51 protein-coding genes, 1 pseudogene and 1 riboswitch (2 of these 53 running past the window's edge) are annotated in these 57671 nt (G+C 72.5%); of the genes and pseudogenes, 41 read left to right on the top strand and 11 right to left on the bottom strand.

Going from position 1 to position 57671, the window contains the following annotated elements; genetic code table 11:
• The 9 genes from carB to AB0N17_RS15910 form a co-directional block, all read left to right on the top strand.
• Nucleotides 1–1350, top strand: partial view of a carbamoyl-phosphate synthase large subunit gene (gene carB / locus AB0N17_RS15950; RefSeq protein ID WP_366011908.1) — the 3' portion only. Its footprint begins 1959 nt before the window's first position; 1350 of the gene's 3309 nt are visible here — the last part of the coding sequence; the start codon falls outside the window, past its left edge; it ends in the stop codon at nt 1348–1350.
• A 56-nt stretch (nt 1351–1406) separates the two neighbouring features.
• The gene (locus AB0N17_RS15945) at nt 1407–2513 is read left to right on the top strand and encodes a quinone-dependent dihydroorotate dehydrogenase (protein ID WP_366011907.1); all 1107 of its coding nucleotides are present in this window, start codon (nt 1407–1409) and stop codon (nt 2511–2513) included.
• Nucleotides 2510–3355, top strand: coding sequence for an orotidine-5'-phosphate decarboxylase (pyrF, locus tag AB0N17_RS15940; protein WP_366011906.1), 846 nt, complete (start codon nt 2510–2512; stop codon nt 3353–3355). Before AB0N17_RS15945 ends, pyrF begins: the two co-directional genes overlap by 4 nt.
• A gap of 299 nt (nt 3356–3654) precedes the next feature.
• Complete coding sequence (locus tag AB0N17_RS15935) at nt 3655–3978, top strand: integration host factor (protein WP_003977346.1); 324 nt, start codon at nt 3655–3657, stop codon at nt 3976–3978.
• Between the two features lie 62 nt (nt 3979–4040).
• Nucleotides 4041–4634, top strand: a complete 594-nt coding sequence (gene gmk, locus AB0N17_RS15930) for a guanylate kinase (RefSeq protein ID WP_366011905.1) — start codon at nt 4041–4043, stop codon at nt 4632–4634.
• A 52-nt stretch (nt 4635–4686) separates the two neighbouring features.
• Complete coding sequence (gene rpoZ, locus AB0N17_RS15925) at nt 4687–4959, top strand: DNA-directed RNA polymerase subunit omega (RefSeq protein ID WP_005319902.1); 273 nt, start codon at nt 4687–4689, stop codon at nt 4957–4959.
• 133 nt (nt 4960–5092) lie between these two features.
• Entirely contained in the window at nt 5093–6295 is a 1203-nt protein-coding gene (gene coaBC / locus AB0N17_RS15920; RefSeq protein WP_366011904.1) for a bifunctional phosphopantothenoylcysteine decarboxylase/phosphopantothenate--cysteine ligase CoaBC, read from the top strand.
• A 259-nt stretch (nt 6296–6554) separates the two neighbouring features.
• Nucleotides 6555–7763: a methionine adenosyltransferase gene (gene metK, locus AB0N17_RS15915; protein WP_366011903.1), complete on the top strand. Its 1209-nt coding sequence runs from the start codon at nt 6555–6557 to the stop codon at nt 7761–7763.
• 308 nt (nt 7764–8071) lie between these two features.
• A complete protein-coding gene (locus tag AB0N17_RS15910; protein ID WP_366011902.1) occupies nt 8072–10231 on the top strand; it encodes a primosomal protein N' in 2160 nt (719 codons plus the stop codon).
• 316 nt (nt 10232–10547) lie between these two features.
• Here the strand turns inward: AB0N17_RS15910 and AB0N17_RS15905 are convergent.
• Nucleotides 10548–11084: pseudogene (locus AB0N17_RS15905) on the bottom strand (hypothetical protein); the annotation flags it as partial.
• Nucleotides 11085–11309: 225 nt separating this feature from the next.
• On the opposite strand from AB0N17_RS15905, the gene fmt reads away from it, so the two are divergent.
• From fmt to AB0N17_RS15860, 9 genes are all read left to right on the top strand, one after another.
• Entirely contained in the window at nt 11310–12242 is a 933-nt protein-coding gene (gene fmt, locus AB0N17_RS15900) for a methionyl-tRNA formyltransferase (RefSeq protein ID WP_366011901.1), read from the top strand.
• A 104-nt stretch (nt 12243–12346) separates the two neighbouring features.
• A complete protein-coding gene (locus AB0N17_RS15895; protein ID WP_366011900.1) occupies nt 12347–13774 on the top strand; it encodes a transcription antitermination factor NusB in 1428 nt (475 codons plus the stop codon).
• A gap of 110 nt (nt 13775–13884) precedes the next feature.
• A complete protein-coding gene (gene rpe / locus AB0N17_RS15890) occupies nt 13885–14571 on the top strand; it encodes a ribulose-phosphate 3-epimerase (RefSeq protein WP_366011899.1) in 687 nt (228 codons plus the stop codon).
• A gap of 90 nt (nt 14572–14661) precedes the next feature.
• Entirely contained in the window at nt 14662–15705 is a 1044-nt protein-coding gene (locus AB0N17_RS15885) for a sugar-binding domain-containing protein (RefSeq protein WP_366011898.1), read from the top strand.
• A gap of 41 nt (nt 15706–15746) precedes the next feature.
• A complete protein-coding gene (locus tag AB0N17_RS15880; protein WP_366011897.1) occupies nt 15747–16211 on the top strand; it encodes a ribonuclease domain-containing protein in 465 nt (154 codons plus the stop codon).
• Nucleotides 16208–16522, top strand: coding sequence for a barstar family protein (locus tag AB0N17_RS15875; protein ID WP_366011896.1), 315 nt, complete (start codon nt 16208–16210; stop codon nt 16520–16522). The genes AB0N17_RS15880 and AB0N17_RS15875 overlap by 4 nt, the downstream gene beginning before the upstream one ends.
• Nucleotides 16523–16654: 132 nt before the next feature.
• Nucleotides 16655–18097 carry a GuaB1 family IMP dehydrogenase-related protein gene (locus AB0N17_RS15870; RefSeq protein WP_366011895.1) on the top strand — a complete coding sequence of 481 codons (1443 nt, stop codon included), beginning with the start codon at nt 16655–16657 and terminating at the stop codon, nt 18095–18097.
• A gap of 342 nt (nt 18098–18439) precedes the next feature.
• The gene (locus AB0N17_RS15865; protein ID WP_366011894.1) at nt 18440–19930 is read left to right on the top strand and encodes an amino acid permease; all 1491 of its coding nucleotides are present in this window, start codon (nt 18440–18442) and stop codon (nt 19928–19930) included.
• A gap of 27 nt (nt 19931–19957) precedes the next feature.
• Nucleotides 19958–20410 (top strand): Lrp/AsnC family transcriptional regulator, encoded by a 453-nt coding sequence (locus AB0N17_RS15860; protein ID WP_190059775.1) that lies wholly within the window; start codon nt 19958–19960, stop codon nt 20408–20410.
• A gap of 79 nt (nt 20411–20489) precedes the next feature.
• Here AB0N17_RS15860 and AB0N17_RS15855 read toward each other — a convergent pair whose 3' ends face one another.
• Complete coding sequence (locus AB0N17_RS15855) at nt 20490–21230, bottom strand: GntR family transcriptional regulator (protein ID WP_366011893.1); 741 nt, start codon at nt 21228–21230, stop codon at nt 20490–20492.
• Nucleotides 21231–21443: 213 nt separating this feature from the next.
• On the opposite strand from AB0N17_RS15855, the gene AB0N17_RS15850 reads away from it, so the two are divergent.
• The 8 genes from AB0N17_RS15850 to AB0N17_RS15815 all read left to right on the top strand — a co-directional run bounded on the left by AB0N17_RS15850 (nt 21444) and on the right by AB0N17_RS15815 (nt 30577).
• Nucleotides 21444–22604 carry an extracellular solute-binding protein gene (locus AB0N17_RS15850; RefSeq protein WP_366011892.1) on the top strand — a complete coding sequence of 387 codons (1161 nt, stop codon included), beginning with the start codon at nt 21444–21446 and terminating at the stop codon, nt 22602–22604.
• On the top strand, nt 22601–23482 hold the full coding sequence (locus AB0N17_RS15845) for an ABC transporter permease subunit (RefSeq protein WP_366011891.1): 882 nt from the start codon (nt 22601–22603) through the stop codon (nt 23480–23482). The genes AB0N17_RS15850 and AB0N17_RS15845 overlap by 4 nt, the downstream gene beginning before the upstream one ends.
• Nucleotides 23467–24285 (top strand): ABC transporter permease subunit, encoded by an 819-nt coding sequence (locus AB0N17_RS15840; RefSeq protein WP_366011890.1) that lies wholly within the window; start codon nt 23467–23469, stop codon nt 24283–24285. The genes AB0N17_RS15845 and AB0N17_RS15840 overlap by 16 nt, the downstream gene beginning before the upstream one ends.
• Nucleotides 24286–24293: 8 nt before the next feature.
• Nucleotides 24294–25370 carry an ABC transporter ATP-binding protein gene (locus AB0N17_RS15835; protein WP_366011889.1) on the top strand — a complete coding sequence of 359 codons (1077 nt, stop codon included), beginning with the start codon at nt 24294–24296 and terminating at the stop codon, nt 25368–25370.
• A 14-nt stretch (nt 25371–25384) separates the two neighbouring features.
• Entirely contained in the window at nt 25385–26851 is a 1467-nt protein-coding gene (locus AB0N17_RS15830) for an HAD-IA family hydrolase (RefSeq protein ID WP_366011888.1), read from the top strand.
• 94 nt (nt 26852–26945) lie between these two features.
• Nucleotides 26946–29771, top strand: coding sequence for a nitrate- and nitrite sensing domain-containing protein (locus tag AB0N17_RS15825; protein WP_366011887.1), 2826 nt, complete (start codon nt 26946–26948; stop codon nt 29769–29771).
• Complete coding sequence (locus AB0N17_RS15820; protein WP_366011886.1) at nt 29761–30189, top strand: roadblock/LC7 domain-containing protein; 429 nt, start codon at nt 29761–29763, stop codon at nt 30187–30189. Before AB0N17_RS15825 ends, AB0N17_RS15820 begins: the two co-directional genes overlap by 11 nt.
• 7 nt (nt 30190–30196) lie before the next feature.
• Complete coding sequence (locus AB0N17_RS15815; protein ID WP_366011885.1) at nt 30197–30577, top strand: DUF742 domain-containing protein; 381 nt, start codon at nt 30197–30199, stop codon at nt 30575–30577.
• An 18-nt stretch (nt 30578–30595) separates the two neighbouring features.
• Here AB0N17_RS15815 and AB0N17_RS15810 read toward each other — a convergent pair whose 3' ends face one another.
• The gene (locus AB0N17_RS15810; RefSeq protein ID WP_366011884.1) at nt 30596–31147 is read right to left on the bottom strand and encodes a Repetin; all 552 of its coding nucleotides are present in this window, start codon (nt 31145–31147) and stop codon (nt 30596–30598) included.
• Between the two features lie 305 nt (nt 31148–31452).
• Between AB0N17_RS15810 and AB0N17_RS15805 the strand changes: the two genes are divergently transcribed.
• Both AB0N17_RS15805 and AB0N17_RS15800 read left to right on the top strand, forming a co-directional pair.
• Entirely contained in the window at nt 31453–32241 is a 789-nt protein-coding gene (locus AB0N17_RS15805; protein WP_366011883.1) for a carbon-nitrogen hydrolase family protein, read from the top strand.
• 50 nt (nt 32242–32291) lie between these two features.
• Nucleotides 32292–33989 (top strand): NAD(P)/FAD-dependent oxidoreductase, encoded by a 1698-nt coding sequence (locus tag AB0N17_RS15800; RefSeq protein WP_366011882.1) that lies wholly within the window; start codon nt 32292–32294, stop codon nt 33987–33989.
• A gap of 40 nt (nt 33990–34029) precedes the next feature.
• On the opposite strand, the gene AB0N17_RS15795 is transcribed toward AB0N17_RS15800, so the two are convergent.
• The 3 genes from AB0N17_RS15795 to AB0N17_RS15785 form a co-directional block, all read right to left on the bottom strand.
• Nucleotides 34030–34959, bottom strand: a complete 930-nt coding sequence (locus tag AB0N17_RS15795; RefSeq protein ID WP_366011881.1) for an LLM class F420-dependent oxidoreductase — start codon at nt 34957–34959, stop codon at nt 34030–34032.
• 77 nt (nt 34960–35036) lie between these two features.
• Nucleotides 35037–35723 carry a DUF5995 family protein gene (locus tag AB0N17_RS15790; protein WP_366011880.1) on the bottom strand — a complete coding sequence of 229 codons (687 nt, stop codon included), beginning with the start codon at nt 35721–35723 and terminating at the stop codon, nt 35037–35039.
• Nucleotides 35724–35931: 208 nt separating this feature from the next.
• The gene (locus tag AB0N17_RS15785) at nt 35932–37323 is read right to left on the bottom strand and encodes a solute carrier family 23 protein (RefSeq protein ID WP_366011879.1); all 1392 of its coding nucleotides are present in this window, start codon (nt 37321–37323) and stop codon (nt 35932–35934) included.
• A gap of 206 nt (nt 37324–37529) precedes the next feature.
• Between AB0N17_RS15785 and AB0N17_RS15780 the strand changes: the two genes are divergently transcribed.
• Nucleotides 37530–37988 (top strand): thioesterase family protein, encoded by a 459-nt coding sequence (locus AB0N17_RS15780; RefSeq protein WP_366011878.1) that lies wholly within the window; start codon nt 37530–37532, stop codon nt 37986–37988.
• Here the strand turns inward: AB0N17_RS15780 and AB0N17_RS15775 are convergent.
• Nucleotides 37948–39162, bottom strand: a complete 1215-nt coding sequence (locus AB0N17_RS15775; protein ID WP_366011877.1) for an MFS transporter — start codon at nt 39160–39162, stop codon at nt 37948–37950. The two genes, AB0N17_RS15780 and AB0N17_RS15775, sit on opposite strands and share 41 nt — an antisense overlap.
• 119 nt (nt 39163–39281) lie before the next feature.
• On the opposite strand from AB0N17_RS15775, the gene AB0N17_RS15770 reads away from it, so the two are divergent.
• Nucleotides 39282–41003 carry an ROK family protein gene (locus tag AB0N17_RS15770; protein WP_366011876.1) on the top strand — a complete coding sequence of 574 codons (1722 nt, stop codon included), beginning with the start codon at nt 39282–39284 and terminating at the stop codon, nt 41001–41003.
• A gap of 36 nt (nt 41004–41039) precedes the next feature.
• Here AB0N17_RS15770 and AB0N17_RS15765 read toward each other — a convergent pair whose 3' ends face one another.
• Nucleotides 41040–41783 carry an NAD(P)H-binding protein gene (locus tag AB0N17_RS15765; RefSeq protein WP_366011875.1) on the bottom strand — a complete coding sequence of 248 codons (744 nt, stop codon included), beginning with the start codon at nt 41781–41783 and terminating at the stop codon, nt 41040–41042.
• Nucleotides 41784–41887: 104 nt separating this feature from the next.
• Complete coding sequence (locus tag AB0N17_RS15760) at nt 41888–42877, bottom strand: RNA polymerase sigma-70 factor (RefSeq protein WP_366011874.1); 990 nt, start codon at nt 42875–42877, stop codon at nt 41888–41890.
• 197 nt (nt 42878–43074) lie between these two features.
• A riboswitch (FMN riboswitch) is annotated at nt 43075–43205 on the top strand.
• Between the two features lie 163 nt (nt 43206–43368).
• Here AB0N17_RS15760 and AB0N17_RS15755 point away from each other — a divergent pair.
• From AB0N17_RS15755 to AB0N17_RS15715, 9 genes are all read left to right on the top strand, one after another.
• Nucleotides 43369–43974, top strand: a complete 606-nt coding sequence (locus tag AB0N17_RS15755) for a riboflavin synthase (protein ID WP_366011873.1) — start codon at nt 43369–43371, stop codon at nt 43972–43974.
• Entirely contained in the window at nt 43971–44612 is a 642-nt protein-coding gene (gene pnuC, locus AB0N17_RS15750) for a nicotinamide riboside transporter PnuC (RefSeq protein WP_366011872.1), read from the top strand. Before AB0N17_RS15755 ends, pnuC begins: the two co-directional genes overlap by 4 nt.
• Nucleotides 44609–45898 carry a bifunctional 3,4-dihydroxy-2-butanone-4-phosphate synthase/GTP cyclohydrolase II gene (locus AB0N17_RS15745; protein ID WP_366011871.1) on the top strand — a complete coding sequence of 430 codons (1290 nt, stop codon included), beginning with the start codon at nt 44609–44611 and terminating at the stop codon, nt 45896–45898. The genes pnuC and AB0N17_RS15745 overlap by 4 nt, the downstream gene beginning before the upstream one ends.
• Before the next feature lie 32 nt (nt 45899–45930).
• Nucleotides 45931–46416 (top strand): 6,7-dimethyl-8-ribityllumazine synthase, encoded by a 486-nt coding sequence (ribH, locus tag AB0N17_RS15740; RefSeq protein WP_366011870.1) that lies wholly within the window; start codon nt 45931–45933, stop codon nt 46414–46416.
• Between the two features lie 34 nt (nt 46417–46450).
• Nucleotides 46451–46723, top strand: coding sequence for a phosphoribosyl-ATP diphosphatase (locus AB0N17_RS15735; RefSeq protein WP_019983911.1), 273 nt, complete (start codon nt 46451–46453; stop codon nt 46721–46723).
• A gap of 51 nt (nt 46724–46774) precedes the next feature.
• Nucleotides 46775–47623 carry an ATP phosphoribosyltransferase gene (hisG, locus tag AB0N17_RS15730; protein WP_366011869.1) on the top strand — a complete coding sequence of 283 codons (849 nt, stop codon included), beginning with the start codon at nt 46775–46777 and terminating at the stop codon, nt 47621–47623.
• Between the two features lie 15 nt (nt 47624–47638).
• A complete protein-coding gene (locus tag AB0N17_RS15725) occupies nt 47639–48103 on the top strand; it encodes a PH domain-containing protein (protein WP_366011868.1) in 465 nt (154 codons plus the stop codon).
• A 203-nt stretch (nt 48104–48306) separates the two neighbouring features.
• Nucleotides 48307–49641, top strand: coding sequence for a hemolysin family protein (locus AB0N17_RS15720; protein WP_366011867.1), 1335 nt, complete (start codon nt 48307–48309; stop codon nt 49639–49641).
• On the top strand, nt 49638–50711 hold the full coding sequence (locus AB0N17_RS15715; protein ID WP_366011866.1) for a hemolysin family protein: 1074 nt from the start codon (nt 49638–49640) through the stop codon (nt 50709–50711). The genes AB0N17_RS15720 and AB0N17_RS15715 overlap by 4 nt, the downstream gene beginning before the upstream one ends.
• A 107-nt stretch (nt 50712–50818) precedes the next feature.
• Here AB0N17_RS15715 and AB0N17_RS15710 read toward each other — a convergent pair whose 3' ends face one another.
• Both AB0N17_RS15710 and AB0N17_RS15705 read right to left on the bottom strand, forming a co-directional pair.
• A complete protein-coding gene (locus AB0N17_RS15710) occupies nt 50819–52681 on the bottom strand; it encodes an AAA family ATPase (RefSeq protein ID WP_366011865.1) in 1863 nt (620 codons plus the stop codon).
• Between the two features lie 430 nt (nt 52682–53111).
• A complete protein-coding gene (locus AB0N17_RS15705) occupies nt 53112–53732 on the bottom strand; it encodes a hypothetical protein (protein WP_366011971.1) in 621 nt (206 codons plus the stop codon).
• A 1259-nt stretch (nt 53733–54991) separates the two neighbouring features.
• Between AB0N17_RS15705 and AB0N17_RS15700 the strand changes: the two genes are divergently transcribed.
• On the top strand, nt 54992–56533 hold the full coding sequence (locus tag AB0N17_RS15700) for an amino acid permease (RefSeq protein WP_366011970.1): 1542 nt from the start codon (nt 54992–54994) through the stop codon (nt 56531–56533).
• A 200-nt stretch (nt 56534–56733) separates the two neighbouring features.
• Nucleotides 56734–57671 carry the 5' portion of a peptidase C39 family protein gene (locus tag AB0N17_RS15695; RefSeq protein WP_366011864.1) on the top strand. 430 nt of this gene lie beyond the right edge of the window, so only the first 938 of its 1368 coding nucleotides appear in the window; the start codon lies at nt 56734–56736; its stop codon lies beyond the right edge, outside the window.

Genomic DNA, 57671 nt, shown 5'->3' with positions numbered 1-57671 from the left:
TCGCAGGCACTGAAGGACAACGGCGTGCCGATCGTCGGCACCTCCCCGGAGGCCATCCACGCGGCCGAGGACCGGGGCGCCTTCGGGCGGGTCCTCGCCGAGGCGGGCCTGCCGGCCCCGAAGCACGGCACGGCCACCACCTTCGCGGAGGCCAAGGCCATCGCCGACGAGATCGGCTACCCGGTCCTGGTCCGGCCGTCGTACGTCCTCGGCGGGCGCGGCATGGAGATCGTCTACGACGAGACCCGCCTCGCCGCCTACATCGCCGAGTCGACCGAGATCAGCCCCTCCCGGCCGGTCCTCGTCGACCGGTTCCTGGACGACGCGATCGAGATCGACGTCGACGCCCTCTACGACGGCGAGGAGCTGTACCTCGGTGGCGTGATGGAGCACATCGAGGAGGCCGGCATCCACTCCGGCGACTCGGCGTGCGCCCTGCCCCCGATCACCCTCGGCGGCTTCGACATCAAGCGCCTGCGCGCCTCCACCGAGGCCATCGCCAAGGGCGTCGGCGTGCGCGGCCTGATCAACATCCAGTTCGCGATGGCCGGCGACATCCTCTACGTCCTGGAGGCCAACCCGCGCGCCTCCCGTACGGTCCCCTTCACCTCGAAGGCGACCGCGGTGCCGCTCGCCAAGGCCGCCGCCCGGATCTCGCTGGGCGCGACCGTCGCCGAGCTGCGCGCGGAGGGCCTGCTGCCGCGCGAGGGCGACGGCGGCGAGCTGCCGCTGGACGCGCCGATCTCCGTGAAGGAGGCCGTCATGCCGTGGTCGCGCTTCCGCGACATCCACGGCCGCGGTGTCGACACCGTCCTCGGCCCGGAGATGCGCTCCACCGGTGAGGTCATGGGCATCGACTCCGTCTTCGGCACGGCCTACGCCAAGTCGCAGGCGGGTGCCTACGGCCCGCTGCCCACCAAGGGCCGCGCGTTCATCTCGGTCGCCAACCGGGACAAGCGCTCGATGATCTTCCCGGCGCGCGAGCTGGTCGCGCACGGCTTCGAGCTGCTCGCCACCTCCGGCACCGCCGAGGTCCTCAAGCGCAACGGCATCAACGCCACGGTCGTGCGCAAGCAGTCCGAGGGCACCGGCCCGAACGGCGAGAGGACCATCGTCCAGCTGATCCACGACGGCGAGGTCGACCTCATCGTCAACACCCCGTACGGCACCGGCGGCCGCCTCGACGGCTACGACATCCGTACGGCGGCGGTGGCCCGCTCGGTCCCGTGCCTGACGACGGTCCAGGCGCTCGCCGCCGCGGTCCAGGGCATCGACGCCCTGAACCACGGTGACGTGGGCGTCCGCTCGCTCCAGGAACACGCGGAACACCTGACCGCGGCCCGCGACTAGCAGCCCCGAGGGGGACACCGGAAACGGTGTCCCCCTCTTCATGAGGACACAGAGACATGTACGAGATTTTCTTCCGTCTGGTTTTCAAACGGATGGACCCCGAGAAGGCCCACTACCTGGCCTTCCGCTGGATCCGTCTCGCGGTCCGCATCCCGGTGCTGCGCACCTTCGCCGCCGCCGCCCTCGCGCCCCGCTTCAAGGAGCTGCGCACCGAGGCGTTCGGCCTGCGGATGCACGGCCCCTTCGGGCTCGCGGCCGGCTTCGACAAGAACGCCGTGGCGATCGACGGCATGACGATGCTGGGCTTCGACCACGTCGAGATCGGCACCGTGACCGGTGAGCCGCAGCCCGGCAACCCCAAGAAGCGGCTGTTCCGGCTCGTCGCGGACCGCGCCCTGATCAACCGCATGGGCTTCAACAACGACGGCTCGCTGGCCGTCGCCGCCCGCCTCGCGACCCGCGAGCCGGTCTTCCGGACGGTCGTCGGCGTCAACATCGGCAAGACCAAGGTCGTCCCGGAGACGGAGGCCGTCGGCGACTACGTGAAGTCGGCCGAGCGCCTCGCGCCGTACGCCGACTACCTGGTCGTCAACGTCTCCTCGCCGAACACGCCCGGCCTGCGCAACCTCCAGGCCACCGAGGCGCTGCGCCCGCTGCTGACCGCCGTCCGCGAGGCCGCCGACCGCACGGTCGCGAACCGGCACGTCCCGCTGCTGGTGAAGATCGCCCCCGACCTCGCCGACGAGGACGTCGACGCAGTCGCCGACCTGGCCGTGGAGCTGGGCCTGGACGGCATCATCGCCACCAACACCACCATCGCGCGCGAGGGCCTGGGCCTGCGGTCGCAGCCCTCGCTCGTGAAGGAGACCGGCGGTCTGTCCGGCGCCCCGCTCAAGGCCCGCTCCCTGGAGGTGCTGCGCCGCCTGTACGCGCGCGTGGGCGACCGGATCACCCTGGTGGGCGTCGGCGGCATCGAGACCGCCGAGGACGCCTGGCAGCGCATCCTGGCCGGTGCCACGCTCGTCCAGGGGTACAGCGCCTTCATCTACGAAGGTCCCTTCTGGTGCCGCGCGATCCACAAGGGGCTCGCCGCCCGCCTGCGCACCAGCCCGTACGCCACCCTCGCCGACGCGGTCGGCGCCGACGTGAGGAAGCCCGCATGACGTCCCACGAGCCCTTCGGCGCCCGCCTGCGCCGCGCCATGGACGAGCGCGGTCCGCTGTGCGTCGGCATCGACCCGCACGCCTCGCTGCTCGCGGAGTGGGGCCTGAACGACGACGTGGCCGGTCTGGAGCGGTTCAGCCGCACCGTCGTCGAGGCGACGGCCGGCCGGGTGGCCGTGCTGAAGCCGCAGAGCGCCTTCTTCGAGCGGTTCGGCTCGCGCGGTCTCGCCGTGCTCGAGCAGTGCGTGCGGGACGCGCGCGCGGCCGGCGCCCTGGTCGTGATGGACGCCAAGCGCGGCGACATCGGCTCGACCATGGCCGCCTACGCCGAGGCGTTCCTGCACAAGGACGCCCCGCTGTTCTCCGACGCGCTGACCGTCTCGCCGTACCTCGGCTACGGCTCGCTCAGCCCGGCCGTCGCCCTGGCCCGGGAGAGCGGTGCCGGTCTGTTCGTGCTGGCGCTGACCTCGAACCCGGAAGGGCGCGAGGTCCAGCACGCGGTCCGCGAGGACGGCCGGACCGTCGGGGCGACCATGCTGGCCCACCTGGCGGCCGAGAACGCCGGGGAGGAGCCGCTGGGCTCCTTCGGCGCGGTCGTCGGCGCCACACTCGGCGACCTGTCCTCGTACGACCTCGACGTCAACGGGCCGCTCCTCGCGCCCGGCATCGGCGCCCAGGGGGCGACCCCGGCCGACCTTCCCAAGGTCTTCGGGACGGCCGTGCGCAACGTCGTACCGAACGTCAGCCGGGGTGTTCTGCGTCACGGTCCCGACGTCAGGGCGCTGCGCGGTGCGGCCGAGCGGTTCGCGGAGGAGATCCAGGCCGCCGTCGCCGGTGCCTGACTCCCCGCGGGGTGCCCGGGTGAGCGGCGCCGGGGCGACTTGAGTGTGAATACATCCTCAAATCGAGGGCATTATGTCTGAAATGTCCGGCCTGGCGGAGGCTGACCAGGACTTTTCCGCTGTTCTCGCTGACTCTGGCGGACTTGCCCGCTAGTCTCCGAGCTGTGGGGACACCCCCACACCCATTAGGTAGTGGGGGAGAACGGGCGAAGCGTGTTGCTCGTGGCTCCCCAGGTGTGGGGCGACTAGGTTCCTCACCGGTCCGTATCCGACAGTTCGACATCCGAGGTGACGTAGGCGTGGCTCTTCCGCCCCTTACCCCTGAACAGCGCGCAGCCGCGCTCGAAAAGGCCGCCGCGGCTCGCCGGGAGCGGGCCGAGGTCAAGAATCGACTCAAGCACTCCGGCGCCTCCCTGCACGAGGTCATCAAGCAGGGCCAGGAGAACGACGTCATCGGCAAGATGAAGGTCTCCGCACTGCTCGAGTCCCTGCCGGGCGTGGGCAAGGTCCGCGCCAAGCAGATCATGGAGCGTCTGGGCATCTCCGAGAGCCGCCGCGTGCGGGGTCTCGGGTCCAACCAGATCGCTTCCCTGGAGCGTGAGTTCGGCAGCACCGGCTCCTGAGTCCGGGACCTTGACCGGACCAGGAGTCCCGGGCACTCCGGGATTGCTGGAATAATCGCTGCATGGCTGCAACATTCCGGGGGACGACCCCCGAGCCCCCGGACGTACGTCCGCGGCTGACCGTGCTCTCCGGCCCCTCGGGGGTCGGCAAGAGCACGGTCGTCGCCCATATGCGCAAGGAACACCCCGAGGTCTGGCTCTCGGTATCGGCGACCACCCGCAAGCCGCGCCCCGGCGAGCGGCACGGAGTCCACTACTTCTTCGTCACCGACGAGGAGATGGACAAGCTGATCGCCAACGGTGAGCTGCTCGAGTGGGCCGAGTTCGCCGGCAACCGCTACGGCACGCCCCGCGGGGCCGTGCAGGAGCGGCTGGAGAACGGCGAGCCCGTCCTCCTGGAGATCGACCTCCAGGGTGCACGGCAGGTCCGCGAGTCGCTGTCCGACGCGCAGCTGGTGTTCCTGGCTCCCCCCTCCTGGGAGGAGCTGGTGCGCAGGCTGACCGGCCGCGGCACCGAGCCGCCCGAGGTCATCGAACGCCGCCTGGAGGCGGCCAGGACCGAGCTGGCGGCCGAGCCGGAGTTCGATACGACCCTGGTCAACACCTCCGTCGAGGACGTGGCCCGCGAGCTGCTAGCCTTGATGGACGTTGTGTGACCGTGATCGTGATCACGTGATCGATTCTTTTCCATCCATCGGAAGGTAGAGCGTGTCCTCTTCCATCACCGCGCCCGAGGGCATCATCAACCCGCCGATCGACGAGCTTCTCGAGGCCACCGACTCGAAGTACAGCCTCGTGATCTACGCGGCCAAGCGGGCCCGCCAGATCAACGCGTACTACTCGCAGCTCGGCGAGGGCCTCCTCGAGTACGTCGGTCCGCTCGTCGACACCCACGTCCACGAGAAGCCGCTCTCGATCGCCCTGCGCGAGATCAACGCGGGTCTGCTGACGTCCGAGGCCATCGAGGGCCCCGCCCAGTAGTCCTGCGCAGGAGATGCAGTCCGAGCAGTAGTACTTTCAGACTGCGATCGACTTATCCACAGGCCCGGTAGTCATCCTGCCGGGCCTGTGGTGTGTCATGGGTGGTGCAGGGTTCCGAGTCCGGGGAGTGAGCGTGGACAAGCCGAAGGTCGTTCTGGGTGTCAGCGGTGGCATCGCCGCCTACAAGGCCTGTGAGCTGCTGAGAAGGTTCACGGAGTCGGGTCACGACGTCCGCGTGGTGCCCACCGCCTCCGCGCTGCACTTCGTCGGCGCCGCCACCTGGTCCGCGCTGTCCGGCAACCCCGTCTCGACGGACGTCTGGGACGACGTCCACGAGGTCCCGCACGTCCGCATCGGCCAGCACGCCGACCTGGTCGTCGTCGCACCCGCGACGGCCGACATGCTCGCCAAGGCCGCCCACGGACTCGCCGACGACCTGCTGACCAACACGCTGCTCACCGCCCGCTGTCCGGTCGTCTTCGCGCCCGCGATGCACACCGAGATGTGGGAGCACCCGGCCACCCAGGAGAACGTGGCCACGCTGCGCCGGCGCGGCGCCGTCGTCATCGAGCCCGCCGTCGGCCGGCTCACCGGTGTCGACACCGGCAAGGGCCGGCTGCCCGACCCGGTGGAGATCTTCGAGGTCTGCCGCCGGGTGCTGGCCCGTGGCGTCGGCGAGCCCGACCTCCGGGGGCGGCACGTCGTCGTCTCCGCCGGCGGCACCCGCGAGCCCCTCGACCCGGTCCGCTTCCTCGGCAACCGCTCCTCCGGCAAGCAGGGCTACGCCCTCGCCCGCACCGCCGCTGCCCGCGGTGCCCGGGTGACGCTGATCGCCGCCAACACCGGCCTGCCCGATCCGGCGGGCGTGGACGTCGTCCCGGTCGGCACGGCCGTCCAGCTGCGCGAGGCGGTCCTGAAGGCGGCCGCGGACGCCGACGCGGTGGTCATGGCCGCGGCCGTCGCCGACTTCCGCCCGGCGGCCTACGCGGCGGGGAAGATCAAGAAGAAGGACGGCCAGGACCCCGACCCGGTCGTCCTGGTGCGCAATCCGGACGTCCTCGCGGAGATCTCGGCCGACCGGGCGCGGTCCGGCCAGGTGATCGTCGGCTTCGCCGCCGAGACCGACGACGTCCTCGCCAACGGCCGCACCAAGCTCGCCCGCAAGGGCTGTGACCTGCTCGTGGTCAACGAGGTGGGGGAGCGCAAGACCTTCGGCTCCGAGGAGAACGAGGCCGTCGTGCTGGGCGCCGACGGCAGTGAGATCCCGGTGCCGTACGGGCCCAAGGAGGCCCTCGCCGAGACCGTCTGGGACCTGGTCGCGCAGCGCCTCGGCTGACCCCGGGGCGGCCCTGGTTCCCGGTTGCGGAGTGCTGAACGATCCCTGGAGGAACTCTGAATTCGGGCGTGGCGGCCCTGGCCAAGGCCTCTCGGCATTGTGCAGAATGCCCGTGCCGCAGGTCACAGCGCTCCCGAGAGGCGAGACGGTGGCCCACGGACCGAGTGCGACCGATAAACTGTTCTCGGTCGACGCCGGGCGCAGCCCCGTGTCGCCCGCAAATGATCAGCCAGCAGCCGCTGCAACCACAGGGAGCGTTGTGTCCCGTCGCCTGTTCACCTCGGAGTCCGTGACCGAGGGTCACCCCGACAAGATCGCTGACCAGATCAGCGACACCATTCTCGACGCGCTTCTGCGCGAGGACCCGACCTCCCGGGTCGCCGTGGAGACGCTGATCACCACCGGCCTGGTGCACGTGGCCGGCGAGGTGACCACCAAGGCCTACGCGGACATCGCCACCCTCGTCCGTGGCAAGATCCTCGAGATCGGCTACGACTCCTCCAAGAAGGGCTTCGACGGCGCCTCCTGCGGCGTGTCGGTGTCCATCGGCGCGCAGTCCCCGGACATCGCGCAGGGTGTCGACACGGCGTACGAGTCCCGGGTCGAGGGCGACGAGGACGAGCTGGACCGGCAGGGCGCGGGCGACCAGGGCCTGATGTTCGGCTACGCCTCCGACGAGACGCCGACCCTCATGCCGCTGCCGGTCTTCCTGGCGCACCGCCTGTCCAAGCGCCTGTCCGAGGTCCGCAAGAACGGCACCATCCCCTACCTGCGCCCCGACGGCAAGACGCAGGTCACCATCGAGTACGACGGCGACAAGGCCGTCCGCCTCGACACGGTCGTCGTCTCCTCGCAGCACGCCTCGGACATCGACCTGGAGTCGCTGCTGGCTCCCGACATCCGCGAGTTCGTCGTCGAGCCGGAGCTGAAGGCGCTGCTGGACGAGGGCATCAAGCTGGACACCGAGGGCTACCGCCTGCTGGTCAACCCGACCGGCCGTTTCGAGATCGGCGGCCCGATGGGTGACGCGGGTCTGACCGGCCGCAAGATCATCATCGACACCTACGGCGGCATGGCCCGGCACGGCGGCGGCGCCTTCTCCGGCAAGGACCCGTCCAAGGTGGACCGCTCGGCCGCCTACGCGATGCGCTGGGTCGCCAAGAACGTCGTCGCGGCCGGCCTGGCCTCCCGCTGCGAGGTCCAGGTGGCGTACGCGATCGGCAAGGCCGAGCCCGTCGGCCTCTTCGTCGAGACCTTCGGCACCGCCAAGGTCGACGCCGAGAAGATCGAGAAGGCGATCGACGAGGTCTTCGACCTCCGCCCGGCCGCCATCATCCGCGACCTCGACCTGCTGCGCCCGATCTACGCCCAGACGGCCGCCTACGGCCACTTCGGCCGCGAGCTGCCCGACTTCACCTGGGAGCGCACGGACCGCGTGGACGCCCTGCGCAAGGCCGTGGGCATCTAGCACCCGGAGCCACTCACCGAGGCCCGGCTTCCCTTCGGGGGGCCGGGCCTCGGCATGTCCGGCGCTCGGCCGACCGCCGACAGGCGGACCCGGCGCCGGTCGCAGCCGGTCTCCAGGACCCGCATGAATCCCGTGCCCGGGTAGAGGGATGCGGGGGTTCGCCGTCGAGGCCCACGAAGACCCCGAAGAAGTGCACGGCGGCCACCGTGCCCGTGACGACGTCACGCTCGCTCAACCCGGCCACCGTGCCCGTCACCACCTCCGGCCGGACCGGGCCGTTGTCGGTGCCGTTTGGTAAGAATGCAAGCGTGAGCAGCGAGAACGGGGCGTCCCGGGCAGAGGGGGACGGTGCGGCCGGGGAGGCCGCGCCGGAGCAGCTCGCGCTCATTCGGGAGAGCGTGCGCCAGGCGAAGACGCCCCGGGCCAAGCCGCGGACCTGGCGCGGGGCCGCGCTCGCCAAGGAGCTGCCCGTCGCGCGGGTGCTGGTCGACAAGGGCGTGCTGCACCTCGACCGGTACTTCGACTACGCCGTGCCCGAGGAGCTGGACGAGCAGGCGCAGCCCGGGGTGCGGGTGCGGGTGCGGTTCGGCGCCGGGCGGCACCGGGTGCGGGAGGGCCGCCGGGAGGGCGGCGGGCTGATCGACGGGTTCCTGGTCGAGCGGCGGGCCGAGTCCGACTACTCGGGCCCGCTGGCCGCGCTGGCCCAGGTCGTGTCGCCCGAGCCGGTGCTGAGCGAGGAGCTGCTCGCGCTGACCCGGGCCGTCGCCGACCGGTACGCGGGCAGCCTCGCCGACGTGCTGCAGCTGGCCGTCCCGCCGCGCAGCGCACGCGCCGAGCAGCGGCCGTCCCCCGCGCCGCTGCCGCCCCCGAAGGCCCCGGAGACGGGCTCCTGGGGCCGGTACGAGCACGGGGCCGCCTTCCTGGACGCGCTGGCCACCGGCGGCGCGCCCAGGGCCGTGTGGAGCGCCCTGCCGGGGCCGCTGTGGAGCGAGGAACTGGCCCGCGCCGTCGCCGCCACGCTCGCCTCGGGCCGCGGCGCCCTCGTCGTCGTACCGGACGGCCGGGCCGCCGCGCGGGTCGACGCCGCGCTCACCGCGCTGCTCGGAGCGGGCCGGCACGCGACGCTCACGGCCGACGCCGGGCCCGAGAAGCGGTACGCGCAGTGGCTCGCGGTGCGCCGGGGCTCCGTGCGCGCCGTGGTCGGGACACGGGCGGCGATGTTCGCCCCCGTGCAGGAGCTCGGCCTCGTCGCCATCTGGGACGACGGCGACGACAGCCACAGTGAGCAGCACGCTCCGCAGCCGCACGCGCGCGATGTGCTGCTGCTGCGCGCCGCCCTGGACAAGTGCGCCTTCCTGCTCGGCGGATTCGGCTGCACCGTGGAGGCCGCCCAGCTCGTGGAGAGCGGCTGGGCCCGGCCGCTGGCTCCCGGCCGCGAGCAGGTACGGCGCACCGCGCCCCTGGTGCGGACCGTCGGGGACGACGACCTCGCGCGCGACGAGGCGGCCCGCGCCGCCCGGCTGCCCACCCTCGCCTGGCAGGTGGCCCGGGAGGGCCTGCGGCACGGGCCGGTGCTGGTCCAGGTGCCCCGGCGCGGCTACGCGCCCCGCATGGCCTGCGCCCGCTGCCGGGAGCCCGCCCGGTGCCGGCACTGCTCCGGGCCGCTCCAGGGGCAGGACGCGGGCGTGCTGCGGTGCGACTGGTGCGGGCGTGACGAGAGTGCCTGGCACTGCCCCGAGTGCGGCGGGTTCCGGCTCCGCGCCCAGGTCGTGGGCGCGCGGCGGACCGCCGAGGAACTGGGGCGGGCCTTCCCCGCCGTCCCGGTGCGCACCTCGGGCCGGGAGCACGTCCTGGACACCGTGCCGGGCACACCCGCACTGGTCGTCAGCACTCCGGGGGCCGAACCGGTCGCCGAGGGCGGTTACGCGGCGGCCCTGCTGCTGGACGGCTGGGCCATGCTCACCCGCCCCGACCTTCGGGCCGGTGAGGACGCGCTGCGCCGCTGGATCGACGCGGGCGCGCTCGTACGGCCGCAGGGCGAGGGCGGGACGGTGGTCGTGGTGGCCGAGCCGACGCTGCGGCCCGTCCAGGCCCTGGTGCGCTGGGATCCGGTCGGGCACGCGGTGCGGGAGCTGGCCGAGCGGGCCGAGCTGGGATTCCCGCCGGTGTCGCGGATGGCGGCCGTGTCCGGGACGCAGGAGGCCGTCGCCGAGTTCCTGGCGGCCGTCGAACTGCCCCCGGACGCCGAGGTGTTGGGTCCGGTGCCGGTGCCGCCCACGCTGCCCGGCCGGCCGCGCAGGACGGGAGCGCCGCCCCCCGGTGAGCACTGGGAGCGGGCACTCGTGCGCGTGCCGCCGGGCAGCGGGGCCGCGCTGGCCTCCGCCCTGAAGACCGCGCAGGCCGCTCGGATGGCGCGGGGGAGCGGGGAGGCGGTGCGGGTGCGGATCGATCCGCCGGACATCGGGTGACGAGGGGTGCCACAGGGGGCTGCCACGGCGTGCCATGGGCCGGGATGCCAGGGACGGCCGAGGTGTCGGGAGTGGCACGCGTGACGGCCGTGCGGGTCTCGTCGTCTCGGCCGGAGCTGCATCGCCCTCCCGGCCTCGTCCCGGGAGGGCATGGGCGGTGCGGCCGTCAGCCGTTGCGCGGGCTGGGAAAGGCGGTCGGCCGGACGTCGTCGCGCGGCGTGGGGAAGGCGGTCGGCCGGACGTCGTCGCGCGGCGTGGGGAAGGCGGTCGGCCGGACGTCGTCGCGGGGGGCCGGGAAGGCGGTCGGCCGGACGTCGTCGCGCGGCGTGGGGAAGGCGGCCGGCCGGGTGTCGTCGCGCAGCGCCGGACTGCCCGCGGTCGGCTGGGTCGGCATGGAACGGGCCGCGGGGACCGTCGGCACCGCGGGCAGCCCGGCGGGCGGGTTGAGCGTGCGGGTACCGGACGGCTCGGGCGCCCGCTCGGCCTCGGCGGCCGCCTGGGCGGCGGCGCGGCGGGCGCCGTAACGGCGGTGCACGGCCTGCTTGGTGACCCCGAGCGCCGAGCCCACCGCGTCCCACGAGAAGCCGAGCGAGCGGTCGAAGTCCACCGCGGCCGTCACCAGGGTCTCGACACTGTCCCGGAGTTCCTGGGCGAGGCGCACCGTGGGGGCGGGGGCGCGTCCGTAGACGACGAAGCCCGTGGAGGGGCCGGAGCGGCGCGGACGGTAGACGTTGCCCAACTGGGCGGTGAGCGTGCGCAGTGCGTCCACCTGCCGGCGGACCCGCTCGATGTCCCGCACCAGCAAGTGCAGGCTGGCCCGGGCCTGGGCGTCGTGGGTTGCGTGGTCGGCCATGAACAAGCCTCTCGAACCGGCGTTGAAAGGAAGGGGGCCGCGCAAGCGGCCCGTTGTGGTCAACTCTTCCTTGACCAACGCGCAGGCGCTCCGCTGGTCACGGGGTGGGGGCGTACGGGCATATGCGTACGCCGCACTCGGCGGGCGCACCACCGTCGTCCGCGTCGGGGCCATAGACTGGTGCGCTGCCCGCCCGACCCCGCCCCGAGAGGCCCGATCCCGCCCATGAAGCTCGTCTTCGCCGGTACCCCCGAGGTCGCCGTTCCCGCCCTGGACGCCTTGATCACCTCCGGGCGGCACGAGGTGGCCGCCGTCGTCACGCGGCCCGACGCGCCGGCCGGGCGCGGGCGCAGGCTGGTCGCGTCGCCCGTGGCCGAGCGGGCGGAGGAGGCCGGGATCGAGGTGCTGAAGCCGGCCAGGCCGCGTGACCCCGAGTTCCTGGAGCGGCTGCGGGAGATCGCCCCGGACTGCTGCCCGGTCGTCGCCTACGGCGCCCTGCTGCCCAAGGTCGCCCTGGACATCCCCGTTCACGGCTGGGTCAACCTGCACTTCTCGCTGCTGCCCGCCTGGCGCGGGGCCGCGCCGGTGCAGCACTCCCTCATGGCGGGCGACGAGATCACGGGCGCCTCCACCTTCCTCATCGAGGAGGGCCTCGACTCCGGGCCGGTGTACGGGACGGTGACCGAGACGATCCGGCCCACCGACACCAGCGGCGACCTGCTCACCCGGCTCGCCTTCGCCGGTGCCGGGCTGCTCGCCGCGACCATGGACGGCATCGAGGACGGCTCCCTGAAGGCGCTGCCGCAGCCGGGCGAGGGCATCACCGTCGCGCCGAAGATCACCGTCGAGGACGCTCAGGTGGACTGGGCGGCGCCCGCCCTGCGCGTCGACCGGGTCGTGCGCGGCTGCACCCCCGCGCCCGGCGCCTGGACCGTCTTCCGCGGCGAGCGGCTCAAGCTCATCCAGGTCACGCCCGTGGCCGAGCGCACCGACCTCGCCCCGGGACAGCTCGCGGTCGGCAAGAACAGCGTGCACGTGGGCACCGGGTCGTACGCCGTCGAGCTGCTCTGGGTGCAGGCCCAGGGCAAGAAGCCGATGCGCGCCGCCGACTGGGCGCGGGGCGTGCGCATCGCCGACGGCGAGACGCTCGGGGGCTGATCCCCGGGCGGTGGAGGCGGCCGGGGCCCGGACCGTGAAGGCGCCGGTGTGCCGACGTAGGCTGGACACCGCATCCTCTTCTTCCCATCCGGAGCACCTTTTTCGTGAGCGAGCAGTCCCGGCGGCCCCGTAAGCCCGCCAAGCCCTACCGCCGTCCCCAGAAGGACCCCGTCCGCATCCTGGCCTTCGAGGCGCTGCGCGCGGTGGACGAGCGGGACGCGTACGCCAACCTCGTGCTGCCGCCGCTGCTGCGCAAGGCGCGCGAGAAGGAGGGGCCGGAGAAGTTCGACGCCCGGGACGCCGCACTCGCCACGGAGCTGGTCTACGGCACGCTGCGCCGGCAGGGCACGTACGACGCCGTCATCGCCGCCTGTGTCGACCGGCCGCTGCGCGAGGTCGACCCGCCGGTGCTCGACGTGCTGAGCCTGGGCGCGCACCAACTGCTCGGCACCCGGATCCCGACGCACGCCGCCGTGTCGGCGACCGTGGAACTCGCCCGTGTCGTGCTCGGCGACGGGCGGGCCAAGTTCGTCAACGCCGTGCTGCGCAAGGTCGCCCAGGACGACCTCGACGGCTGGCTGGCGAAGGTCGCGCCGCCCTACGACGAGGACCCGGAGGACCACCTCGCCGTCGTACACTCCCACCCCCGCTGGGTCGTCTCCGCCCTCTGGGACTCCCTCGGCGGCGGCCGAGCCGGGATCGAGGACCTGCTGGAGGCCGACAACGAGCGGCCCGAGGTGACCCTCGTCGCGCGGCCCGGGCGGGCCACCACCGAGGAGCTGCTGCGCGAGGACGCGGCCGTGCCCGGGCGCTGGTCGCCGTACGCCGTGCGGCTGGCCGAGGGCGGCGAGCCGGGTGCCGTGGAGGCCGTGCACGAGGGCCGGGCCGGGGTGCAGGACGAGGGCAGTCAGCTGGTCGCCCTCGCGCTGGCCGGCGTGCCCATCGAGGGCTCCGACCGCAGGTGGCTCGACGGGTGCGCGGGACCCGGTGGCAAGGCCGCGCTGCTGGCCGCCCTCGCCGCCGAGCGCGGGGCCACGCTGCTCGCCTCCGAGAAGCAGCCGCACCGGGCCGGACTGGTGGCCAAGGCGCTGGCCGGCAACCCCGGGCCGTACCAGGTGATCGCCGCCGACGGGACCCGGCCGCCGTGGCGGCCCGCCAGCTTCGACCGCGTCCTGGTCGACGTGCCGTGCACCGGGCTGGGCGCCCTGCGCCGGCGCCCCGAGGCCCGCTGGCGCCGCCGTCCCGAGGACCTGGACAACTTCGCGCCGCTCCAGCGGGCCCTGCTGCGCGGCGCGCTGGACTCCGTGCGGATCGGCGGGGTCGTCGGCTACGCCACCTGCTCGCCGCACCTCGCCGAGACCCGCGCGGTCGTCGCCGACGTGCTCAAGCAGCGCCCGGAGACGGAACTGATCGACGCCCGCCCGCTGCTGCCGGGCGTGCCCGCGCTCGGCGAGGGGCCGGACGTACAGCTGTGGCCGCACCTGCACGGCACGGACGCGATGTATCTGGCGCTGATCCGGCGCACCGGCTGAGACCGATGCCCTACCGGGAGTTATCCACAGGCGGCCGCGCCGGTACGATGAACGGGCCTGCCTGTGGACCGGCGCGAACATCAGTGCCCCGGACATGGCAGGCTTGGGTCATGGCCGCGCAGATCAATCCCAGCATCCTGTCCGCCGACTTCGCCCGCCTCGCGGAGGAGGCCACGGCGGTTCAAGGCGCCGACTGGCTCCATGTCGACGTCATGGACAACCACTTCGTCCCGAACCTCACGCTCGGCGTGCCGGTGGTGGAGTCCCTGGCGCGTGCGACGGACACCCCGCTGGACTGCCATCTGATGATCGAGGACCCCGACCGCTGGGCGCCCCGGTACGTCGAGGCGGGCGCCTCCTCCGTGACCTTCCACGTGGAGGCCGCCGCCGCCCCCGTGCGGCTGGCCCGGGAGATCCGCGCCAAGGGGGCCCGCGCCTCCATGGCGCTCAAGCCCGCGACGCCGATCGAGCCGTTCGAGGACCTGCTGCCGGAACTCGACATGTTGCTGATCATGACGGTCGAGCCGGGCTTCGGCGGCCAGGCGTTCCTCGACATCATGCTGCCGAAGATCCGCCGCACCCGGGAGCTGATCGCCAAGCACGGCCTCGAACTGTGGCTGCAGGTCGACGGCGGTGTCTCGGCCTCGACGATCGAGCGGTGCGCGGACGCGGGAGCGGACGTGTTCGTGGCCGGTTCCGCCGTGTACGGCGCGCAGGACCCGGCCGAGGCGGTCCGTGCCCTGCGCGCCCAGGCGGACGCGGCCACCGCCAAGGCGTCCTGGGCATGCGACCACTGAGCCACGACTACATGAACGGTTAAGTGAACGGCGCCCATCAGGGCGGATCAGCAGCGCCGAATCTGCAAGGATGAACGGCGAATCCAGAGTGTGAACAGCAGTGAGGAGATCGCCGTGTCGGGTATGTCGGCGGGCCGGTCAGCCATGCGGATGGGACCCGCTGAGCTGGTGCAGGCGGCGGCCATGGCCCGCCGCTTCTACCTCGAGGGCAAGTCCAAGATCCAGATCGCGGAGGAGTTCGGCGTCAGCCGCTTCAAGGTGGCCCGGGTCCTGGAGACGGCCCTCGAACGGGATCTCGTACGCATCGAGATCCGCGTCCCGGCCGAGCTGGACGCCGAGCGCTCCGACGCGCTCCGCGCCCGCTACGGCCTGCGGCACGCCGTCGTGGTCGAGTCCCCGGCCGACGCCGAGGAGACCCCCGACCCCGAGAACCTGGGCGAGGTCGCCGCCGACCTGCTCGGCGAGCTCGTCAACGAGGGGGACGTCCTCGGGCTGGCCTGGGGCCGGTCCACCATCCACATGGCGGCGGCGCTCGACCGGCTGCCGCCGTGCACGGTGGTGCAGCTGACGGGCGTGTACGACGCCGGGACCGCCGAGCGCGGCTCGGTGGAGGCCGTGCGCCGGGCCGCCCAGGTGTCGGGCGGCGACGCGCACCCCATCTACGCGCCGATGCTGCTGCCGGACGCGGCCACCGCTGCGGCGCTGCGCAACCAGACGGGGCTCGCCCGCGCCTTCGAGTACTTCGACAAGGTCACGGTCGCCTGCGTCTCCATCGGCTCCTGGGAGCCGGGCATCTCCACGGTGCACGACATGCTCAGCGACGAGGAGCGCGCCCACTACGCCTCGCTGGGTGTCTCCGCGGAGATGTCCGCGCACCTCTTCGACGCCGAGGGGCGCCGGATCGGACGGGATCTGGGGGAGCGGTGCATCACGGTCAAGGCCGACCAGCTGCGCCGTATCCCGGAGGTCGTGGCCATCGCCGGCGGTCAGCGCAAGGCGTCGGCGATCGACGCGGTGCTGCGCTCCGGGCTGGTCACCAGCCTGGTCACGGACACCTCGGCGGCGGACTACCTGATGACGGCGGGGCCGACGCCGAAGCCCGCGCTCAGCCGTCAGGACCCGGACGGGCTCTGACAGCACCGCGCCGAGGGGGCGGCCGTGGCAGCATCATCGGCATGCTGCTGCGGTCCGTCCCTCTCCGGCATCCGCGGTCGACGTCCCGTGCGTGCGCGGGGCTGCTGGCCGTCGTCCTCGCCGTCCTGCTGACAGCGTGTTCCCCGGGCTCGTCCGGTACGGGCACGCGCGCGGGGGCGAGCCCGGGCCCGTCGGCCCCGGCCGTGTCCGCTCCCGCCTGGGCCCGCGGCATGGCCACCGTCAGCGCGTCGCGGCTGCCGCCCGAGGCCCGGCAGACCCTCGCGCTGATCGACAAGGGCGGCCCCTACCCGTACGCCAGGGACGGGATCGTCTTCGGGAACGTCGAAGGGCATCTGCCCGGGCACCAGCGCGGCTACTACCACGAGTACACCGTGCGGACGCCCGGTTCACGCGATCGCGGGGCCCGGCGCATCGTCACAGGGCAGGGCGGGGAGATCTACTACACCGATGATCACTACAACTCGTTCCGGGCGGTGCTGAGATGACCGAACTCGTGGTCACGCTGGATCTCGACGGGGTCGCGGACAAGGCCGGCCTGATGGACCGTGCCGCCCGTGCCCTCACGCTGCCCGACTGGTTCGGCCGGAACTGGGACGCCCTGGCCGACTCCCTCGGCGACCACACCGTGTGGCCCGAGGGCGCCGTCGAGCGGGGTCTGCTGCTCGTCGTACGGAACTGGCGGCCGTACGCCGAGGCACGGCCGGAGGAGTGGCGGATCGCGCGCGAGGTGCTCACCGAGGCCGCGGACCACACGCCGGCCCTCTCCGTCGCGCTGGCCCTTGGAGGATCCTCCTAAAGCCCTGGCGGCCAGCCTGGATGTTCTGTGCGGGCATCCCACGGGGCCGGCATGGGACAATGAAGTACGTGCTCTTTTCCCCCGGCGCACCCGCCTGGGGGCTCACCTCTGATCGACTGGGATGTGCAGCACGTGCGTTTCCTCAATGACAACCAGCCCGCGTACGACCTGACGTACGACGACGTTTTCATGGTGCCGAGCCGCTCCGCGGTCGGTTCGCGTCAGGGCGTGGACCTCGGCTCGCCGGACGGCACGGGCACCACCATCCCGCTCGTCGTCGCCAACATGACCGCCATCGCCGGCCGCCGCATGGCCGAGACGGTGGCCCGCCGCGGTGGCCTGGTGGTCATCCCGCAGGACATCCCGATCGACGTCGTCACCGAGGTCGTCTCCTGGGTGAAGAGCCGCCATCTGGTGCTGGACACCCCGATCGTGCTGGCCCCGCACCAGACCGTCGCCGACGCCCTGGCCCTGCTGCCGAAGCGGGCGCACAACGCCGGTGTGGTCGTGGACGAGGACCAGCGGCCCGTCGGCGTCGTCACGGACGCGGACCTGACCGGCGTCGACCGCTTCACCCAGCTCGAAGTGGTCATGTCCAAGGACCTGCTGCTCCTCGACGCGGACATCGACCCCCGCGAGGCCTTCAACACCCTCGACCAGCACAACCGCCGCTACGCCCCGGCCGTCGACAGGGACGGCAGGCTCGCCGGCATCCTGACCCGCAAGGGCGCCCTGCGCGCCACGCTGTACACCCCGTCCGTCGACGCGAACGGCAAGCTGCGCATCGCCGCCGCCGTCGGCATCAACGGCGATGTGGCGGGCAAGGCCAAGCAGCTGCTCGACGCGGGCGTGGACACGCTCGTCATCGACACCGCGCACGGCCACCAGGAGTCGATGATCAGCGCGATCAAGCTGGTGCGCGCCCTCGACCCGCAGGTGCCGATCGCCGCCGGCAACATCGTCTCCGCCGAGGGCGTCAAGGACCTGATCGACGCCGGCGCGGACATCATCAAGGTCGGTGTCGGCCCCGGCGCCATGTGCACCACCCGCATGATGACCGGCGTGGGCCGGCCGCAGTTCTCCGCGGTGCTGGAGTGCGCCGCCGAGGCGAAGAAGTACGGCAAGCACGTGTGGGCCGACGGCGGTGTCCGGCACCCGCGCGACGTGGCGATGGCCCTCGCGGCCGGCGCGTCCAACGTGATGGTCGGCTCCTGGTTCGCGGGCACCTACGAGTCCCCGGGCGACCTCCAGCACGACGCGAGCGGCCGCGCCTACAAGGAGTCCTTCGGCATGGCGTCCGCCCGCGCGGTGCGCAACCGTACGTCGGAGGAGTCGGCGTACGACCGCGCCCGCAAGGCGCTGTTCGAGGAGGGCATCTCCACCTCCCGCATGTTCCTGGACCCGGCCCGCCCGGGCGTCGAGGACCTGATCGACTCGATCATCGCGGGCGTCCGCTCCTCCTGCACCTACGCCGGTGCCGGCTCGCTGGAGGAGTTCGCCGAGAAGGCGATCGTCGGCATCCAGAGCGCGGCCGGCTACGCCGAGGGCAAGCCGCTGCACGCCAGCTGGAGCTGACCCGCAACTCACCGCCGCACGGCCCCCGTTGGTCCCGCTCGCCGGGAGCGCCGGGGGCCGTCGGCGTACCCGGGGCGGGTGGGCGACGGAACGTGACGAAAGGGACCTGTGAGGTCGTTGCGCAACGGTCGACAGCCCGAGCGCAACGATTTGGCGTTCCGGTCGGATGAACGCAATGATCATGCGGGGGCGCGCAAGGTTGCTGCATTACGCCCGTGAAGGCCGCCCCCGTAGGGTGCTGCGCTGTACGTGGTGTGGCGGGGACTCCGCTCGGCGGAACCGTGCCCTCGCGGGCTGCCGCCGGTCCCCGTCCGCAATGACCGGCAGCGATAAGGAGCCAGCGTGCTCGATCAAGGCGCACCCCCGCACGACCGCACAGCGACCGCCCCCGCGTCCCCGGGCGTCGCCGCGCGCCTCATGCGGCGCAAGCCCGTGGAACGCCTGGTCGCGGAGGGCGGCCACGGCGAGGGAGGAACGCTGCGGCGCTCCCTCGGGCTGTGGCAGCTGACCATGATCAGCATCGGTGCCACGCTCGGCACCGGCATCTTCGTCGTCCTCGGCGAGGCCGTCCCGAAGGCGGGCCCGGCCGTCGTCCTGTCCTTCGTGATCGCGGGCCTCACCGCGCTGTTCTCGGCCCTGTCCTACGCCGAGCTGGCGGGCACCATCCCGGTCTCCGGGTCCTCGTACTCGTACGCATACGCAACCATGGGCGAACTGATCGCCTGGGTCTGCGGCTGGTGTCTGCTGCTGGAGTACGGCGTCTCGGTCGCCGCCGTGGCCGTCGGCTGGGGCGAATACCTCAACGAGCTGCTGTCCGGCACCATCGGGGTCACCCTTCCGAATGCCCTGGCCAACCCGCCCGGCGTCGACGGCGGCGTCTTCAACCTGCCCGCGCTGATCGTCGTCCTGCTCGCGATGGCGTTCCTGCTCGGCGGCGCCAAGGAGTCCGCGCGGGCCAACACCGTCATGGTGTGCGTGAAGATCGCCGCGCTGATCCTGTTCTGCGCGATCGGCTTCATGGGCTTCAAGTCCGGCAACTACTCCCACTTCATGCCGCTCGGCATGGGCGGTGTCAGCGCGGCCGGCGCCACGCTGTTCTTCTCCTACATCGGCTTCGACGCCGCCTCCACCGCGGGCGAGGAGGCCAAGAACGCCCAGCGCGACCTGCCGCGCGCGATCATGCTCTCCCTGGTCATCGTGACCGCCCTGTACGTGCTGGTCGCGGCCGTCGCCGTCGGTGCCAAGCCGTGGCGGAGCTTCAACGACTCCGAGGCCGCGCTCGCCCAGATCATGACGGACGTCACGGGGCAGAGCTTCTGGGGCACCCTGCTCGCCTTCTGCGCCGTCATCGCCATCGCGAGCGTCGTGCTGACCGTGCTCTACGGCCAGACCCGCATCCTGTTCGCCATGTCCCGCGACGGTCTGGTGCCCAAGGTGTTCGCCAAGGTCCACCCGAAGACCGGCGCCCCGCGCGCCAACACGGTCATCGTCTCGGTGTTCTGTGGTGTCCTCGCCGCCGCGATCCCGCTGGGCCAGCTGGCGGACGCCACCAGCATCGGCACGCTGTTCGCCTTCGCGCTGGTCAATGTCGCCGTGGTCGTGCTGCGCCGGACGCGCCCGAACATGAAGCGGACCTTCCGGGTGCCGCTGGTGTGGGTGCTGCCCGCGCTGGGCTTCCTGTGCTGCGCCTGGATGATGGCCAGCCTCTCCGCCGTCACCTGGGTCGTGTTCGGTGTCTGGATGGCCGTCGGGCTCGTGTTCTACTTCGTATACGGCTATCGCCGTTCCCGTCTCGCCGCGGACACGGACCTCGCGGTGACGGCGGAGAAGTGACCGAACCGAAGAAGTGAACCACCCCCTGTGCTGAACGATCTCGACGAACGCATCGTGCACGCCCTCGCCGAGGACGCCCGCCGCTCCTACGCGGACATCGGGCAGTTGGTCGGCCTGTCCGCGCCCGCCGTCAAGCGGCGCGTGGACCGGCTGCGGGCCACCGGAGCCATCACCGGATTCACCGTGCGGGTGGACCCGGCGGCGCTCGGCTGGGAGACCGAGGGGTTCATAGAGATCTACTGCCGGCGCAACACCTCGCCGGAGACCATTCAACGGGGCCTGGAGCGCTACCAGGAGGTCGTGGCCGCGTCGACCGTCACCGGGGACGCGGACGCGATCGCCCAGGTGTTCGCCTCCGACATGCGCCACTTCGAGCGGGTGCTGGAGCGGATCGCCGGGGAGCCGTTCGTGGAGCGCACCAAGTCGGTGCTGGTGCTGTCGCCGTTGCTGCGCCGCTTCTCCTCCGGGGCGCCCGGGTAGGGGCGGCTTCCGGGGAGGGGCGGCTTGCGGACAGGGGCGGCTGCCGGGCCGGGGCACATCGCTGTGTGCGCCCCGGTCCCTATTCCGCCGTCTTCCGCGCCAACGCGTTGTTGTCCATCGAGTTGTGCACGCTGAAGCTCACCGCGTCCGACCGGTAACGGTCGTCCGACCACTCCACCGGCCGCCCCTCACGCGTCGTCGTCACCCGGCGGACCCGCAGCAGCGGACTGGTACGGCGCACCCCCAGCAGCTCCGCGTCCTGCGCGCCCGCGGCCACCGCGTCGATGATGTGCTCGCCGTACGCGAATACCAGTCCCGTGTCGTCGTACAGGCGTTGGGTGACGGACGCGCAGTCCGGCTCGATCGACTCCACCGCCGGGGAGATCCAGTCGGCGTACACCGTCCGCTCCAGCAGCACCGGCTCGCCGTCCAGGCCACGGGTGCGCAGGACGTGCAACACCGGGGTTCCGACCGGGAGTTGGAGGCGTACGGCATCCTCCTGCGTGGCCGGGCGGTACTCCTGGGACACGACGTGGCCCGTCGCCTCGCGGCCCATCGCCCGCGCCCACTGGGCGAAGCTGCGCAGTTCCTCGAAGCTCTGGCTGCGGCGGCTGGCCAGCACCACGCGGCGGGCGCCCTGCCGGGAGCCGATCAGCCCCTCGGTGGTCAGGGTGGCGACGGCCTGACGGACCGTGCCGCGCGAGACGCCGTAGTGCGCGGCCAGCTCCGACTCCGAGGGCAGCCGGCTGCCGACCGTGTACTGCTCGCGGTCGATCGCCCGCCGCAGCTCGTCGGCGATCTCCTCGTGTCGCGCCGTCATGCTTCCCCTCTGCTCAGGTCGCTGTGCACAGCGTGACCAGCCTAATCGAGACCTGAGCGTGATCTGCAACGGTCTGGATTGTGCAGCCAAGCACGGGCCAAAGTTTCGCTCCCGTTTACAGACAGGACACCACGGCCGGGCGTACTGTGACGCAACTTGTTCAGACAAGTTCTCCGCACTGCCTCAACCCTCGTGTGCACCCCTGGAGAGACCGTGACCGTGTCCCTGCCGAGAAACGCCGTCCTCGGCGGCTCCATCGCCGTCGTCGCCGCGTTCGCGCTGAGCGCCTGCGGCGCCGCCCCCGACAAGGCGTCGACCACCACCAAGGACGGCAAGAGCGCCGCCACCGCCACCTCCGCGGCCGACTTCGGCGGCATGGACGCCCTGGTCAAGGCGGCCAAGAAGGAGGGCACGCTGCACATCATCGCGGTGCCCCGCGACTGGGCCAACTACGGCGCGATCATCGACGGCTTCCAGAAGAAGTACGGCATCAAGATCGAGGACGAGAGCCCCGACGGCTCCAGCCAGGACGAGATCAACGCCGTCACCACCCGCAAGGGCCAGGACCGGACCCCCGACGTCCTCGACCTCGGCAGCTCGTTCGCGCTGAGCGCCGCCCAGCAGGGCCTCCTCGCGCCGTACAAGGTCGCCTCCTACGCCGACATCCCCACGGCCCAGAAGGACCCGCAGGCCCGCTGGTACAACGACTACGGCGGCTACATCTCCATCGGCTGCGACGCCAAGCGGGTCAAGAGCTGCCCGACCACCTTCAAGGACCTGCTCAAGCCCCAGTACAAGGGCCAGGTCGCCCTCAACGGCAACCCCACCAAGTCCGGCTCCGCCTTCGGCGGCGTCTACGCGGCGGCCCTCGCGAAGGGCGGCTCCTTCGACGACATCCAGCCCGGCCTGGACTTCTTCGCCGAGCTGAAGAAGAACGGCAACTACACGCCCGTCGAGTCCACCCCGGCCACCGTCGAGAAGGGCGAGACGCCGATCTCGATCGACTGGGACTACCTGAACGCCGGGTACGCCGACGAGTTCAAGTCCAAGGGCCTGGACTGGAAGGTCGCCATCCCGACCGACGGACAGTACGCCCAGTACTACTCCCAGGCCATCAACAAGGACGCCCCGCACCCGGCCGCCGCCCGCCTGTGGCAGGAGTACCTCTACAGCGCCGAGGGCCAGAACCTGTGGCTCAAGGGCTACGCCCGCCCGGCCCTGATGGCGGCCATGGACAAGGCCGGCACCCTCGACAAGACCGCCGCGGCCAAGCTGCCCGAGGTCACCGGCACGCCCTCCTTCCCGACCGAGACCCAGCAGAGCAAGGCCAAGACGGTCCTCGCGCAGGGCTGGGGGAAGGCCGTCTCCGGATGACCGCCGCTCTCCCGCGTGCGGACGTGGCGCCCGTCGCTTCGGCGAAGCGGCGGCGCCGCGCCCCCGGCTGGCTCGCCGTGGTGCCGCTGCTGGTGTTCGCGGCCGTCGCCTTCGGCCTGCCCGCCTCCGCCATCCTCGACGGAGCCTTCACGGTCGGGGGCCGCTACGGCGCGCAGAACCTGACCACCTCGCTGCAGGGCCCGTACCTCACCGCCCTGCTCGGCAGCGTCAAGCTGTCCGCGCTCTCCGCCGTGCTCGGCGCCGTGCTCGGGCTGCCGCTCGCCCAGGCCGTGGTCAGCTCGCGCTCCCGCTGGCTGCGCGAGGCCGTGCTGACCGCCTCCGGTGTGCTCGCCAACTTCGGCGGCGTCCCGCTGGCCTTCGCCTTCGTCGCCACCCTCGGCAACGCGGGTGTCCTCACCGTCCACCTGGGCCTGAAGGACAGCGGCTGGGACCTCTACAGCTTCTGGGGCCTGGTCCTCGTCTACCTGTACTTCCTCATCCCGCTCATGGTCCTCACCATCACCCCGGCGCTGGACGGCCTGCGCACCCAGTGGCGGGAGGCCGCGCTGAACAACGGCGCCACCGGCGTGCAGTACTGGCGCCATGTGGCCCTGCCCGTCCTCGCGCCCTCGCTGCTCGGCGGACTGGTCCTGCTGTTCGGCAGCGCCTTCGCCGCCTACGCCACCGCCGCCGCGATGGTCGGCAGCGCGGTCCCGCTGGTCACCCTGCAGATCGCCGACGCCCTGTCCGGCAACGTGCTGGTCGGCCAGGAGAACGTCGCCCTCGCCCTCAGCCTCGACATGGTCCTGGTCGCGGGCCTGGTGATGGCCGTGTACCTGCCCCTGCAACGACGGAGCGCCCGATGGCTCGACGCCTGACCCCCTGGCGCTGGGCCGTCCTCGGCCTGGCCGCGCTGTACTTCCTGGTGCCGCTCGCCGCCTCCGTGGTCTTCACGGTCGACGTGCCCGGCCAGGGCGTCACCTTCGACGCCTACACCAAGATCCTCTCCGCCGACGGGTTCCTCCCCAGCCTGCTGCTCTCGCTGGAGCTGTCCGTCGCCACCATCGCCGTCGTCCTGCTGCTGCTGGTGCCCGCCGTGGTCGCGCTCAGGCTCGGCGCGCCCCGGCTGCGTCCGGTGGTGGAGGTGGTCTGCTCGCTGCCGCTCGTGGTGCCGCCGATCGCGTTCGTCGCCGGCATCGCCACCGTCCTGAAGTGGGGCCCGGAGCATCTCTCCCGGACCCCCCTGTTCCAGACGTTCGTGGCGATCCAGAACCCGGACTTCCCGGTCGTACTGGTCCTCGCCTACGTCGTGATGGCGCTGCCGTTCGTGTACCGGGCGCTGGACGCGGGCCTGCGTGCCATCGACGTCCGCACCCTCGTCGAGGCCGCCCGCAGCTGCGGGGCGTCCTGGCCGCAGGCCCTCGTCCGGGCGATCCTGCCCAATCTGCGCGGAGCGCTGCTGAACGCCTCCTTCCTCACCCTGGCCCTGGTGCTCGGCGAGTTCACGGTCTCCCATCTGCTCGGCTACACCCCCTTCGCCGTGTGGATCTACAACGTCGGCGGCGAACAGGCCCAGATGTCCGTCGCCGTCTCCGTGCTGAGCCTGCTCGTCACCTGGGCCCTGCTCCTCGCGCTCGCCGGTGCCGGCGGACGCACCCGAACCGCTTCCTCCCGGGGATGACACACACCATGACCGCCACCACGCTCGAGAAGGCCGCGGCCGAGAAGGCCGCCACCGTCGAATTCCGGGGACTGCGAAGGGAGTTCGGTGCGACCGTCGCCCTCGACGGCCTCGACCTCACCGTCCGCCCGGGGGAGTTCCTGGCCCTGCTCGGCCCGTCCGGCTGCGGCAAGACCACCGCGCTGCGCATGCTCGCCGGCTTCGAACACCCTGACTCCGGCGCGGTGCTGGTGGACGGCGAGGACGTCACACACGTCCCGGCCCACCGCCGCGACGCCGGCATGGTCTTCCAGTCGTACAGCCTCTTCCCGCACCTGAACGCCGTGGACAACGTGGCCTTCGGGCTGCGCATGCGCGGCGTCCGGACGGCCGAACGGCGCTCCCGGGCGGCCGAGTTGCTGGAGCTGGTCGGCCTCGGTGACAAGGGCGAACGGTACCCGCACCAGCTGTCCGGCGGGCAGCAGCAGCGCATCGCGCTGGCCCGCGCCCTCGCCCTGCGCCCCCGTGTGCTGCTGCTGGACGAGCCGCTGTCGGCCCTCGACGCGAAGGTGCGGCTCACCCTGCGCGAGGAGATCCGCCGCCTGCAGCAGGAACTCGGCATCACGACCCTGTTCGTCACCCACGACCAGGAAGAGGCCCTCTCCATCGCCGACCGGGTCGCCGTCATGCGCGCCGGGCGCCTCGAACAGTGCGCCGGGCCCGCCGAGTTGTACGGCCGTCCCGCCACCGCCTTCGTCGCCGAGTTCGTCGGCACGATGAGCCGGATCCCGGGCGCGCTGAAGGACGGCACGGTCGAGGTGCTCGGACAGCGGCTGCCCGCCGAGGGCGAGATGCCGGACGGGGACGTGCACGTGCTGGTACGGCCCGAGGCCGTCCGGGTGCGGGCCGACGAGGAGGGCACCGCCCGGGTCGTCGCCACCGCCTTCCTGGGCGCCGTCGTCCGGGTCACCGTACGGCTCGCCGACGGCACCGAGGTCAAGGCCGACCTGCCCGCCCACGAGGCCGCCGGGCTCGGCGCCGGAGCGGCCGTCGGCGTGTCGCTGCCGGAGCGCCCGGTGCTGGTGGCCGAACGTACCCAGAAGTGAGGAACGACAGAAACGTGATCCCCCACACCCCCACACTCCCGCTGCAGGCCGTCCTGTTCGACATGGACGGCACGCTCGTCGACACCGAGCAGCTGTGGTGGGAGGCGGTCGAGCAGGTCGCCGGGCGCCCGCTGACCGATGCCGACCAGCCCGACGTGCTCGGCCGCCCCGTCGAGCACACCGCCGCCTGGCTCGCCGGAGCCACCGGCAGGGCCGGCGCGGAACTGGCCGCCGAGCTGCACCGCGAGTTCGCCGAGCGCGTCCGCACCGGGATCGTGCCCCGCCCCGGCGCCCTGGACCTGCTGGACGCGCTGGCCGCCGCGGGACTCCCCGCCGCCCTGGTCACCGCGTCCCCCCGCGCGGTCGCCGAGGTCGTCCTCGACGCCCTGGGCGCCCACCGGTTCGCGGCCACCGTCACCGCCGACGACACCGCCCGCACCAAGCCCGCCCCCGACCCCTACCTCGCCGCCTGCCGCGCCCTCGGGGTGGACCCGTCGGCCTGCGTCGCGGTCGAGGACACCGAGACCGGCGTGGCCTCCGCCGAGGCCGCCGGGTGCGCCGTACTCGCGGTGCCGTCGCTCGCCCCGATCGGCGCCGCGCCCGGCCGGATCGTGCGCGACAGCCTGGCCGGGACCACGGTGGAGGAGCTGAGCCGCATGGTCGTGCCCGCCCTGACGGTCATGAGCTGGAACCTGTGGCTGGGCGGCAGCCGGGTCGACGACCACCGGGCCAAGCAGCTCAAGGCGATCCTGGAGAGCGGCGCGGACGTCGTCGGGCTCCAGGAGACCGCGGGCACCGCCACCCAGGAGCTGGCCGAGGCCCTCGGCTGGCACCACCACCGGGCCGGCGAGAACCTCGGCATCCTCAGCCGCCACCCCATCACCGCCCGCCACGGCGACCCGGACGTCGGCTTCTACGGCGCCGCGGGCGTCCGGATCGCCGTGGCCCCCGGCCGCGAGGTCGACGTGTGGACCGCGCACCTGCACTACACGCCGTACGGCCCCTACGAGTCCGCCTTCGACGGGCTGCCGGCGGACCAGCTGATCGCCCATGAGGAGCTGCGGCTCGCGCAGCTGCGGGACGCCCTGCACCACATCGGCGCGGCCTCGTCCGACGGGGTCCCGGTCGTCCTCGTCGGCGACTTCAACTGCCCCTCGCACCTGGACCGGACGGACGTGGAGTGGCCGGTGACGAAGGCGGCCGAGGAGGCGGGCTTCGCCGACTCCTTCCGCGAGGCCCACCCCGACCCCGCTGCCGAGCCCGGACACACCTGGTCGCCGATCCATCCCGTCCACGAGGACGGCAGCGGGCGGCCCGAGCCGCAGGACCGTATCGACTACGTCCTGCACCGGGGCCTGACCGTGCGGAACGCGCGCACCCTGGTCACCGGCACCCCGCGCCCCTGGCCGGACGTGGCGGGCAACGACTGGCCCTCCGACCACGCGGCGGTTGTCACCACCTTCGCGCCGTCACCGAGGTGACCCCGGGTTACCGCAGGTCACCATTGCGGTGCGGGGCGCCCGTCCCGTAGGTTGTGCCGCACTTTCTACTGACTGGTAACTCCGGCAGGTATCCATGCGCTGGCCCCTCGGCCGTCCCACCACCGTCCGCACGCGGATCGTGGCGCTCGCGCTCGCCCCGGCCCTCGCGCTGACGGGTCTGTGGAGCTTCGCCATGTGGTCCGTCACCGGCGAGCTGCGCGCGCTGGTCCGGCTCCAGGGGGTGTACGAGGACTTCGGCACCCCCGTGGACACCGCGATCGGACAGATCCAGATCGAACGCCGGATGTCCGCCGCCTACCTGGGCGCCGGCCTCGACACGACGGCCGCGGGGGAGCTGCTCGGGCAGCAGCGCCGTACCGACCGGGCCGTGGACGCCATGCGGCAGGCGGTCCAGGACGGCGACCGGGACCGGCTCACGGCGCGTCAGCGGCACTCGCTCGACACCGTGGTCGCGGCCACCGGGAAACTGGAGGGGCTGCGCGAGCGGGTGCTGTCCCGGCACGTCACCTGGGACCGCGCCGTGGCCGAGTACAGCGCGCTCGTGGAGCCCGGCTTCGACGTGCAGTCCTCACTGACCGCCCTGCAGGCCGGACAGCTGGCGCGCGAGGCGCAGGTCGTCACCGAACTGGTGCGGGTGCGGGAGTTCGTCTCGCGGGAGGACGCGCTGGTCGCCGGCGCGCGGGCGGCCGGCACCCTGACCGACGGGCAGTACGACACCCTCACCGCGACCGTCGAGGACCGCCGCGTCTTCGAGCGGACGTACGTGCCGGACCTGCCCGCCGACTCCCGGGCCCTGTTCGAGGGGTTCCAGCGCGGGGACCTGTACCGGTCGCTGGCGCGCGGCGAGGACGCGCTGCTGCGGGCCGGGGCCGGCGGGGCCGGCAAGGCCGTCGCCGCCGACACCTGGCGGTCCACCACGGACCGGGCCGTCAAGCGGTACATGCAGCTGTGCACGCGGGCCGCCGAGAACTCCGCAGCGCGCGGACGGGCCTTCGCCTACCACGAGCTCACCAAGGCGGCCGTGGTCGGCGCGGTCGGACTGGCCGCCGCGGCGCTGTCGCTGTGGTTCGCGGTGCGCGGTGCCCGGCGGATCTCGCGCCGCCTGGAGACCCTGCGGGACGCGGCCGACGTCCTGACCGCACGGCAACTGCCGGACGTGGTGCGCCGGCTGAGCGCCGGTGAGGACGTGGACGCGCTGACCGAGGCGCCGCCGCTCGCCGCCGACGAGATCCACGACGACGAGATCGGGCAGGTCGGCCGGTCCTTCAACACCGCACGCCTGGCCGCCGTCGAGGCCGCCGTCACCCAGGCCGGCCTGCGCCGGGGCCTGTTCGCCGTCCTGCTCACCATCGCCCGCCGGAACCAGGCGCTGGTGCACCGGCAGTTGAAGCTCGTGGACACACTGGAGCGGCGCACCGAGGACCCGGACATCCTGCGCGAGCTGTTCCGCATCGACCATCTGACCACGCGCATGCGGCGGCACGCGGAGAGCCTGATCATCCTCTCCGGCGCCGCGCCCGGCCGCCGCTGGCGCCGGCCCGTGCCGGTCGCGGACGTCGTCGCCTCGGCGGTCGGTGAGATCGAGGACTACGCGCGCGTGGTCGTACCGCCGATGCCCGAGCTGGGCGTCGCCGCGGACGCCGTGGCCGACGTGGTCCACCTCGTCGCCGAACTCCTGGAGAACGCCACGGTGTTCTCGCCGCCGCACACACAGGTCACCCTGCGTCCCGGGCGGGTCGGCAGCGGTTTCGTGCTGGAGATCGACGACCGGGGGCTGGGCCTGGACGCCGAGGCGCGCGCCGGGGCCCACCGGACCCTCACCGACCCCGACACCTTCGACCCCACCCGCCACGACCGCCTCGGCCTCTACGTCGTCGGCCGCCTCGCCGCCCGGCACGGCATCGAGGTGAGCCTGCGGGATTCGCCGTACGGCGGCACGACGGCCGTGGTGCGGCTGCCCTCGGCCGTCCTGGCGGAGCCCGAACCGGTGACCGCGGGGGCGGGGTCCCGGGCGGGCCGCGGGGAATCCGTGGGGGCCGAGGCGGAGCCCACGGGGGCCGAGGCGAGGCCCGTGGGGACAGGGGCGAGGCCCGTAGGGGCGGGGGCGGCGGGGCAGGCCGAGCCCGCCGGAGCCACCGCCGTCGTACGGGAGCTGCCGTCCAGGAAGCGGACCGGGCCCCGGCCCGCCGCGGCGCGGGGCTTTTCGTCCAAGGAATCGTCCAAGGAATCGTCCAAGGAGTCGTCCGAGGCCGGGGAGCGGGACGGGCGGTCCGGGGGGCCGTCGACGGCCGGGCCGCGGGCCGAGGCCGTTCGGGAGCTGCCCGTGGAGCCACGGCCCGCCTCCGAGCCCGGTGGCGTCCCCGCGCTGCCGAGCCGGATCCGGCAGGCCTCCCTCGTACCCGAGCTGCGCGAGGACCCAGCGCCCCGGGAGGAGGCCCCGGAGCGCGCGGTGGACGCCGACGAGATGCGGGCCATCTTCGGCGCGTTCCAGCGGGGGCTGGAGCGCGGGCGCCAGGGGATGCCCGTGGCGGGTGACGCCGAGGGCGCGGCGGGCGCCGTGGCAGGTACGGCGGGAGGTACGGCACGCGAGGCGACCACCACCGACGGTCACACTCAGGGCGCTTCCGGCGCTTGCGGCACTTCCGGCTCTCCGGCCGTGCGCGCGGCCGGTGGCGCGGGCGAGCCGGCCGAGGCCGCCGCGAGTGAGGCGACCACCGGCGACGGCACTCGTGAGTCGGCCGCCGCCCGGCGCCACCTGCCCCCCGACCGCACCGGCGCCGCCCCCGGCACGCCCCGCTACACGACAGCCGGCGTCCCGGATCACGCGCCTGCAGCGGACGCCCCGGATCACGCGCCCCCAGCCATCGACGAAGGGACGGACACCGACGATGCACGGTGACGACGACCAGGCACCCGAGAACCCCGCCGCGCCCGGTACCGGTCTCGACTGGCTGCTCGACGACCTCGTGGCGCGTACCGAGCACGTCCGCCAGGCCGTTCTGCTCACCGCCGACGGCCTCCCGCTGAGCAGTTCCGAGGGCATGCGCCGCCGGGACATCGAGCACCTGGCCGCGGTCTGCTCCGGCTTCCACGGGCTCGCCCGCTCGGCGGGGGAGCGGTTCGCCGCGGGCCGGGTGCGGCAGACCATGGTCATGCTGGACGACGCCTACCTCTTCATCACCCCGGCCGGGCACGGCAGCCGGCTCGCCGTGCTGAGCGAGGCCCGGACCGACGTCGGGCAGCTCGCCCACGAGATGGCCCTGCTCGTCCGCCGGCTCGGCCGCCACCTGGACGCGGCCGCCCGCACCACCCCATGATCCCGCCGTGAGCGACGAGCACTGGTACGAGGACGAGACCGGGTCGATGGTGCGCCCCTACACGGTGACCCGGGGCCGCACCCGGCCCGCGGACGGACATGCCATCGACCTGATGTCCCGGGTCACCGCGCTGGAGACCGACGCGCCGGGCCCCGCGGTCGACCACGCCCGTGCCGCGCTGTTCGAGCTGATCCGGCGCGGCCCGCGCCCCGTCGTGGAGCTGGCCGCGGACGCCGACCTGCCGCTGACCGTGGTCCGCGTCCTGCTCGGCGACCTGGCCGAGGCGGGCCTGATCCGCATCGACCCGCCCCGCCGCCTCTCGGCCGCGGGCCCGGCCACCGACCCGGAGCTGCTGCGGGAGATCATGCAGCGGCTGAAGGAGCTGTAGGCCGGTACCGCACCACGCTCACAGCGCCGGGTTCCACGGGACGACCGTGAAGTCACCCGTGCCCTGCTTCACCTTCTCGAAGGGAGCCGACGACACGCACGGCGGCAGGTCGGCGGTGTCCGTGGGGCTGCCGACCCCGGCCCAGCTGTAGCCCAGCCGGTCCTGCCGGCCGAGGTCGTGGACGGTGACACCCACCCGCTTGCCCTTGGCACCCGGCAGGTCCGACGCCGTGATCACACCGGAGACGACGGCCACCTTGCCGCCGGTGACCAGGCAGTCCACCTTCGCCTCGGCCCAGGCGCCGTCGCCGTGCAAGTAGTGGCTGAACCGGAAGGTGCCCGTGGCCTTCCGCGGGTTCCCGGTGTCCCGCGCGGCCAGGTGCGCGTCGAACGAGAAGGTGATGTCGTCCCCGGCCGACCGGTACAGCTTTGCGGTTCCGGTGAGCGAGGCGGCCTCGCGCTGGGGATGATGCATCCCGGCTCCCGAGGCCACCGCCACTCCGGTCGTCCCGGCGGCGATGAGCAGGCCGGTGGCGAAGGAGACGGCAGCGATCTTCGTACGGCGCTTCATGACGGTCCTTTCCGCAGGTCAAGCGCGTGAACTGAACGCTCACCACTCTTCCCGGACCGCACCGTCCGCACATCGCCCCATGGGCGGCACCCCGCCTCCCCCGTGCGGCGGGGAAGCCCACGGACCCCCTACGCCGCGGGGAGGACGGGCACGGCCGCTCGCGGCGTGCAACGAATCGCCGTCCGGCGCCCGCTTCACGCAACGAACCGCGCACCGGCGCGCAACGGCTCCTTCTTGTACGGCCGCGCGCGCCGACCGTACCTTCTAACTGGCCCCCAAAACTCCCATTCCGGTGAGGACCCCGCATGCGCACCGCCCTGCTCCAGAGCTCCGGCCGCCCCGGCTCCGTCGCCGAGAACCTCAAGGTCCTCGACGCGGCCGCGGGACGTGCCGCCGCCGCGGGCGCCGCGCTGCTGGCGGCGCCGGAGATGTTCCTGACCGGGTACGCGATCGGCGACGACATCGCCCGCCTCGCCGAGCCCGCCGACGGCGCCTCCGCCGACGCGCTCGCCGAGATCGCCACCCGGCACGGGCTGGCCCTCGTCTACGGCTACCCGGAGCGGGACGGCGAGACCGTCTACAACTCCGCCCAGCTGATCTCCGCCGACGGCACCCGCCTCGCGAACTACCGCAAGACCCATCTCTTCGGCTGCGCCGAGCGCGACCACTTCACCCCCGGCGAGCAGTCGCTCGTCCAGGCCCGGCTCGGTGGCCTGACCGTCGGCATCATGATCTGCTACGACGTCGAGTTCCCGGAGAACGCCCGCGCCCACGCCCTGGCCGGCACCGACCTGCTCGTCGTGCCGACGGCGAACATGCACCCGTTCCAGTTCGTCGCCGAGGCGATGGTGCCGGTGCGTGCCTGGGAGAACCAGATGTACGTCGCGTACGTCAACCGGGTCGGCGCGGAGGGCGAGTTCGAGTTCTTCGGACTGTCCGCCCTGGCCGGGCCCGACGGGATCGCCCGCAGCCGCGCCGGCCGCGGCGAGGAACTGATCGTCGCCGACGTCGACCCCGCCTTCCTCGCCGCCTCCCGCGAGGCCAACCCGTACCTGAAGGACCGCCGCCCCGGTCTGTACGGGTCCCTCGTCTGAACCCCCCGAGCCTCCCCCCGAACCACCCCCGCGCAAGGAGTCCGTACCCCATGACGTCCACGGTGCCCAACGCCGTCGAGCACACCGACGAGCAGCAGCCGCCGATCACCATGTTCGGCCCGGACTTCCCCTACGCCTACGACGACTTCCTCGCCCACCCCGCGGGCCTCGGTCAGATACCCGCGACCGAGCACGGCACCGAGGTCGCGATCATCGGCGGCGGTCTGTCCGGCGTCGTGGCCGCGTACGAGCTGATGAAGATGGGCCTCAAGCCCGTCGTCTACGAGGCCGACCAGCTCGGCGGCCGGCTGCGCACCGTCGGCTTCGAGGGCTGCGACGAGGAGCTCAACTGCGAGCTGGGCGCGATGCGCTTCCCGCCGTCCTCCACCGCCCTCCAGCACTACATCGACATGGTCGGCCTGGAGACCAGGCCCTTCCCGAACCCGCTGGCCGAGGCCACCCCCTCGACCGTCGTGGACCTCAAGGGCGAGTCGCACTACGCCGAGACCGTCGCCGACCTGCCCCAGGTGTACCGGGACGTCGCCGACGCCTGGAACAAGTGCCTGGAAGAGGGCGCCGACTTCTCCGACATGAACCGCGCCATGCGCGAACGGGACGTCCCGCGCATCCGCGAGATCTGGGCGAAGCTCGTCGACAAGCTCGACAACCAGACCTTCTACGGCTTCCTCTGCGACTCCGAGGCCTTCAAGTCCTTCCGGCACCGCGAGATCTTCGGCCAGGTCGGCTTCGGCACCGGCGGCTGGGACACCGACTTCCCGAACTCCATTCTGGAGATCCTGCGCGTCGTCTACACCGAGGCCGACGACCACCACCGCGGCATCGTCGGCGGCTCCCAGCAGCTGCCGCTGCGCCTGTGGGAGCGCGAGCCGGAGAAGATCGTCCACTGGCCGTACGGCACCTCGCTGAAGTCCCTGCACATGGACGGCGAGCCCAAGCCGGCCGTGACCCGGCTGCACCGCACCGCGGGCAACCAGATCACCGTGACCGACGCGAACGGCGACATCCGCACCTACAAGGCGGCCGTCTTCACCGCCCAGTCCTGGATGCTGCTGTCCAAGATCGCCTGCGACGACTCGCTGTTCCCGATCGACCACTGGACGGCGATCGAGCGCACCCACTACATGGAGTCCTCGAAGCTGTTCGTTCCCGTCGACCGGCCGTTCTGGCTGGACAAGGACGAGGAGACCGGCCGGGACGTCATGTCGATGACGCTCACCGACCGCATGACCCGCGGCACCTACCTGCTGGACGACGGCCCGGACAAGCCCGCCGTGATCTGCCTGTCCTACACCTGGTGCGACGACAGCCTGAAGTGGCTCCCGCTGTCCGCGAACGAGCGGATGGAGGTCATGCTGAAGTCGCTCGGCGAGATCTACCCGAAGGTCGACATCAGGAAGCACATCATCGGCAACCCGGTGACGGTGTCCTGGGAGAACGAGCCCTACTTCATGGGCGCGTTCAAGGCCAACCTGCCGGGCCACTACCGCTACCAGCGGCGCCTGTTCACGCACTTCATGCAGGACCGGCTGCCCGAGGACAAGCGCGGCATCTTCCTCGCCGGCGACGACATCTCCTGGACGGCCGGCTGGGCCGAGGGCGCGATCCAGACCGCGCTGAACGCGGTCTGGGGCGTCATGCACCACCTCGGCGGCGGGACCGACACGACGAACCCCGGCCCGGGTGACGTCTACGACGAGATCGCCCCCGTGGAGCTGCCCGAGGACTGACCGGGAGAGCGAGCAAGGACCAAGGCGTGGGCGGCCGGCCTCAGACTCCGGCCGCCCGCGCCTTTTCCAAAACCTCCGCGGCGACGTCCTTCAGCTCCTGGGCGTCCCGCGCGGTGCCCTGGAGGTCGATGAGGATCTCGTCCAGCCCGATCGCCGCGTGCTCCGCCAGGTCCTCGACGATCTGGTCGACGCTGCCCTGGAAGGGACGGCGGTCCGCGCCCTCGTACGCCTTGGGCAGGCGGACGGTGTTCACCCGCAGGACCGTCCGGATCGGCTCCGTGCGCCCCCGCTCCTCGGCCAGGTCCCGCAGCTGCCGCCACTGGGCGGCGATCTGCTCGGCCCCCATGCCCACCGGCAGCCATCCGTCGGCGTGGTCCACCAGACGGCGCCACGCCCGCCGGTTGCCCGCGGCGAGCAGGATCGGGATCGGCCGGGCCGGCTTGGGGCCGACCACCGCGGACGCGATCTTCGTCAGCCGGCCGTCGTGGACCACCGGATCAGGCCCCCACACCGCCCGGCACACCGCGATGATCTCGTCCAGCACGGCGCCCCGCTCCTCGATCGGACCGACGCCCGAGGCCGCGTACTCGTCGGTCGACCAGCCGGTGCCGAGGCCCGCGATCACCCGGCCGCCGCTCGCCGCGTCCAGCGAGGCCAGGGACTTGGCGAGCTGGAACGGCAGGTGCAGCGGCGCCACCAGGACGCTGGAGCCCAGCTCCGCCCGCTCGGTGGCCGCGGCGGCCAGGGTGAGGGTGACCAGCGGGTCCGCCACGCTGCGGTACTGGTCGGGCCAGGGCAGGCCCTCGATGCCGTACAGCCCCTGAGTGGCCGGCTCGGGGAACAGCGCTCTCTCGAAGACCCACAGGCTGTCGTATCCGACCGCCTCGGCGGCGCGGGCCACATCGGGTACGTCCGTGCCGATGGAGTACTGCCGCATCTGGGGAAGGCCGAGACCGAGCCGGGTCGTCATACCGCCACCACTCCTCCGCGATCGGGTGTCATCCCGTCAACGCCTCCTGGGGTCGCGGAAGTTCCGGGGCGTCCCGATCAGTCCGTGAGCGGAGTGAGCAGCATCCGCCCCGCGAACCCCACCGCCGTGTCCAGCCGCCCGGTGAACTCCTCGGCCATGTCGCTCCAGTGGCGCAGGGTCCACAGGGTCCGCGCGGCCACCCACGCGGCGTCGCGCGCCCGTTCCAGACTCCAGGAGCCCAGCAGATGGGTGAGGGGGTCGGCGATCTGGAGCAGGTCGGGGCCCGGCATCAGATCCTCGCGGATGCGCTCCTCCAGCGAGACGAGCAGGTCGCCCACGCGGTCGAACTCGTCCTCCAGCTCGGGGGGTTCGCAGCCGAGCGCACGGCAGGCGTCGACCACGGCGAGTGCCAGGTCGTGCCCGATGTGCGCGTTGATGCCCGCCAGCGCGAACTGCAGTGGCCGCACCCCGGGATGGCGGCGGAACTGGAACAGGGGGCGCCAGCACGCGGGTGGCCTGCGGTCCGAGGCCGCCGCGTCGACCGCCGCCAGATACCGCTCGGCGAACCGCACGTCCAGCGCCGTCGCCGCCCGTGGATCCGGGAAGTCCCCGCTCCCCAGGCGCCGGTCGATGTCCTCGGTGACGGTGAGGTAGACGCGGTTGAACACGGCGACACCGTCCCGCTCGGGCAGCGTCGCGGCCAGGGTCCGCATCCGGGAGACGACCGTGTCGACAGAAGGGGCGAGGTGTTCCAACCGCGTCATGGAGGAAGGGTGCCAGCCCCGGACCGGCCGGCGTACCGACCGGCCCGGCGCTTCCCCGGAACGGGGGAACGCCGGGGGAGGGGGCAGGAGGGACAGGCCGAGGCCGGCCATCGGCGAGGCGCGCGTCGACGTCTGTCCGTGGGGCACGCTGCCGGGGGAGTCGCGCCGGCGGCACGGCCGCCGCCGGCAGGTTCGGCCCGTCCTGCGGCTACGGCGTGGCGCGCTCGTCCGGCTCGTCGTAGGAGCTGGTGCCCTCGTCCAGGAGCGGCTCCTGCTTCTTCAAGTGGGCCGGGGCGAAGGCGCGCAGCGCGTGGTAGCCGGTGATGACGACCAGGGTGCCGAGGGCGATGCCGCTGAGCGAGAAGGTGCTGGTGAACTTCATGCTGACGTTGCCGACGCCGATGATGATGCCCGCGGCGGCCGGCACCAGGTTCAGCGGGTTGCGCAGATCGACCTTGGCGTTGAGCCAGATCTGGGCGCCGAGCAGGCCGATCATGCCGTAGAGGATCACGGTGATGCCGCCGAGGACCCCGCCCGGGATCGCGGCGACGACCGCGCCGAACTTCGGGCAGACGCCGAAGAGCAGGGCGAAGCCGGCGGCGGCCCAGTAGGCGGCGGTCGAGTAGACGCGGGTCGCGGCCATCACGCCGATGTTCTCGGAGTAGGTGGTGTTCGGCGGGCCGCCCACCGCGGTCGACAGCATCGAGGCGACGCCGTCCGCCGAGATCGCCGTCCCCAGCTTGTCGTCCAGCGGGTCGCCGGTCATCTCGCCGACCGCCTTGACGTGTCCCGCGTTCTCCGCGACCAGGGCGATGACGACGGGCAGCGCCACCAGGACCGCCGACCACTGGAAGGCCGGCCCGTGGAAGTGCGGCAGGCCGATCCAGTCGGCCTTGGAGACACCGGAGAGGTCGAGGCGCCAGTGGTCGGTGACCTTGCCGCTCGGGCTCATGGAGTGGATCTTGCCGAAGATCCGGTCGAAGGCCCAGGAGATGCCGTACCCGAAGACCAGCCCGAGGAAGATCGCGATACGCGACCAGAAGCCGCGCAGACACACCACGGCCAGCCCGGTGAACAGCATGACGAGCAGGGCCGTCCACTGGTCCTGCGGCCAGTAGGTGGACGCGGTCACCGGGGCGAGGTTGAAGCCGATCAGCATGACGACCGCGCCGGTGACGATCGGCGGCATGGCCGCGTGGATGATCCGCGCCCCGAACCGCTGCACGGCGAGGCCCACGAGGAAGAGCACGGCGCCGACCACGAGGACCGCACCGGTCACCGTGGCGCTGGTCCCGCCCTGGGCGCGGATGACGGCGGCCACCCCCACGAACGACAGGGAGCAGCCGAGGTAGCTCGGCACCCGGCCGCGGGTGGCGAGCAGGAAGATCACGGTCGCCACGCCCGACATCATGATCGCCAGGTTCGGGTCGAGGCCCATCAGAACGGGTGCCACGAACGAGGCGCCGAACATGGCGACCACGTGCTGGGCGCCGAGCCCGATCGTGCGGGGCCAGGAGAGCCGTTCGTCCGGCCGTACCACCGCTCCGGGCGCGGGGGTGCGCCCGTCACCGTGCAGTTTCCAGCGCACGCCGAGGTCCATGGTGGGGGTTTCGCTTTCTTACGTACGTGAAGGGTTCCGGACCATTGTCAGGGGTAGCCCGCGGCTCTACGCTCACACGGTCCTCTTTCTGAACGTGATTCATGTAGATGAACAGCCATGAAGGCCAGGGCGGGGCCTGGGCAGGGGCTGCTGAGCGGTCGCTTAGGATGAATCGTCAACAACAGCGATGCTCAGGAGCCCCGCCCGTGACCGCCGAAGCCCCGATCGCCCCCGCCCTCTCCCATGGCCGGCTGGTCCCCGTCACCGTCCACTTCGACGACCTCGACGCGCTCGGACTCCTGCACAATGCCCGCTATCCGCTGATGGTCGAGCGCGCCTGGACCGAGCTGTGGAGCGAGCACGGCGTGCGCTTCGACGGCGACTGGGAGGCCGCGGGCGACGCCTGCAACGCGGTCCGCGAGCTGCGCATCGGCTACGAGGCACCGGTGACCCGCCCAGGCACCTACGCCGTCCACCTCTGGCTGGAACGGCTCGGCACCACCGGCCTCACCTACGGCTTCCGCTTCTGCTCGGCCGACGGCACGCAGACCTACGCACGGGGCACCCGGGTGCTGGTCCGGCTGGACGCGGCGACCCTGCGGCCGGCGCCCTGGAGCGACGCCTTCAGGGCCGCGGGCCGGGAACTGCTGCGGCCCGCTGACTGACCTCGCCCCGGCTCGGGCGCTCGGCGCTGCGCAGCACGCCCGCGCACACCGCGAGCCCGCAGGCCAGCGCCGTCACCACGCAGAACGACACCACCAGACTGGTCGCCTGGGCCACTCCGCCGATCAGGCTCGGCGCGATCAGCCCCGAGGTGTAGGTGATGGTCGCCACGCCCGCGATGGCCTGGCTCGGATTCGGGCCCGCGTGTCCGGCCGCCGCGAAGCACAGCGGCACGACCACCGCGATGCCGAGCCCCATGAGCGCGAACCCGGTCATCGCCACCGCCGGATGCCCCGCCACGACGATCAGCAGACCGCCCAGCACGGCCAGCACCCCGCCGGCACGCACCGTGCGCACCGCCCCGAACCGGTTCACCACCGCGTCCCCGGCGATCCGGGCCACCGCCATGGTCAGCATGAAGCCGGTCGTCGAGGCCGCCGCCAGCGCGGCCGAGCCGTCCAGGCGGTCCCGCAGGAACACCGCCGACCAGTCGAGGCTCGCACCCTCCGCGAACACCGCGCAGAAGCCGACCGCGCCGATCAGCAGGGCCGAGCGGGGCGGCAGTGCGAACCGCGGGGGCGGCTCCTCGTCGTCGGCCGGCTGCACGTCCGGCACCCAGCCGCAGGCCAGCACGCCGAGCACGGTCAGGACGGCCGAGGCGAGCAGGAAGTGCAGGCGGGCGTCCGCTCCCAGGTGCGCGGCGAGCGTGCCGGCCGCCGAGCCGGTCAGGGCGCCCGTGCTCCACATCCCGTGCAGCCCCGACATGATCGACTTGCCGAGCAGCCGCTCGACCTCGACGCCGAGCGCGTTCATCGCGACATCGGCCATGCCCGCGCTCGCGCCGTAGGTGAACATCGCCAGACACAGCGTGTACAGGTTCGGCGCGAGGGACGGCAGGACGAGGGACAGCGTCCACAGGGCGATCAGCCCGCGCAGTGCCGTACGGCTGCCGAAGGTGTGGCTGATCCGGCCCGCCAGCGGCATCGAGCACGAGGCCCCGAAGGCCGTGAACGCCAGCGCGAATCCCAGCTGGCCCGTGCTGAGCGAGGCGTGGTCCTGGATCCAGGGCACGCGGGTGGCGAAGGTGCCGGTCACGGCGCCGTGCACGGCGAACACGGCCGCCACGGCGTATCGGGCGCGCCTGACCTCGTCACGTGCGCGTCCCACGTCACCCATGTTCCAGTCCCTCCCCGGAAGTTCCCCGCCACGGCCGCGCTGCACCGCCGTAAACTATCAGGGACCCTGCCTGATAGAAAGGGAGTATTACGGTCGCCCGTGTCTGGGAGGATTCCGTCATGCCCGCATCACCGAGCACCGCCCGGGCCATCAACGACCGGCTCGCCCTGCGGCTGCTGCAGCAGGAAGGCCCGCTGACGGCGGGACAGTTGAAGCAGCTGACCGGACTGTCCCGGCCGACGGTCGCCGACCTCGTCGAACGGCTCGCCGCCTCCGGCCTGATCACGGTGGTCGGCGAGTCCGGCGAACAGCGCCGGGGACCGAACGCCCGGCTCTACGGCATCGTCGCCGACCGCGCCCACCTCGCCGCGCTCGACGTCCGTACCGGGGGTGTCTTCGTGCTCGTCTCCGACCTGGTGGGGCGGGTGCTCGCCGAGACCTCCGTGCCGATCCGGGGCGACGCCGGCACCGGGCCGGCCGTGGAGCAGGCGGTGGCCGCGGTGGAGCGCACCGCGAAGGAGGCCGGTGCCGACCGGCTGCACACCGTGGGGATCGGCGCACCGGGCCTCATCGACCCGGCCACCGGCGACCTGCGCGACTCCGCGGGCCTGCCCGCCTGGCACCGCAGCCTGGCCGCCGCCCTGCAGGAGCGGCTGCCCGACTCCCGCGTCACCGTGGAGAACGAGACCAACCTCGCCGCGCTCGCCGAACAGCGCGAGGGGGCGGCCCGGGACCGGGACACCTTCGTCCTGCTCTGGCTCGGCCACGGCGTCGGCGCCGCGGTCGTCCTGGACGGCACCCTGCGCCGCGGCGCCTCGGGCGGCACGGGCGAGATCGGCTTCCTGCCGGTCCCGGGCACGGCCTCCCTGCCCTCGACGACGGACTGCGACGGCGGCTTCCACGCGCTGGCCGGGGCGGCGGCGATCGGGGCCCTGGGCCGGGAGTCCGGCCTGCCGGTGCCGGGCACATTGGACGGACCGGGGGCGGCGGTGGTGGTCCGTGGCGCGGTGGCCCGCGTGACGCAAGCGCCCGAGCGGCCGGCCGGGTCGGCGAGCGGCCCCGGCGCGGGTGAGCACTCCGGGGCGGGCACGGGCGAGGCGGTCACCGGGGCGGGCCCGCACGGTGGCGCCGTACCCGGCGATGCTGCTGCCGGCCCCGGCCCCGGCCCCGGCCCGGGTGAGCACTCCGGTGCGGGCCGGCGCGACTCCACCGAGCCCGCCCAGCCCGCCCAGCCCGCCCAGCCCACCGAGTCCACCGAGTCCGCCGAGCCCATCGAGCGCACCGACTCCGCCGAGTCCGTCGAGCCCGTCGAGTCCATCGAGCCCACCGACTCCGCCGAGTCCGTCGAGTCCACCGACTCCGTCGACTCCGCCGAACCCATCGAGTCCGCCGAGTCCGCCGAGTCCACCGAGCCCGCCCAGCCCACCAAGTCCACCGAGTCCGTCGAGTCCACCGAGCCCACCGACTCCACCGAGCCCGCCGACTCCACCGAGCCCACTGAGTCCGCCGAGCCCATCGAGTGTCCGCCCACCGGCCCCGCCCCTGTCGACGCGGGCGCCGCCGCCCGCTTTCTCGACGCCCTCGCCGACCGGATCGTCGTCGGCGTCGCCTCCGTGGTCGCCGTCCTGGACCCGGGATGCGTGGTGCTCGGCGGCGAGGTGGGCCAGGCCGGGGGAGCGGCGCTCGCCCGGCGGGTGGAGGAGCGCCTGCGCCGCATGTCCCCCCTGGCCACCGAGGTACGGGCCAGCGGCCTCGGTGGCGGCGCCGTGCTGCGCGGGGCGCTGCTGACGGCCCGGGAGCGGGCTCAGGACGAGCTGTTCCCGCTGCCGGAGCGGGCCTGAGGGCAGGGACGCCGACGCCGCCGGGGGCCCGCCGTCTCAGTCCGCGAAGCGCCGCTCCAGGTACTCCTCGAACGTCCCCTTCCCCACGGCCCGTTCCGGAGCCAGGTGACCCCCCGCCCGGAAAGCGCGGTAGGTCTCGCCGAAGAGGGGCACGTCCACCACGGCCCGGCGCCGGCCCGTCGCCCGCAGATACGCACGGGCCAGCGACTCGAACGACCGCACCTGAGGCCCGCCCATGTCCGGCACCCGTCCGGCCGGTGCCGCGACGGCCAGCCCGGCCAGGCGGTCCGCCACCTCGGCCACCTCCACCGGCTGGTCCGAGACCCCGCCGGGCAGCGCCATCACCGGCGACCGGCCCAGCGCCCCCAGCAGCCGCGCCACCAGGTCGTGGAACTGCGTCGTGCGCAGCACGGTCCAGCCGAGCCCCGACCGCTCGATCATCCGCTCCACCGCCAGCTTCGACCGGTAGTAGCCGAGCGGCACCCGGTCGACGCCGACGATGGAGATGTACACCAGGTGTCCCACCCCGGCCCGCCGCGCCGCCGCGATCAGGTTCCCGGCCGCCTTCTCGTCCCCGCCGCGCGTACTGGTCGCGCAGTGCACCACGGTCTCCACGCCCGCGAGCGCCGTGTCGAGGGCGGCCCCGCCCACCCGCAGATCGACGGCGTGAGGCCGGCTGCTCCGACTGAGCACCCGCACCTCGTGCCCGTCCGCCGACAGCCGCTCCGTGACGTGCCGGCCGAGCGTGCCGGTCCCGCCGGTCACCAGGATCGTGGCCATGCTGTTCCCGTCCCTCCGGACTCCGGGCGCCCCCGGTCGGGGCGCCCCTCACCAGCTGGGACCGGACAGCCGCGGGAAATGTGACAAGCCCCGGCGCGGCCCCGCTACCGCCGGGTGAGCTGCCGCCGTACGTAGCCGAGCTTGTCCGGGTTCAGCACGGCCCGCGCCTGTACGACGAGCCCGCCGGCCAGCTCGAAGGACGCCACCCCGACGAGCTCGCCGTCCGCCCACACGACCAGCGCGGGCTCGCCGTTGACCTCGGCCGCCGTGAACTCCCAGTGCGCCCCGAACCGCTGCGCGGCGCCCACCAGGAAGCGGACGACCTTGTCGCGCCCCCGGACCGGCCGCCGGGCCGCCGACACCTTGCCCCCGCCGTCGCTCCACCACGTCACGTCGGCCGCGAGCAGCTTCTCCAGACCGGCCAGGTCACCCTCCCGGGCGGCCGTGAGGAACGACGCGAGCAGCTCCTCCCGCCGCTCCGGCGACGGGGTGAACCGCTCCTCGGGCACGGCGACCCGCGCCACGGCACGCCGGTACAGCTGGCGGCAGTTGGCCTCGCCCAGCTCCAGCACCTCCGCCACCTCCCGGTGGCTGTAGCCGAACGCCTCGCGCAGCACGTACACCGCGCGCTCGGTCGGCGTCAGCCGCTCCAGCAGCACCAGCACGGCCAGCGAGACCTGCTCCCGGCGCTCCGCCGACTCCAGCGGGCCGAGCGTGCCGTCCGAGGTGACCACCGGCTCCGGCAGCCACGCCCCGACGTACTCCTCGCGCCGCGCCCGGGCCGAGGTCAGCCGGGTCAGACAGAGGTTGGTGACCGCCTTGGCGAGCCACGCCCCGGGGTGCCGGATCGCCGACAGGTCGGCGCCGTCGAACCGCAGATACGCGTCCTGCACCGCGTCCTCCGCCTCCTGCGCGGAGCCGAGCAGACGGTAGGCGAGGCCGAACAGGCGTGGACGGTGGGACTCGAACTCGTCGACGAGGGGGGACGGCGCCATGCGGTCACCCTGCCAGAACGGCCCCGGCGCGGGGACGCCGAGGGGCTCGACGGAGGTCGTGGCGACCCGGCGGCGGGCAAGGGCCGTCGTCACCGCCACCGGGCCCGCCCGCACCCTAAAAGGACTAGACCAGTACGGTCAATGGGTCCGGACCAAGGTCAACGTTCGTTCTCCGCTGGGCAGTTGACCAGGGCGGCTGCGGCCCGCAAGCCCGGCGACACGCAGTGTGAGGGAGCCCACACTCATCACCTGTCTGGGCGAGCGGTGGGCGTGGCACACTGGCCCTGTACCAGAAGCAGCGCACTCCGGGGTCGGTGAAAGTCCGAACCGGCGGTTACAGTCCGCGACCCGGTCGCTTCCAGCGGCCGGTTGACCAGGTGAAATTCCTGGACCGACGGTTAAAGTCCGGATGGGAGGCAGTGCGCGGCGGGCGGGCATGCGTCACGCGTGCGCGCCGCCGTCTCTGGGCTCGTCCGTACGCGGACGGGTCCCATGTCGGCGACGCCCTCGGTGTGTGTGCTCATCCGTACCTGCTGTCGTCATCGACAGGCCCCGGAGTCCGTGCCCGAAGAGGCAGGAGGACCCGGGAAGTGTTCACCGGAATCGTCGAAGAGCTGGGTGAGGTCACCGCCGTCGAGAATCTCGGCGACGCCTCCCGTTTCCGGCTCCGCGGCCCCGTCGTGACCGAGGGCGCGCAGCACGGCGACTCCATCGCCGTGAACGGGGTCTGTCTCACCGTCGTGGACCACGAGGGCGACGAGTTCACCGCCGATGTGATGGCGGAGACCCTGAAGCGCTCCAGCCTCGGCGTCCTCGCCGTCGGCTCCCGCGTCAACCTCGAACGGCCCACCGCCGTGGGCGCCCGCCTCGGCGGGCACATCGTGCAGGGTCATGTCGACGGCACCGGCGAGGTGCTGGCGCGCACGCCCTCCGAGAACTGGGAGATCGTGAAGATCTCGCTGCCCGCGGACCTGTCCCGGTACGTCGTCGAGAAGGGCTCCATCACCGTCGACGGCATCAGCCTCACGGTCGTGGACGCCGCAGCCGACCACTTCACCGTCAGCCTCATCCCGACCACCCTCGCCCTGACCACGCTCGGCCACAAGCAGCCCGGCGACCCGGTCAACCTCGAGGTCGACGTCATCGCCAAGTACGTGGAGCGGCTGCTCGCGGCCGGTCAGGGGGCCGGCCGGTGAACTGGCTGAACTCCGAGGCGTTCACCGTCTTCGGCCAGCACATCATCTGGTCGGACATGGTCGGCAACCTCCTCGGCCTGGTCACCCTCGCCCTCGGCTGGCGCCGCTCCCTGCTCACCTGGCCCGTGCAGTTCCTGTCCGGCCTCGTCCTCTTCGGCGCCTTCTACGGCCACCTCACCGGCAGCGCCGGCAAGCAGGTCGTCGTCATGGCCGTCGCCCTGTACGGCTGGTGGCAGTGGCAGCGCACCGAGGACCGTTCCGACGACGGCCACATCGCCCCGCGGTTCGCCACCTGGCGCGAGCGCGCGGCGATGCTCGCCGCCGCCGCCGCCGGCACGGTCGCGGTGGCCCTGCTCTTCAAGGCCCACCCCTCCCTGTCCTGGGACCCCTGGCCCGACGCCTACATCTTCGTCGGCACCATCGTGGCCATGTACGCCCAGGCCAAGGGCATGGTGGAGTTCTGGATCGCCTGGCTGCTGGTCGACGTCGTCGGCGTGCCCCTCAACTTCACCCACGGCTACGCCTTCTCCGGTTTCGTCTACGTCATCTACGGCGCACTCGTCCTGTGGGGCATGCGCGACTGGTGGCTGCGCTCCCGCCGGGCCGCGCAGCCGGTCCTGGAAGGAGCACCGGCATGAGCACGGCACCCATCCTCTACAGCGCGGACGACCTCGAGGAATTCACGCTCGACCCGGTCGAGCAGGCGATCGCCGACATCGCCGCCGGCCGCCCGGTCGTCGTCGTGGACGACGAGGACCGGGAGAACGAAGGCGACCTCGTCATCGCCGCCGAACACGCGACCCCCGAGATCGTCGCGTTCATGATGAGCGAATGCCGCGGCCTGATCTGCGCCCCCATGGAACCCGAGGAGCTCGAGCGGCTCCAGCTCCCGCAGATGGTCCAGGACAACACCGAGTCGATGAAGACCGCGTTCACCATCTCCGTGGACGCCTCGGCCGCTCACGGTGTGAGCACCGGTATCTCGGCCGCCGACCGCGCGACCACGCTTCAGCTGCTCGCGAGCGGGACGGCCGAGCCCTCGGACTTCGTCCGTCCCGGCCACATCTTCCCGCTGCGCGCCAGGACCGGTGGCGTGCTCGTGCGCAACGGCCACACCGAGGCGGCCGTCGACCTCGCCCGGCTCGCGGGCCTGCGCCCGGCCGGCGCCATCGTCGAGATCGCCGGCGAGGACGGCCGGATGCTCCGGCTGCCCGAGCTGATCCCGTTCGCCCGCAAGCACGGCCTGACGATCATCTCCATCGAGGACCTGATCGCCCACCGCCGGGGCAGCGAGCCCACCGTCCGCCGCGAGGCCGAGACCCGACTGCCCACCAAGCACGGTACCTTCACGGCGTACGGCTACCGTTCCGCCATCGACGGCGTCGAGCACGTCGCCCTCGTCCACGGCGAGATCGGCGCCGGCGAGGACGTCCTGGTCCGCGTCCACTCCGAATGCCTCACCGGTGACGTCTTCGGCTCCCTGCGCTGCGACTGCGGCCCCCAGCTGGACACCGCCCTGGAGCGCATCCAGGAGGAGGGCCGGGGCGTGGTGGTCTATCTCCGCGGCCACGAGGGGCGCGGCATCGGCCTGCTGTCCAAACTGCGGGCGTACGAGCTGCAGGAGCAGGGCCGGGACACCCTCGACGCCAATCTGGAGCTCGGCCTGCCCGCCGACGCCCGCGACTACGGCGCCGGCGCGCAGATCCTGGCGGACCTCGGCGTCCGCAGCCTGCGCCTGATGACCAACAACCCCGAGAAGACCGACGCGCTGCTGCGGCACGGCCTGAAGGTCAGCAGCCGCGAGCCCATGCCCGTCCAGGCGGGCGAGCACAACCTCCGCTACCTGCGCACCAAGCGGGACCGGATGGGCCACGACCTGCCCTGGCTGGACACGCCCGCCGTGTCCACCTGCGGCAACCAGTAAGACCAGCGAGCAAGAACCCGACGAGGAGAGACGTGAGCGGCAAGGGTGCACCGGAGCTGTCCGTACGCAACGTGAGCGACCTCAGGGTCGCCGTCATCGCGGCGCAGTGGCACGAGAAGGTGATGGACGGTCTGGTGAACGGCGCCCTGCGCGCCCTGCACGAGCTGGGGATCGACGAGCCGACCCTGATCAGGGTCCCGGGCAGCTTCGAGCTCCCGGTCGCCGCCAAGGTGCTGGCCGGGCGCGGCTACGACGCGGTGGTCGCCCTCGGCGTCGTCATCCGAGGCGGCACGCCGCACTTCGACTACGTGTGCCAGGGCGTCACCCAGGGCCTCACCCAGGTCAGCATCGAGACCGGCGTCCCCGTCGGCTTCGGCGTGCTCACCTGCGACACCGAGGAGCAGGCCCTGGACCGGGCCGGCCTGGAGGGCTCGGGCGAGGACAAGGGGCACGAGGCGGTGACGGCCGCCGTGGCGACCGCGGCCACGCTGCGTTCAGTATCTGAACCCTGGCACTGAGGAGTCGCCCGAACCGCGTAGGGTGGGCAGCACCATGTCCAAGAAGACGTTCGAGGAGCTCTTCACCGAGCTCCAGCACAAGGCCGCCCAGGGCGATCCCGCCACCTCCCGCACCGCCGAGCTGGTCGGCAAGGGCGTCCATGCCATCGGCAAGAAGGTCGTCGAAGAGGCCGCCGAGGTCTGGATGGCCGCCGAGTACGAGGGCAAGGAGGCGGCCGCCGAGGAGATCTCGCAGCTGCTGTACCACGTCCAGGTGATGATGGTCGCCCGCGGGATCTCCCTGGACGACGTCTACGCCCACCTGTAAGCCCGCCCGAACCGCCCCACGACACCTCTTCACGCAAAGGAAGCCGACCTCATGCTGCGCATCGCCGTCCCCAACAAGGGTTCACTGTCCGGCCCTGCGGCGGAGATGCTGCATGAGGCCGGCTACCAGCAGCGCCGCGAGTCCAAGGAGCTGCGGATCGTCGACCCGGAGAACGAGGTCGAGTTCTTCTACCTCCGCCCCCGCGACATCGCGATCTACGTCGCGTCCGGCCGTCTCGACATGGGCATCACCGGCCGCGACCTGCTGATCGACTCCGGCGCCGACGCCGAGGAGATCCTGCCGCTGGGCTTCGCCCGCTCCACCTTCCGCTTCGCCGCCAAGCCGGGCACCGCGAGCGGCATCGAGGACCTCAAGGGCAAGACGGTCGCCACCTCCTACGAGGGCATCGTCGCGGGGCACCTCGCGGACAACGGCGTCGACGCCTCCGTCGTCCACCTGGACGGCGCCGTGGAGACCGCGATCGAGCTGGGCGTCGCCGAGGTCATCGCCGATGTCGTCGAGACCGGCACCAGCCTGCGCAACGCGGGTCTGGAGGTCTTCGGCGAGCCGATCATGAAGTCCGAGGCGATGGTGATCCGGCGCACCGGCTCCGACGCCGAGGAGCCGAAGGTCCAGCAGTTCCTGCGCCGCCTCCAGGGCGTCCTGGTCGCGCGGACGTACGTGATGATGGACTACGACTGCCGCGTCGAGCAGCTCGAGAAGGCCGTCGCCCTCACCCCCGGCCTGGAGTCCCCGACCGTCTCCCCGCTGCACAACGAGGGCTGGGTCGCGGTGCGCGCCATGGTCCCCGCCAAGGAGGCGCAGCGGATCATGGACGACCTGTACGCCATCGGCGCCCGCGCCATCCTCACCACGGCCATCCACGCCTGCCGCCTGTAAGGGGTACGCACCGAGATGTCCGACACTCCCGCCCTTCCCTCGCTGCCCGTCACCTTCCGGCCGGGTCACACCCGGGCGATCCTGCTCACCGCCGGCGCAGCGATATTCCTCACCATCTCCGGGGTCGCGCTGCTGCTGGAGCAGCTCGGCCCGGGGGAGCAGGCCAGCTTCGTCGTCACCGGGGCCCTGATCTTCTGGGTGCTCGCCCAGCTGGCCCGGGTGAAGGTCGTCGCCGACGAGTCCGGCGTCACCGTGGTGAACATCGCCAGCAAGCGGCGCCTGGCCTGGGCGGAAATCCTTCAGGTGAACCTCCGTCCGGGCGATCCCTGGGTCTTCCTCAACCTCAGCGACGGCACCAGCCTGCCCGCACTCGGCATCCAGCCGGGCCTCGCCAGGCAGCGGGCCATCGCCGACGCGCAGGCCCTCAGGGCCCTGGCCGAGGCCCGTGCGACGGCCCCCCGGGTGGAAGATCAGGGCTGAGTCGGGGGCGTCCACCCTGCCCGTCCGGGCCGTGTCTTGATTAATCTGGTGACGGAGGCCGTTCCGCTGTGCCTCCACCCCTGCGTGCCGCCCGGTGCACAGGGGTTCCTGCTACCCGAGGAGTGACTCCCTCCGGCGATGGACGGATCGTCCTGTAGTACCTGCGCCGCCCCGACCCGACATACCGGGAAGGCGGTGGCAGCGTGACCATCTCCCTGCTGCTCCTGGCAGCTGCGTTCCTGCTGATTCTCGCCAACGGCTTCTTCGTGGCGGCCGAGTTCGGCCTGGTGACGGTCGAGCGGCCGGACGCCGAGCAGGCCGCCGCCGCAGGCGACAAACGCGCCCGTACGGTCGTGGAATCGCTGAAGGAGCTCTCCTTCCAGCTCTCCGGCACCCAGCTCGGCATCACCATCACCTCCCTGGTCGTCGGCATGCTCGCCGAGCCGGCCCTGGCGAGGCTGCTGCACGGCCCGTTCGCCGCGATCGGCATCCCGGGCGGCGCGGTCTCCGGTGTCGCGGTGGTCGTCGGCATGCTGCTGGCCTCCGCGATCCAGATGGTGGTCGGGGAACTCGTGCCCAAGAACTGGGCGGTGTCCAAGCCCCTGCAGGTCGCGCGCTTCGTCGCGGGCCCGCAGCACCGCTTCGCCCGCCTGTTCCGCCCGGTGATCGCCGCACTCAACACGGTCGCCAACCGGCTGGTGCGGGCACTCGGCGTCGAGCCCGCCGACGAACTGGCCTCCGCCCGCACTCCGGGCGAACTGGTCTCCCTGGCCCGGCACTCCGCCCAGGCGGGCGCCCTGGAGCAGGACACGGCCGACCTGTTCGTCCGCACCCTGTCCCTCGGCGACCTGACCGCGCAGCACGTCATGACCCCCCGGGTGAAGGTCAGCGCGCTGCAGGCCTCGGCCACCGCCGAGGACGTCGTCAACCTCACCCGGGCCACCGGCCTGTCCCGCTTCCCCGTGTACCGGGACAAGATCGACGAGATCGTGGGCATGGCGCACCTCAAGGACGCCCTCGCCGTGCCGGTGCACGAGCGGCTGCGCACCCCGGTGAGCCGCATCGCCCGCAAGGCGCTGCTGGTGCCCGAGACCCTGCCGGTCCAGCCGCTGCTGGCGCGCCTGCGCAGCGAGCAGCCCATCGCCGTCGTCGTCGACGAGTACGGCGGCACGGCCGGCGTCGTCACCCTGGAGGACATCGTCGAGGAACTCGTCGGCGAGGTCCGCGACGAGCACGACGCGAAGGACATGCCCGAGCTGGCCGCCGCCCCGCCCGAGGACGGCAAGCCGGCCTGGGACGTCGACGGCAGCTGCCGCGTCGACATCCTGCAGCGCATAGGCCTCGACGTACCCGAGGGGCCGTACGAGACCGTCGCCGGGCTGGTCGCCGACCTGCTCGGCCGGATCCCGGCCCCCGGCGACAAGGCCGAACTGCCCGGCTGGCGGCTCTCCGTCCGCCAGGTCGGCCACTACCGGGCCGAACGGGTCCGGCTGGTCAAGACCGTCCCGGCGGTCAATGTGCTGGAGGCCGTGCGATGAGCGTCCTCCAACTGGTCTTCGCCGCGCTGCTCGTGCTCGCCAACGGCTTCTTCGTCGGCGCCGAGTTCGCGCTCGTCTCCGTCCGCCGCAGCCAGATCGAACCGCTCGGCACCGCCCGGGCGCGCCAGGTGCTGTACGGCCTGGAGCGGCTGCCGCAGATGATGGCGGCGGCCCAGTTCGGCATCACCGTCTGCTCGCTGACGCTGGGCGCGGTCGCCGAGCCCACCGTGGCGCACCTGCTGGAGCCGGTGTTCGAGGCGATCCACCTCCCGGACGGAGTGGTCCACCCGCTCGGCTACGTCATCGCCCTGGCGGCGGTGGTCTTCTTCCACCTGGTCATCGGCGAGATGGTGCCGAAGAACCTGGCGATGGCGGCCCCCGAGAAGGCGGCGCTCTGGCTGAGCCCGGGGCTGGTCTACTTCGCCCGTCTGTGCAGGCCGATCACCGTGACCCTGGGCGCCTGCGCCCAGGGCATCCTGCGGCTGTTCCGGGTCGAGCCGAAGGACGAGGTGGAGGCGGTCGTGACCACCGAACAGCTCAACCGCCTCCTGGAGGACTCCGGTCAGGCCGGCCTCCTCGACCCGGAGGAGCAGGAGCGCCTGGAGGACGCCCTGGAGCTGGGCTCCCGCCCGGTCACGGACGTCCTGCTGCGCCGTGAGTCGCTGGTCACGGTGACCCCGTCGGTCACCCCCGGCGAGATCGTCGCGCTGACGGCCCGCACGGGCTACTCCCGCTTCCCGGTGTCGGCGACGGAGCAGGGCCCCTTCATGGGGTACGTCCACGTCAAGGACGTCCTCGACCTGGAGGACTCCGAGCGGGCCGTCCCGCAGCACGTGTGGCGTCCGATGACGACGCTGCGGGCGGAGCTGCCGCTCGACGACGCGCTGACCGTGATGCGCCGCGCGGCCACCCATCTGGCCCAGGTCGCCGGTGCCTCGGGCAAGGTGCTGGGCCTGGTGGCGCTGGAGGACGTGCTGGAGATGCTGGTCGGCGAGGTCCGGGACCCGGCCCACCGGGAGATGCCCGAGCCGCGGCTGAGCGGGGAGCCGGAAGAAGTGCTCGCCACCTAGCCCTGGTCGGTGCGGGGAGCTGCGCGGCCCCGGGGGTGTCCCGGCCGATCGCGTAGTTCCCCGCCCCTTAGGGGCCCTCCTGGCGGCGCCCTCCTGGCGGGGCGCTCCTACATACCCGGCGGATCCTGCGGCCCCCGGCCCGACAGCACCTCACCGTAGGCCTGCATCAGGTCGGGCAGCCGCAACGTCGCCAGATCGTCCCGCGACAGCGCCCCCGCGTACGTCGACAGCCGCAGGTCCCGGTACGCACAGCTCTTCTCGTACAGCGTCCGCAGGAACCGCCCGTTGCCCAGCTCGTCGATCCACCCCTGGTCGACCACGTGCCCGGCGATCGACCGCAGCTCCTCCAGCGCCTCCTCGTCCCACAGGTCCCCGTTCTCCGCCGCCAGCACCCTGCCGATCTCGGTGAGTTCCAGCGGCCGGTAGGAGGGGAAGTCGACGCGGGTGGTGAAACGTGAGGACAGCCCCGGGTTCGCGGCCAGCAGCCGGTCCATCCCCTCCGGATAGCCGGCCAGGATCACCACCAGATGGTCCCGGTTGTCCTCGGCCCGCTTCAGCAGCACCTGCAGGGCCTCGTCGCCGTACGCGTCGCCCTTGCCGTACCCGGAGTTGGACAGCGAGTACGCCTCGTCCACGAACAGCACCCCGCCGATCGCGGAGTCGATCAGCTCGTTGGCCTTCACCGCCGTCTGCCCCAGGTACTCGCCGACGAGGTCGGCGCGCTGCGCCTCCACCAGGTGATCCCCGCCGAGCAGCCCCAGTGCGTAGAACACCCGCCCGAGGATCCGGGCCACCGTGGTCTTCCCGGTCCCCGACGGCCCGGAGAAGACGAAGTGCCGTTTCGGCGGCTGCACCGGCAGGCCCTGCCCGGCCCGCAGCCGCGCCATGTTCAACTGCGCGGACAACGCCTTGACCTGGCGCTTCACCGGCTCGAGCCCCACCATGCGCTCCAGCTCGGCGAGCGCCTCCTCGAGTAAGGCGGGGTCGGTCGGCCCGGCCGGGAGCGGCGACGAGGCAACGCCGGTCTTCAACCGCACCGCCGGATCGGCCACCGACGGCAGGGGCCCGGTCGGCAGGTCCGGCTCCGGCAGCCGCAGGTCACGTCCCTCGGCGCCGAAGACGGGGTCGTACGCGTCCGTCCCGTCCACGCTGTCCTGCCCGACGCCGGTCAGCGTGATCGCGGCGAGGTCGGAGGCGTCGTCGTACCCGTCGCCCTCGGCGATGGCGGCGAGCCGCGCCGAGGTGTCCATGAACGCCGGGTCGGCGCGGTGCACGGCCCGGTACAGGGGGAGCGCGGCGGCGGAGCGCCCCGTGCCCTCGTGCGCCCGCGCCAGCCAGTACCGCAGCTCCTTGCGCTGCGGCTGCTCGCTGCGGCAGCGCATCAGGGCCGCCGAGAGCAGCGGCTCGGCCTGGCCGTACATCTCCAGCCGGACCCGGGCCATCCCGCCGAACAGGCCGGCCTCGATGCCGAGCATGGGGTCGTCCAGCAGCGAATCGGTGTGCCGGACCAGCTGGTCCCAGTCCTTGACCAGGTAGGCGCGGCAGGCGTGCAGGAAGCGGACCTGCGGGTCGGTGTCGACCGGGGGGAGCCCGGCGAGGGCCCGGTCCAGCTCGGGCACGTGCCGGCCGTCCAGCCAGTGGGAGGCGTGCGCCAACAGCAGATCGCGTGGGCTCTCCAGCACCGGCTGCACCCACCAGCCCAGCCAGTACCAGGAGTTGAGGGCCCGGCGGTGCCGGGCGCGCTGTTCGCCGAAGCGGTCGCGGTGCCGGAACATCCTCAGCAGCGCCGTCGTGGTGTCCACCCGCAGCGCGTGCAGGCCGAGCCAGGCGTCCGCCATGCCCGCATCCATCCGCACCGCGGTGCGGAACTCCTCTTCCGCCTGCGGGTAGGCACCCATCGTGTAGGCGTCCACCCCCCGCAGCCAGGCGAGGTCGGCCGGGGCCTCGGGGCCCTGCGTGCCGAAGTCCATCCCGTCCCCCCACAGACCGTGCACCCGTGGTTCACCACCGGGCAGTCGCCCGACGGCCGCCGCGGTCGAACCGCTGTGCCGCGGACCGGAGTTGCAGGTGCGCGAGGCAGCCGCTCGAAGGTCGCACCGAGGGCATCGTACCTGCGGTACGACCGTGCACCGAAGGGTGCCGCACGGCCCGTTCCAGGAGGTGGGAGCACACGGGGCGCACGCGCTGTGGTGACCCAGGGTGATCGAATCGGTGCGCTGGGCGCCCGGAAAACGGGGTGCGGGCAGAACGAAGCCCCCGGTCACGGGGGAACAACCGGGGGCTTCGCGTCGACGGGCGGCTCCCTGGGGCCGCACTTTGAGAACGTAAGTCCTGTACGGGCCGCGGGTCAAGCAGAGTTGAGGCACCGCGAGAACTTCGGCCGCGAGGGTCTTCACGCCTTCACCACATCGCGGGGAAACCGTCACTCTGGGTCACACCATCGTCCGGTTCGGGGTGCGACTTCGGCCCCGGGACCACCTCGTACCCCTCCCGCCGCTGCAGCACCAGGAGATCGGCATGGGGTCGCGACGGGTCCACGGTGAAGTGCGCGCGCTCCGCCCGCTCCCATCCCTCCCAGAACTCCCGCTGCTCCGCGCCGTCCCGCCGGCGCCCCCGCGACCAGGACTCGTCCCGGGGCAGTTCCATCCACAGCAGCCGCGCCAGGTGCGGCCGCAGCGCACGCCGGCCGGCGCCGACGCCCTCGATCAGCACCACGGGCGCGGGCGGCAGCGGGTGCGGGGTGCCGAAGGCGCGGGCCCCCCAGTCGTAGGGGGTGTAGTGCGCGCACTCCCCTTGGGCGAGGGGAGTGAGCACCTGGGACGACAGCCGCTCGGTCCAGGTGAACAGCTGCTCGTGGCTGGCGATGTCGTCGAGGTGCAGCACCGGCGCCCCGCCCAGGGCGGCGGCCAGCCGTCCCGTGAACGTGGACTTCCCGGATCCGGCGTGCCCGTCGACGCCGATGAGCCGGACCGGCCCCAGGGAGGGCGGCAGCCCGCGCAGCCGGTCGGCGAGGTCGTGAATGGCGGATCCCGAGGTGTGGTGCGGTGTGCGAGGTTTTCCGGAAACAGTCTAGTGGTGGCCCATGGCGGCCGGACCGCCAGGGCCGGCGACCGGATGAAAGTCACGGTTTGAACCATCGGCTGGCGGCCAGTCAATGGCGCCGATAAACATTCCCAGAATCCCCTGACCGATATGTCGAATTCGGCGTTCCGGGTGCGCGCGGTGCTGAGTATGGTGCCAGCAGCGCAACCGACCATGCGTCGTACGGGGAGTGGCAGGGGGACATGGCCGCGGAATTATTCGAGGGGCACTACATGTGGCATCCGGCGGCCGACGACCGTGTCCTGGCGAGCGTATGCGTCGATGTGCGCGCCGGGCGTTATCGATACGCGTCCGAAGCCCTCGCCGAGACGCGTTCCGACTTCGCCCTGCGCGCCCACCGCTCGCTCGTCCTCGCCTCCGAGGCGGCCGGCACCGACCTGGTGGAGCGCTGGCTGGCCGAGGAGCCGACGCCCGAGGCGGCGCTGATGTGGGCCCGGGTGGCGGTGCAGCGTGCCCTGCGCGCCGCCGACGGGCGGGACGAGCGTGCCGAGATGCTGGAGCGCATCGCGCTGACCGCCTGCGACCGGGCCGCCGCGCAGGCCCCCGAGGACCCCACCCCCTGGGTCGCCAAGCTGGCCATGGCCCGGCTGCACCGGCTGCGCGACCCGGCCCCGCACGGGCTGCTCACCGCCCCGCCCGGCCCCTGGCGGCTGTTCGCGCACATCCTCTCCCTGGACCCGTGGCACCGCGAGGCGCACCACCGCTTCCTCTCCTTCTTCTTCACGCGCCACGGCGGCTCCGTCAACGCCGCCTGGGACGTGGCCGCCTTCCTCAGCCAGCGGGCGCCCGCCGACTCCGCCCTCCGGCTGCTGCCCCTGGTCGCCCTGGTGGAGCTACAACCCGACCCAGCTGCTCGCCGACCGGGTCTGGGAGGAGCCGCAGTGGCGCTCCACCGCGCTGGCGATCTACCACAACTGGCTGCCGGCGGCGGCCGGTTACCGCTTCACCCCGGTGCTCGACCTGGCCTACCTCGCCCACGCGCTGGTCATGGCCCAGCGCGAGTTCGAGGCCCGGGCGGTGTTCGCGGCGATGGGGCCGTACGCCTCGCGCATGCCCTGGAGCGCCTTCGGCGAACCCGCCGAGCAGCTCTCCCGGGCCCGGCGCGCCTGCGGACTGCCCGTCCCGGGACCCGCCTGACCCCGCTCGTCCCCTGCTCCCCACGAGAGAAAGGCCGATCTGTGTCGGAACGGATGTCGACTCCACGGGCGAAGGCCCGCGCGGGAGAAGACCCGGTCGTGCTCGACGATGACGCGACCCTGCACGCGATGGGTTATCCGCGGAAACTCACCCGACGCTTCCAGGCGTTCGACAATTTCGCGATCTCCTTCACCATCATCAATATCCTCTCGGGTATTTTCTCGTCCTTCGGATACGGTATGAACGCGGGCGGCCCCCGCATTCTCGTATTCGGCTGGATCGGCGTTTCGGTCATGGTGCTCCTCATCGGTGCGGCCATGGCGGAAGTCGCTTCCGCCTATCCGACGAGCGGTGCGCTGTACTTCTCCGCCGGTAAACTCGCCAAGCGGCACCAGGGCGCCTGGTCCTGGTTCACGGGCTGGCTGAACTTCGTGGGCCAGATCGGCGGCACCGCCGCCACCGGCTATGCGGCGGCCACCTTCATCCAGGCCTTCGTGCACCTGCAGTGGCCCTCCTACCAGCCGACCACGCACCAGACGGTCCTGATCACGGCGGTGATCATCGTCGTGCAGGGACTCGCCAACACCTACACGGTCCAGCTCGTCGCCGTACTGAACCGTATTTCCGTGTGGTGGCTGCTGATCGGACTCGTCGTGATCGTGGGCGCACTCATAGTGATGCCCGATCACCATCAGCCGGCGTCGTTCGTGACGCATTTCGAGAACAACACCGGCTTCACGAGCGGACTTTACGGCGGCATGCTCGGCCTGCTGGTCACGAGCTGGACGTTCACCGGGTTCGACGGCAGCTTCCACATGTCCGAGGAAACGGTCCACGCGACGGTCAACGCGCCCAAGGGGATCACCCGCTCCATCGGCTATTCGGCGATCACCGGCCTGATCCTGATGCTGGCACTGGTCTACAGCATTGGCGACTACGCCAAGGTGGCCGGTTCCGGCGCGCCGCCCGTGCAGATTCTGATCGACGGTCTCGGTCTCGCCACCGCCAAGGTCATGCTCCTCATCGTGATCGGCGCGATGCTCTTCTGCGGTCTGGCCAACCTCACCAGCAACACCCGGCAGATCTTCGCCTTCTCCCGGGACGGCGCCATGCCCGGCTCCCGCTGGTGGCACTCGGTCTCGCTGCGCACCCGTACACCGGTGAAGGCGGTGTGGCTCGCGGTGGGCTGCTCGCTGGCCCTGGTGGTGCCGGGCTGGTGGTCGCACACGGCGTTCACCGCGATCGTCAGCGTCAACGTGGTCGGGCTCTTCCTCGCCTACGCGGTGCCGATCTTCCTGCGCCTGCGGCTCGGGGACGAGTTCCAGCCGGGACCCTGGCACCTGGGCCGCTGGGGCCGGCCCATCGGCTGGCTCGCGGTGGTCTGGATCGTGCTCAGCAGCGTCCTGTTCATGCTTCCGCAGGCCTCGCCGATCACCGTCGACTCCTTCAACTACGCGCCGATCGCGCTCGCCGTCGTCCTGCTCGTGGCGACGGTGTGGTGGTTCGCCACCGCGCGCCGCCGTTTCCAGGGCCCGGTCAGCTACGGCCGTCCCGACGAGGTGGCGGCGATGGACCTGGTCTGATCCGCCCGGCCCCGGTGCCCGGCAGCCCGCCGGCACCGGGGCCGTGGGACGCCGGGGGAGGGCCTGCCACTGGCCGAGACCAATATTCGTGGCGTGGCATGCGCGGAAGTGCTGGCAGGGGCATGGCGGCTGCTCCATAGTTGGCGCACGACCGTGCACCGGAACCGCCCCGACTCGGACACCTGGGGGTAAGCGCGCCCATGAGCAGAGCCCGACAGCCGTCCCGCAGAACCGTCCTCACCGCCGCCGTCGCCGCGGCGGTGAGCGCTGGAACGGTCCCCGCCGCCGCCGTGCAGCGGACCGACACCGGCGCCGACGACCCCGGTCCGGCGCAGGCCCGACCGATCGACTACCACGCCTGGACCACGTACCGCGAGTGGCGCCTCGGCACCGCCCAGGGCGTCCGGGCCGTCTCCGGCCCCCGCCCCGGTGTCGTCATCGGCACCCCCGCGGGCCGCAGCGACTACACCGACCCGCACACGGGGACGACGGCCACCTGGGAGTACGCCACCTGGACCGCCCCGGTCCACCGGCTCACCGTGCCCGCCACCGAGGTCGTCGCGTCCTGGAACGCGCACACCCCCGACGGCACCTGGCTCCAGGTCGAGCTGCAGGGCACGTACTCCGACGGCACCGGCACCCCCTGGTACGTGATGGGCCGCTGGGCGGCAGGCGACCAGGACATCAGGCGGACCTCGGTGGACGGCCAGAGCGACGGCAAGAGCACCATCTGGACCGACACGTTCGCCATCGACGACGCGAGCACCGGCCTGCGCCTGACGTCGTACCGGCTGCGCCTGACCCTCTACCGCAGGCCCGGCACCCACCTGACGCCCACCGTGTGGCGGCTCGGCGCGATGGGCTCCGACATCCCCGACCGCTTCACCGTCCCGGCCTCCACCCCCGGCCTCGCCCAGGAGCTGGCCGTCCCCCGCTACTCGCAGGAGATCCACAAGGGCCAGTACCCGCAGTACGACAACGGCGGCGAGGCCTGGTGCAGCCCCACCTCCTCGCAGATGATCGTCGAGTACTGGGGCGGCCGGCTCACCCCCGAGCAGCTGTCCTGGGTCGACCCCTCCTACGCGGACCCGCAGGTCGACCACGCGGCCCGCTTCACCTACGACTACCAGTACGAGGG

The organism is Streptomyces sp. NPDC051133 (assembly GCF_040682635.1).
In the GTDB taxonomy this organism is placed as follows: Bacteria; Actinomycetota; Actinomycetes; order Streptomycetales; family Streptomycetaceae; genus Streptomyces.
The sequence above is the reverse complement of the archived record's forward strand: the minus strand, read 5'-3'. Positions and strand labels throughout refer to the sequence as shown.

Coding starts and splice junctions, on each gene's coding strand:
- AB0N17_RS15845 (WP_366011891.1), top strand. CDS start 22,601: ATGACCGCCGCTCTCCCGCGTGCGGACGTGGCGCCCGTCGCTTCGGCG.
- AB0N17_RS15805 (WP_366011883.1), top strand. CDS start 31,453: ATGCGCACCGCCCTGCTCCAGAGCTCCGGCCGCCCCGGCTCCGTCGCC.
- AB0N17_RS15795 (WP_366011881.1), bottom strand. CDS start 34,959: ATGACGACCCGGCTCGGTCTCGGCCTTCCCCAGATGCGGCAGTACTCC.
- AB0N17_RS15800 (WP_366011882.1), top strand. CDS start 32,292: ATGACGTCCACGGTGCCCAACGCCGTCGAGCACACCGACGAGCAGCAG.
- AB0N17_RS15855 (WP_366011893.1), bottom strand. CDS start 21,230: ATGACGGCGCGACACGAGGAGATCGCCGACGAGCTGCGGCGGGCGATC.
- fmt (WP_366011901.1), top strand. CDS start 11,310: ATGAAGCTCGTCTTCGCCGGTACCCCCGAGGTCGCCGTTCCCGCCCTG.
- AB0N17_RS15745 (WP_366011871.1), top strand. CDS start 44,609: ATGAGCACGGCACCCATCCTCTACAGCGCGGACGACCTCGAGGAATTC.
- AB0N17_RS15825 (WP_366011887.1), top strand. CDS start 26,946: ATGCGCTGGCCCCTCGGCCGTCCCACCACCGTCCGCACGCGGATCGTG.
- AB0N17_RS15770 (WP_366011876.1), top strand. CDS start 39,282: ATGCCCGCATCACCGAGCACCGCCCGGGCCATCAACGACCGGCTCGCC.
- pyrF (WP_366011906.1), top strand. CDS start 2,510: ATGACGTCCCACGAGCCCTTCGGCGCCCGCCTGCGCCGCGCCATGGAC.
- AB0N17_RS15775 (WP_366011877.1), bottom strand. CDS start 39,162: ATGGGTGACGTGGGACGCGCACGTGACGAGGTCAGGCGCGCCCGATAC.
- AB0N17_RS15820 (WP_366011886.1), top strand. CDS start 29,761: ATGCACGGTGACGACGACCAGGCACCCGAGAACCCCGCCGCGCCCGGT.
- AB0N17_RS15790 (WP_366011880.1), bottom strand. CDS start 35,723: ATGACGCGGTTGGAACACCTCGCCCCTTCTGTCGACACGGTCGTCTCC.
- AB0N17_RS15710 (WP_366011865.1), bottom strand. CDS start 52,681: ATGGACTTCGGCACGCAGGGCCCCGAGGCCCCGGCCGACCTCGCCTGG.
- AB0N17_RS15945 (WP_366011907.1), top strand. CDS start 1,407: ATGTACGAGATTTTCTTCCGTCTGGTTTTCAAACGGATGGACCCCGAG.
- AB0N17_RS15810 (WP_366011884.1), bottom strand. CDS start 31,147: ATGAAGCGCCGTACGAAGATCGCTGCCGTCTCCTTCGCCACCGGCCTG.
- gmk (WP_366011905.1), top strand. CDS start 4,041: ATGGCTGCAACATTCCGGGGGACGACCCCCGAGCCCCCGGACGTACGT.
- AB0N17_RS15715 (WP_366011866.1), top strand. CDS start 49,638: ATGAGCGTCCTCCAACTGGTCTTCGCCGCGCTGCTCGTGCTCGCCAAC.
- AB0N17_RS15725 (WP_366011868.1), top strand. CDS start 47,639: ATGTCCGACACTCCCGCCCTTCCCTCGCTGCCCGTCACCTTCCGGCCG.
- rpe (WP_366011899.1), top strand. CDS start 13,885: ATGGCCGCGCAGATCAATCCCAGCATCCTGTCCGCCGACTTCGCCCGC.
- AB0N17_RS15785 (WP_366011879.1), bottom strand. CDS start 37,323: ATGGACCTCGGCGTGCGCTGGAAACTGCACGGTGACGGGCGCACCCCC.
- AB0N17_RS15735 (WP_019983911.1), top strand. CDS start 46,451: ATGTCCAAGAAGACGTTCGAGGAGCTCTTCACCGAGCTCCAGCACAAG.
- AB0N17_RS15835 (WP_366011889.1), top strand. CDS start 24,294: ATGACCGCCACCACGCTCGAGAAGGCCGCGGCCGAGAAGGCCGCCACC.
- AB0N17_RS15875 (WP_366011896.1), top strand. CDS start 16,208: ATGACCGAACTCGTGGTCACGCTGGATCTCGACGGGGTCGCGGACAAG.
- AB0N17_RS15880 (WP_366011897.1), top strand. CDS start 15,747: ATGCTGCTGCGGTCCGTCCCTCTCCGGCATCCGCGGTCGACGTCCCGT.
- hisG (WP_366011869.1), top strand. CDS start 46,775: ATGCTGCGCATCGCCGTCCCCAACAAGGGTTCACTGTCCGGCCCTGCG.
- AB0N17_RS15765 (WP_366011875.1), bottom strand. CDS start 41,783: ATGGCCACGATCCTGGTGACCGGCGGGACCGGCACGCTCGGCCGGCAC.
- AB0N17_RS15840 (WP_366011890.1), top strand. CDS start 23,467: ATGGCTCGACGCCTGACCCCCTGGCGCTGGGCCGTCCTCGGCCTGGCC.